This is a genomic window from Sphingopyxis sp. BSN-002 (assembly GCF_022024275.1).
Classification (GTDB): Bacteria; Pseudomonadota; Alphaproteobacteria; order Sphingomonadales; family Sphingomonadaceae; genus Sphingopyxis.
This window is the reverse complement of sequence record NZ_CP091804.1, coordinates 387587-444113: the sequence shown is the minus strand read 5'-3', so window position 1 is coordinate 444113 and position 56527 is coordinate 387587. Positions and strand designations below refer to the sequence as shown.

General features: G+C 64.2%; 53 protein-coding genes and 1 tRNA gene (2 of these 54 cut by a window edge). 28 read left to right on the top strand and 26 right to left on the bottom strand.

The features are described from left to right. Window positions 1-3024: the 5' portion of a TonB-dependent receptor gene (locus L7H23_RS02355; RefSeq protein ID WP_237837759.1), read on the bottom strand. It extends 273 nt beyond the left edge of the window; only the first 3024 of its 3297 coding nucleotides appear in the window; its start codon is at window positions 3022-3024; its stop codon lies off the left edge, out of view. 544 nt (window positions 3025-3568) lie between these two features. Between L7H23_RS02355 and phaR the strand changes: the two genes are divergently transcribed. Genes phaR through L7H23_RS02340 form a run of 3 tightly spaced genes read left to right on the top strand, consistent with a single transcriptional unit; the run spans window position 3569 to window position 8006 of the window. Further along, window positions 3569-4108, top strand: a complete 540-nt coding sequence (gene phaR / locus L7H23_RS02350) for a polyhydroxyalkanoate synthesis repressor PhaR (RefSeq protein WP_237837758.1) — start codon at window positions 3569-3571, stop codon at window positions 4106-4108. Between the two features lie 40 nt (window positions 4109-4148). Next, the gene (gene proS / locus L7H23_RS02345) at window positions 4149-5675 is read left to right on the top strand and encodes a proline--tRNA ligase (protein ID WP_237837757.1); all 1527 of its coding nucleotides are present in this window, start codon (window positions 4149-4151) and stop codon (window positions 5673-5675) included. After that, window positions 5676-8006 (top strand): VacB/RNase II family 3'-5' exoribonuclease, encoded by a 2331-nt coding sequence (locus L7H23_RS02340; protein WP_237837756.1) that lies wholly within the window; start codon window positions 5676-5678, stop codon window positions 8004-8006. Here L7H23_RS02340 and L7H23_RS02335 read toward each other — a convergent pair. Continuing rightward, window positions 8003-8785, bottom strand: a complete 783-nt coding sequence (locus tag L7H23_RS02335; protein ID WP_237837755.1) for a helix-turn-helix transcriptional regulator — start codon at window positions 8783-8785, stop codon at window positions 8003-8005. The genes L7H23_RS02340 and L7H23_RS02335 overlap by 4 nt on opposite strands. A gap of 117 nt (window positions 8786-8902) precedes the next feature. Between L7H23_RS02335 and L7H23_RS02330 the strand changes: the two genes are divergently transcribed. Continuing rightward, window positions 8903-9289, top strand: a complete 387-nt coding sequence (locus L7H23_RS02330) for a hypothetical protein (protein WP_237837754.1) — start codon at window positions 8903-8905, stop codon at window positions 9287-9289. 6 nt (window positions 9290-9295) lie between these two features. Here the strand turns inward: L7H23_RS02330 and L7H23_RS02325 are convergent, their stop codons facing one another. Next, window positions 9296-9751: a universal stress protein gene (locus L7H23_RS02325; protein WP_237837753.1), complete on the bottom strand. Its 456-nt coding sequence runs from the start codon at window positions 9749-9751 to the stop codon at window positions 9296-9298. Between the two features lie 173 nt (window positions 9752-9924). Here L7H23_RS02325 and L7H23_RS02320 point away from each other — a divergent pair, with 173 nt between their 5' ends. The 4 genes from L7H23_RS02320 (at window position 9925) to L7H23_RS02305 (ending at window position 14226) form a co-directional block, all read left to right on the top strand. Next, complete coding sequence (locus tag L7H23_RS02320) at window positions 9925-11241, top strand: pyruvate dehydrogenase complex dihydrolipoamide acetyltransferase (protein ID WP_237837752.1); 1317 nt, start codon at window positions 9925-9927, stop codon at window positions 11239-11241. 513 nt (window positions 11242-11754) lie between these two features. Further along, window positions 11755-13149 carry a dihydrolipoyl dehydrogenase gene (gene lpdA / locus L7H23_RS02315; protein ID WP_237837751.1) on the top strand — a complete coding sequence of 465 codons (1395 nt, stop codon included), beginning with the start codon at window positions 11755-11757 and terminating at the stop codon, window positions 13147-13149. A gap of 2 nt (window positions 13150-13151) precedes the next feature. Further along, window positions 13152-13769, top strand: a complete 618-nt coding sequence (locus tag L7H23_RS02310) for a phosphatase PAP2 family protein (RefSeq protein ID WP_237837750.1) — start codon at window positions 13152-13154, stop codon at window positions 13767-13769. Between the two features lie 43 nt (window positions 13770-13812). Then, window positions 13813-14226 carry a hypothetical protein gene (locus L7H23_RS02305; RefSeq protein ID WP_237837749.1) on the top strand — a complete coding sequence of 138 codons (414 nt, stop codon included), beginning with the start codon at window positions 13813-13815 and terminating at the stop codon, window positions 14224-14226. A gap of 6 nt (window positions 14227-14232) precedes the next feature. On the opposite strand, the gene L7H23_RS02300 is transcribed toward L7H23_RS02305, so the two are convergent. After that, window positions 14233-14922, bottom strand: coding sequence for a hypothetical protein (locus tag L7H23_RS02300; protein ID WP_237837748.1), 690 nt, complete (start codon window positions 14920-14922; stop codon window positions 14233-14235). A gap of 44 nt (window positions 14923-14966) precedes the next feature. On the opposite strand from L7H23_RS02300, the gene L7H23_RS02295 reads away from it, so the two are divergent. From L7H23_RS02295 to L7H23_RS02285, 3 genes are all read left to right on the top strand, one after another. Continuing rightward, a complete protein-coding gene (locus L7H23_RS02295; protein ID WP_237837747.1) occupies window positions 14967-15887 on the top strand; it encodes an aminotransferase class IV in 921 nt (306 codons plus the stop codon). Beyond that, window positions 15884-16621, top strand: a complete 738-nt coding sequence (locus L7H23_RS02290) for a sulfotransferase (RefSeq protein WP_237837746.1) — start codon at window positions 15884-15886, stop codon at window positions 16619-16621. The genes L7H23_RS02295 and L7H23_RS02290 overlap by 4 nt, the downstream gene beginning before the upstream one ends. A gap of 83 nt (window positions 16622-16704) precedes the next feature. Continuing rightward, complete coding sequence (locus tag L7H23_RS02285) at window positions 16705-18018, top strand: amidohydrolase family protein (RefSeq protein WP_275671219.1); 1314 nt, start codon at window positions 16705-16707, stop codon at window positions 18016-18018. 3 nt (window positions 18019-18021) lie between these two features. Here the strand turns inward: L7H23_RS02285 and L7H23_RS02280 are convergent, their stop codons facing one another. The 3 genes from L7H23_RS02280 to L7H23_RS02270 all read right to left on the bottom strand — a co-directional run bounded on the left by L7H23_RS02280 (window position 18022) and on the right by L7H23_RS02270 (window position 20842). Next, window positions 18022-18801 carry a tyrosine-protein phosphatase gene (locus tag L7H23_RS02280; protein WP_237837744.1) on the bottom strand — a complete coding sequence of 260 codons (780 nt, stop codon included), beginning with the start codon at window positions 18799-18801 and terminating at the stop codon, window positions 18022-18024. A 2-nt stretch (window positions 18802-18803) separates the two neighbouring features. Continuing rightward, entirely contained in the window at window positions 18804-19607 is an 804-nt protein-coding gene (locus tag L7H23_RS02275; RefSeq protein WP_237837743.1) for a crotonase/enoyl-CoA hydratase family protein, read from the bottom strand. A gap of 104 nt (window positions 19608-19711) precedes the next feature. Then, window positions 19712-20842 carry a CaiB/BaiF CoA-transferase family protein gene (locus tag L7H23_RS02270; RefSeq protein WP_237837742.1) on the bottom strand — a complete coding sequence of 377 codons (1131 nt, stop codon included), beginning with the start codon at window positions 20840-20842 and terminating at the stop codon, window positions 19712-19714. A gap of 128 nt (window positions 20843-20970) precedes the next feature. Between L7H23_RS02270 and L7H23_RS02265 the strand changes: the two genes are divergently transcribed. Then, window positions 20971-22341: an alkaline phosphatase PhoX gene (locus tag L7H23_RS02265; RefSeq protein ID WP_237837741.1), complete on the top strand. Its 1371-nt coding sequence runs from the start codon at window positions 20971-20973 to the stop codon at window positions 22339-22341. Window positions 22342-22351: 10 nt separating this feature from the next. Here L7H23_RS02265 and L7H23_RS02260 read toward each other — a convergent pair whose 3' ends face one another. From L7H23_RS02260 to L7H23_RS02240, 5 genes are all read right to left on the bottom strand, one after another. Beyond that, entirely contained in the window at window positions 22352-23602 is a 1251-nt protein-coding gene (locus L7H23_RS02260) for an acetyl-CoA C-acetyltransferase (RefSeq protein WP_237837740.1), read from the bottom strand. Window positions 23603-23668: 66 nt separating this feature from the next. Beyond that, on the bottom strand, window positions 23669-24451 hold the full coding sequence (locus tag L7H23_RS02255; protein WP_237837739.1) for an SDR family NAD(P)-dependent oxidoreductase: 783 nt from the start codon (window positions 24449-24451) through the stop codon (window positions 23669-23671). Between the two features lie 11 nt (window positions 24452-24462). Beyond that, on the bottom strand, window positions 24463-25668 hold the full coding sequence (locus L7H23_RS02250; RefSeq protein WP_237837738.1) for an acyl-CoA dehydrogenase family protein: 1206 nt from the start codon (window positions 25666-25668) through the stop codon (window positions 24463-24465). After that, window positions 25665-26759, bottom strand: a complete 1095-nt coding sequence (locus L7H23_RS02245) for an acyl-CoA dehydrogenase family protein (RefSeq protein ID WP_237837737.1) — start codon at window positions 26757-26759, stop codon at window positions 25665-25667. Before L7H23_RS02245 ends, L7H23_RS02250 begins: the two co-directional genes overlap by 4 nt. A 105-nt stretch (window positions 26760-26864) precedes the next feature. Then, on the bottom strand, window positions 26865-28046 hold the full coding sequence (locus tag L7H23_RS02240; RefSeq protein ID WP_237837736.1) for an acyl-CoA dehydrogenase family protein: 1182 nt from the start codon (window positions 28044-28046) through the stop codon (window positions 26865-26867). Window positions 28047-28164: 118 nt separating this feature from the next. Between L7H23_RS02240 and L7H23_RS02235 the strand changes: the two genes are divergently transcribed. Continuing rightward, window positions 28165-29145, top strand: coding sequence for a nitronate monooxygenase family protein (locus L7H23_RS02235; protein ID WP_237837735.1), 981 nt, complete (start codon window positions 28165-28167; stop codon window positions 29143-29145). 53 nt (window positions 29146-29198) lie between these two features. Here the strand turns inward: L7H23_RS02235 and L7H23_RS02230 are convergent, their stop codons facing one another. The 3 genes from L7H23_RS02230 to folK all read right to left on the bottom strand — a co-directional run bounded on the left by L7H23_RS02230 (window position 29199) and on the right by folK (window position 30497). Further along, the gene (locus tag L7H23_RS02230; RefSeq protein WP_237837734.1) at window positions 29199-29495 is read right to left on the bottom strand and encodes a zf-TFIIB domain-containing protein; all 297 of its coding nucleotides are present in this window, start codon (window positions 29493-29495) and stop codon (window positions 29199-29201) included. 361 nt (window positions 29496-29856) lie between these two features. Beyond that, window positions 29857-29932, bottom strand: a tRNA-Lys gene (locus tag L7H23_RS02225). A 43-nt stretch (window positions 29933-29975) separates the two neighbouring features. Beyond that, window positions 29976-30497, bottom strand: a complete 522-nt coding sequence (gene folK / locus L7H23_RS02220; RefSeq protein ID WP_237837733.1) for a 2-amino-4-hydroxy-6-hydroxymethyldihydropteridine diphosphokinase — start codon at window positions 30495-30497, stop codon at window positions 29976-29978. A 23-nt stretch (window positions 30498-30520) separates the two neighbouring features. Here folK and L7H23_RS02215 point away from each other — a divergent pair, with 23 nt between their 5' ends. Further along, the gene (locus tag L7H23_RS02215) at window positions 30521-31210 is read left to right on the top strand and encodes a uracil-DNA glycosylase (RefSeq protein ID WP_237837732.1); all 690 of its coding nucleotides are present in this window, start codon (window positions 30521-30523) and stop codon (window positions 31208-31210) included. Here L7H23_RS02215 and L7H23_RS02210 read toward each other — a convergent pair. Together L7H23_RS02210 and L7H23_RS02205 are read right to left on the bottom strand one after the other, a co-directional pair. Continuing rightward, window positions 31171-31644, bottom strand: a complete 474-nt coding sequence (locus tag L7H23_RS02210) for an RNA pyrophosphohydrolase (protein ID WP_237837731.1) — start codon at window positions 31642-31644, stop codon at window positions 31171-31173. The two genes, L7H23_RS02215 and L7H23_RS02210, sit on opposite strands and share 40 nt — an antisense overlap. Then, on the bottom strand, window positions 31641-32582 hold the full coding sequence (locus tag L7H23_RS02205) for an alpha/beta hydrolase (protein WP_237837730.1): 942 nt from the start codon (window positions 32580-32582) through the stop codon (window positions 31641-31643). The genes L7H23_RS02210 and L7H23_RS02205 overlap by 4 nt, the downstream gene beginning before the upstream one ends. Before the next feature lie 185 nt (window positions 32583-32767). On the opposite strand from L7H23_RS02205, the gene L7H23_RS02200 reads away from it, so the two are divergent. From L7H23_RS02200 to L7H23_RS02170, 7 genes are read left to right on the top strand one after another with little or no spacing between them, the layout of a single operon-like run. After that, entirely contained in the window at window positions 32768-34630 is a 1863-nt protein-coding gene (locus L7H23_RS02200; protein ID WP_237837729.1) for a 2-oxoacid:acceptor oxidoreductase subunit alpha, read from the top strand. Continuing rightward, entirely contained in the window at window positions 34627-35664 is a 1038-nt protein-coding gene (locus L7H23_RS02195; RefSeq protein ID WP_237837728.1) for a 2-oxoacid:ferredoxin oxidoreductase subunit beta, read from the top strand. The genes L7H23_RS02200 and L7H23_RS02195 overlap by 4 nt, the downstream gene beginning before the upstream one ends. Before the next feature lie 41 nt (window positions 35665-35705). Continuing rightward, window positions 35706-36665, top strand: coding sequence for a hypothetical protein (locus L7H23_RS02190; protein WP_237837727.1), 960 nt, complete (start codon window positions 35706-35708; stop codon window positions 36663-36665). Between the two features lie 29 nt (window positions 36666-36694). After that, a complete protein-coding gene (locus L7H23_RS02185) occupies window positions 36695-37648 on the top strand; it encodes a metal-dependent hydrolase (RefSeq protein WP_237837726.1) in 954 nt (317 codons plus the stop codon). Further along, window positions 37645-39030, top strand: a complete 1386-nt coding sequence (locus tag L7H23_RS02180) for a deoxyribodipyrimidine photo-lyase (protein WP_237837725.1) — start codon at window positions 37645-37647, stop codon at window positions 39028-39030. The genes L7H23_RS02185 and L7H23_RS02180 overlap by 4 nt, the downstream gene beginning before the upstream one ends. 35 nt (window positions 39031-39065) lie before the next feature. Next, entirely contained in the window at window positions 39066-40346 is a 1281-nt protein-coding gene (locus L7H23_RS02175) for a cyclopropane-fatty-acyl-phospholipid synthase family protein (RefSeq protein WP_237837724.1), read from the top strand. A gap of 19 nt (window positions 40347-40365) precedes the next feature. Continuing rightward, on the top strand, window positions 40366-41535 hold the full coding sequence (locus tag L7H23_RS02170) for a serine hydrolase (RefSeq protein WP_237837723.1): 1170 nt from the start codon (window positions 40366-40368) through the stop codon (window positions 41533-41535). A gap of 3 nt (window positions 41536-41538) precedes the next feature. On the opposite strand, the gene L7H23_RS02165 is transcribed toward L7H23_RS02170, so the two are convergent. From L7H23_RS02165 to purF, 3 genes are read right to left on the bottom strand one after another with little or no spacing between them, the layout of a single operon-like run. Beyond that, the gene (locus L7H23_RS02165; RefSeq protein ID WP_237837722.1) at window positions 41539-41928 is read right to left on the bottom strand and encodes a hypothetical protein; all 390 of its coding nucleotides are present in this window, start codon (window positions 41926-41928) and stop codon (window positions 41539-41541) included. 60 nt (window positions 41929-41988) lie between these two features. Next, window positions 41989-42717, bottom strand: a complete 729-nt coding sequence (locus L7H23_RS02160; RefSeq protein ID WP_237837721.1) for an SDR family NAD(P)-dependent oxidoreductase — start codon at window positions 42715-42717, stop codon at window positions 41989-41991. 10 nt (window positions 42718-42727) lie between these two features. Next, window positions 42728-44185, bottom strand: a complete 1458-nt coding sequence (purF, locus tag L7H23_RS02155) for an amidophosphoribosyltransferase (protein WP_237837720.1) — start codon at window positions 44183-44185, stop codon at window positions 42728-42730. Window positions 44186-44327: 142 nt separating this feature from the next. On the opposite strand from purF, the gene hisI reads away from it, so the two are divergent. The 6 genes from hisI to L7H23_RS02125 all read left to right on the top strand — a co-directional run bounded on the left by hisI (window position 44328) and on the right by L7H23_RS02125 (window position 50191). Continuing rightward, window positions 44328-44702, top strand: a complete 375-nt coding sequence (gene hisI / locus L7H23_RS02150) for a phosphoribosyl-AMP cyclohydrolase (RefSeq protein ID WP_237837719.1) — start codon at window positions 44328-44330, stop codon at window positions 44700-44702. 73 nt (window positions 44703-44775) lie between these two features. Further along, window positions 44776-45228: a hypothetical protein gene (locus L7H23_RS02145; protein ID WP_237837718.1), complete on the top strand. Its 453-nt coding sequence runs from the start codon at window positions 44776-44778 to the stop codon at window positions 45226-45228. Window positions 45229-45293: 65 nt separating this feature from the next. Next, complete coding sequence (locus tag L7H23_RS02140) at window positions 45294-45725, top strand: MerR family DNA-binding transcriptional regulator (protein ID WP_237837717.1); 432 nt, start codon at window positions 45294-45296, stop codon at window positions 45723-45725. A 65-nt stretch (window positions 45726-45790) separates the two neighbouring features. Then, the gene (locus L7H23_RS02135) at window positions 45791-47593 is read left to right on the top strand and encodes an acyl-CoA dehydrogenase C-terminal domain-containing protein (protein ID WP_237837716.1); all 1803 of its coding nucleotides are present in this window, start codon (window positions 45791-45793) and stop codon (window positions 47591-47593) included. Between the two features lie 45 nt (window positions 47594-47638). Then, window positions 47639-49126 carry a phospholipase D-like domain-containing protein gene (locus tag L7H23_RS02130; RefSeq protein ID WP_237837715.1) on the top strand — a complete coding sequence of 496 codons (1488 nt, stop codon included), beginning with the start codon at window positions 47639-47641 and terminating at the stop codon, window positions 49124-49126. A gap of 57 nt (window positions 49127-49183) precedes the next feature. Beyond that, entirely contained in the window at window positions 49184-50191 is a 1008-nt protein-coding gene (locus tag L7H23_RS02125) for a TIR domain-containing protein (RefSeq protein ID WP_237837714.1), read from the top strand. Here the strand turns inward: L7H23_RS02125 and L7H23_RS02120 are convergent, their stop codons facing one another. Genes L7H23_RS02120 through L7H23_RS02095 form a run of 6 tightly spaced genes read right to left on the bottom strand, consistent with a single transcriptional unit; the run spans window position 50192 to window position 55825 of the window. Further along, a complete protein-coding gene (locus L7H23_RS02120; protein WP_237837713.1) occupies window positions 50192-51043 on the bottom strand; it encodes a CoA ester lyase in 852 nt (283 codons plus the stop codon). Beyond that, the gene (locus L7H23_RS02115; RefSeq protein ID WP_217373401.1) at window positions 51043-51495 is read right to left on the bottom strand and encodes a MaoC family dehydratase; all 453 of its coding nucleotides are present in this window, start codon (window positions 51493-51495) and stop codon (window positions 51043-51045) included. Before L7H23_RS02115 ends, L7H23_RS02120 begins: the two co-directional genes overlap by 1 nt. Before the next feature lie 2 nt (window positions 51496-51497). Continuing rightward, window positions 51498-51956 carry a GNAT family N-acetyltransferase gene (locus L7H23_RS02110; RefSeq protein WP_237837712.1) on the bottom strand — a complete coding sequence of 153 codons (459 nt, stop codon included), beginning with the start codon at window positions 51954-51956 and terminating at the stop codon, window positions 51498-51500. After that, on the bottom strand, window positions 51953-53791 hold the full coding sequence (locus L7H23_RS02105; RefSeq protein ID WP_237837711.1) for an acetyl/propionyl/methylcrotonyl-CoA carboxylase subunit alpha: 1839 nt from the start codon (window positions 53789-53791) through the stop codon (window positions 51953-51955). The genes L7H23_RS02110 and L7H23_RS02105 overlap by 4 nt, the downstream gene beginning before the upstream one ends. Window positions 53792-53793: 2 nt before the next feature. Beyond that, window positions 53794-54222, bottom strand: a complete 429-nt coding sequence (locus L7H23_RS02100; protein ID WP_237837710.1) for a hypothetical protein — start codon at window positions 54220-54222, stop codon at window positions 53794-53796. A gap of 4 nt (window positions 54223-54226) precedes the next feature. Then, window positions 54227-55825: a carboxyl transferase domain-containing protein gene (locus L7H23_RS02095; RefSeq protein WP_237837709.1), complete on the bottom strand. Its 1599-nt coding sequence runs from the start codon at window positions 55823-55825 to the stop codon at window positions 54227-54229. Window positions 55826-55971: 146 nt separating this feature from the next. Between L7H23_RS02095 and L7H23_RS02090 the strand changes: the two genes are divergently transcribed. Next, a protein-coding gene (locus L7H23_RS02090) for a M13 family metallopeptidase (protein ID WP_237837708.1) crosses the window boundary here: on the top strand, window positions 55972-56527 show its beginning. 1529 nt of this gene lie beyond the right edge of the window; the window shows 556 of its 2085 coding nt (coding positions 1-556); its start codon is at window positions 55972-55974; its stop codon lies beyond the right edge, outside the window.

Below are 56527 nucleotides of genomic sequence, written 5' to 3'. Positions count from 1 at the left end.
TTCGTTGAAGTCTTCGTAGAAGTTCACCGACATCGGGCTGATGTAGTGCAGACGGTAACCGAAGGTCACGTCGCCGACTTCCAGATCGACGTCCCAACGGAATTCGTTCTTCGGATCGCCGAGCTCGCTCAGGATACGGTTTTCGAACGTCGGGATCGCCGGGTTCTCGAAGTTGCTCGACTTGAGGCCGTGCACATAGATCACCTGGGTGTCGAGCTTGACCTTGTCGGTCAGCGCCGTGCGGTAGTTGAAGTTCACGTCGATACCGCGACGGACGCGACGTGCGAAGTTGACCGGAGCCGAGACCAGCGAGTTCTCGAGGATCTGACCCGGCTGGTAGCCACCCGGGCTGGTGCCCGGACCACGCCAGCGGGTGAACACCGCGCAGAGCGGGTTGTTCAGCGTCGGCTGGTCGTAGCAGCTGTTCGCGATCGTCTGGGCCGTCAGCGAAACGATCACGCCATCAACCTTGATGTCGTAATAGTCGACGCTGAGCGACAGGCCCGGGATGAAGCGCGGCTGCAGGACGCCGCCGATGGTCAGCGACTTCGAGACTTCCGGCTTCAGGTTCGGGTTCGAACCGCTGATGATCGGCAGCGAGTAGGCAACGTTCGGAAGACCGGCGAGCAGCGTCGCACCGAGGTCGGCCAGACAGTTGGCCGCACGGTTGGCGTTGTTCGCGATCTGGCCCGAGGCGCACGGATCGAGGAAGTTCGGCGCGAAGTTCGGAACCGCCGGGAAGCCGGTTTCCGAAACGTTCGGCGCGCGGACCGACTTGCCGTAGTTGATACGGAAGCGGATGTCCTCGACCGGGGCATATTCGCCGCCGACGTTGTACGTCCACACCGTGCCGACCGAGCCCTTGTAATCCGAAACGCGGCCAGCGCCCGAAACCGTCAGTTCATGCGCGAACGGCATGTTGGCGAGCAGCGGGATGCGAAGTTCGCCATAGGCTTCCTTCACTTCGAAGGCCGGCGGATCGAAGATGCCGACGTTGACGGCGTTGGTCGCGCCGCTGACGATGAACGGGTCGTTGACATAGTTCGCGACTTCGCGGCGATACTCGCCACCGATCGCGAAGCTGATCGGACCGCCCGGCAGTTCGAAGAGCTGGCTCAGGTCGCCGCCGACGAAGCCCAGGATGTCGAGCTGCGACAGGCTGGCCTTGTTGACTGCGTTGTACGTGAAGTAGCGAGCAGCAGCCGAATTGTCGGTGCCACCGAACGGGTTGTACGGAACGCAAGCCGCGATGTCGCTGGCCAGACGCGACGCACCACCGGCAGCGTTGAACGCCACGGCCGAGGCCGGGTCGAACTGCGAGCGGCACTGGATCGCGCCAGTGACCGGGTTGCGACCGGCGTCGAGCGACAGCAGGAAGCGCTGGCGATCGAGGTAGCCGTAGGTGGTGGTCGTTTCCTTGAACTTGCCGTAGTTGACCGACAGTTCGTAGTTCCAGTCTTCGTTGAACTGGCCGCGGAGGCCGGCAACGATGCGATAGGTGTCGCGCTGGAATTCTTCGTCGCGGATGCCCGAGTCGGCCAGGTGACGCGCGTCGATGATGCGGTACGAACCGTCATTGATCATCGCGATGTCGGTGGCGTTCAGCGGGCCGCCGATGCCCTGCGGGGTGTCGGCGCGGGTCGAACGGGTGAACGAGCTCGAGATGCCGGTCACGTTACAGGCCTGCGACAGGCTGGGGTTACAACCCGAAGCGAGGATCGCATTGGCGATCGTCGTGCGGTCGGCGGGGTTCAGGAACGGGTTGTCCAGACGGACGCGTTCACGGAAGTCGAACTGGCCGAAGGTGCCCTGGATGAACGACGGACCGGCGTTCGAACCGAGCGTGTTGATGCGGTTCCACTTGGCTTCGATGAACGGTTCAAACGCATCGCTCACGGTGTAGTGGGCGAGGAGGTTGAAGTTGTAGCGTTCCTGGAACGGCATGACCGACAGCAGCTGGTCTTCGCGGCCCGTCTGGCCGTTGCCGCCGCGGATGCCGCCGATGATGCCCTGACCATAGCGGGTGCCGGTCTGGGGCGTCAGGCGGCCTTCGGGCGTGAAGACATAGGTGCAGTTGTACGGCGTGCCGACCGACGAGCCTGAACCCTGGCCGGGAGCGCCGTTGGTCGAGCCGATACCGACGCCGCAGCCCGGGGCGGTGCCCGACTGCGTGATCGGGATCAGGCCATAGCGGTTGATGCTGGCGCTGCGGATGTCGCGGATGAAGGCGCGATCCGGGAAGCCGTCCGAACCGTTCGGCAGACCGGCGGTGTCGACGTCGATGACGCCGAGGCCGTCCTGCTGGCGGAGCCACGGAATATCCGAAGCGAAGATACGCTCCTGATGGGCATATTCACCGTGCAGGGTGACGTTGCCGCGGCCTTCGGCGAAGTTCTTGCCGAACATGGCCGAAACATACTGGTTGCCACCGAAACCACGGTCCGAGGTCGCTGCCTGGCCGCGGATCTGCAGGCCGTCGAATTCGCGGCGCAGCACGAAGTTGACGACGCCGGCGATCGCGTCCGAACCGTAAACGGCCGAGTTGCCGCCGGTCACGATGTCGACGCGTTCGATCAGATCGTTCGGGATGGTGTTGATGTCGGGCGACACCGCATTGTTCAGGATGTCGGCCGCGACGTGGCGGCGGCCGTTGACCAGAACGAGCGTGCGCGAGGTGCCGAGGCCGCGAAGATCGAGCAGGTTGAGGCCGGCGATGCCGACGCCGAGGCCCGGGTTCTGCTGCGCGAAGGTGCTGCGGAGCTGCGGCAGGTCGTTGAGCGCGTCACCGATGTTGGTGTCGCCCTGCTGGAAGAACTGGTCGCCGCTGATCGAGGTGACCGGAACGGCCGATTCGAGGTTCGGACGACGGATGCGCGAACCGGTGACGACGATCGTCCCTTCCGACGCTGCTTCGGCGGTATCCTCGTCGCCGGCAACCGTGTCGGTTTGCGCCAGCGCCGGCATGGCGCTGAACAAAGCAAGAGTCAGGGCAGAGCCCCGAACTAGCAGGCTAGTCTTCTTCATGATGATTTCCCCGTTTACCGCTCGCAAGAAATTGACGAACGGATTGGGCCTTAGAAAGACGGAAAATTCTGGCGACACAAGCCCCAGATGGCGAATTTTTTACAAGCGTGGGTCAAGCATGTGGCGCTGTGGCTTTTTCGCAACAGCCCGCCGGAGGGCCAAGTCTCCTGGGCGTCGAATGATGATTGCTCGCTTGGGACATGATTGGATTCGATGTCGGAGCCGAGGCATGGAATCATGCTTCAATTTGGTTTCCATTGTAACGAAGTTGCGCTCGTGCCCTGTCATCGGTGTCAGTCGAAGTGTGGCGAAACGGCGCATAAGGGGTGCGGCCAGCGTCGGGGCACATCCGTTGCCTGGCAGGCCGGAAAGCTTTGTTCGCGCCGCAACAGGCGGTCGCTAGGCCGAATCGGTGCGAGCGCAATATTGCATGCGGAGCGCATGTTGCGATGCATCATAATTTGGTGCTAATGCATCGGGCTCGCGCAACAGAGTGGTCGTGGCGGGGTCGCCTTTGCCATGGGATAGAGGAGCTCGGGTCAGCATGGCCAAGTCGAAGACGGCAGCGGACGGCGATGTCGTCACCATCAAGAAATACGCCAATCGTCGGCTCTATGATACCGAACGGAGCTGCTACATCACGCTCGACGACCTGGGCGCGATGGTCCGCGACGGTCGCGACTTCCGTGTTGTCGATGCCAAGAGCGGCGAGGACATCACGCACAATGTGCTGACGCAGATCATCATGGATACCGAAACGCGCGGCGAAACGCTGTTGCCGGTTAATTTCCTGCGCCAGCTGATCGGCCTCTACGGCGACAAGATGCAGTCGGCCGTGCCGCAATATCTGGAAGCGTCGATGGCGACCTTCCGCAAGAACCAGCAGGACATCCGCACCGCCCTGGAAGGCGCGCTGGGATCGAACCCGCTTGCCGAACTGACGCGTCGCAATCTGGAAATGTTCCAGCAGGCGACGAGTGCCTTCATGCCAGGCGCGGCGGGAAGCAAGTCGAAGGATGCCGAAATCGCGGCACTCAAGGCCGAGATTGCCGATCTGAAGGCCGAGCTCGCCGCCAGGAAATAACCGGAGCGCTCTCCCGCTCCCAGAACAGAAAACAGGACAGATGATCAAGCATGCGCTCAGCGTAACCCGTCAGGCCGACTTTGCGGCCTGGTATCAGGACGTCATTGCCGAGGCCGACCTTGCCGAGGAATCGGGCGTGCGCGGCTGCATGGTGATCAAGCCGTGGGGCTATGGCATCTGGGAGCGCATCCAGAAGGTGATGGACGCCGCGATCAAGGATGCCGGCGTCCAGAATGCCTATTTCCCGCTCTTCATTCCCCTGAGCTTCTTCGAGAAGGAAGCCGATCACGTCGACGGCTTCGCGAAGGAAATGGCAGTCGTCACGCACCACCGGCTGATCCAGGACGGCAAGGGCAAGCTGATCCCCGATCCCGAAGCAAAGCTCGAGGAGCCGCTGATCGTCCGCCCGACGTCGGAGACGGTGATCGGTTCGGCGATGAGCCGCTGGGTGCAGAGCTGGCGCGACCTGCCGCTGATGGTCAACCAGTGGGCCAACGTCGTGCGCTGGGAAATGCGCACGCGCATGTTCCTGCGCACCAGCGAATTCCTGTGGCAGGAAGGCCATACCGCGCACGCCGACCGCGACGACGCGATGAAGGAAACGCTGCGCGCGCTCGAAATGTACCGCAGTTTCGCCGAAGACGTCCTCGCGATGCCGGTGATCGCCGGCGAGAAGCCCGAGAACGAGCGCTTCCCCGGCGCGGTGGCGACCTATTCGATCGAAGCGATGATGCAGGACGGCAAGGCACTGCAGGCTGGCACCTCGCATTATCTGGGCACCGGTTTCGCGGAGGCCGCGGGCATCCGCTATCAGGACAGGGAAGGCGGCCACAGCCTCTGTCACACGACGAGTTGGGGCACATCGACGCGCATGATCGGCGGCGTCATCATGACGCATGGCGACGACGATGGCCTCCGCTGCCCGCCGCGCATCGCGCCGCACCAGATCGTCATCGTCCCGATGCTGCGCGACAATGATGAAGACGCAGCGATCCTCGACTATTGCCGCGATCTCGAAACGAAGCTGAAGGCGCTCGACGCCTTCCGCGAACCCGTGCGCGTGCTGCTCGACGCGAGCGCGAACAAGGCGCAGACCAAGCGTTGGGGCTGGGTCAAGAAGGGTGCGCCGATCATCGTCGAGATCGGTCCGCGCGATGTCGCCGGCGGCAATGTGGCGGTGATCCGCCGCGATCGACTGTATCAGGAGAGCGGCAAGCTCGACACGGCGTTCGTCGCGAAGGACGAGTTCGTCGCAAGTGCCGTTGCGACGCTGACGGACATCCAGGCGAACCTCCACGCCGAGGCGAAGGAGCGGCTGCATTCGAATATCCGCCGCGACGTCACCGACCTGAAGGCGCACTTCGCAGGCGACGACAAGTTCGTCGGCTGGGTCGAGGTGCAATGGTCGCGTCCGACCGGCGCGGCGCTGGAGAAGATCGTCGAGCAGCTGAAGGCGCTCAAGCTGACGATGCGCAACACGCCGCTCGATGCGGCGCCGACAGACGGGGCCTGCTTCTTCACCGGCGAGCCGGCGGTCGAACGCGTGCTCATCGGACGGACCTATTAATTGGCCAAAGGACCGAAACGGCCGAAACCCGCCGGGCTTCCGACGAGCGAGCAGATCCTGCGCTTCATCCAGGACAGCCCCGGCGCGGTTGGCAAGCGTGAGATCGCCAAGCATTTCGGCCTGCATGGCGCGGACAAGATCGCGCTGAAGGCGCAGCTCAAGGATATGACCGACGAGGGGCTCGTCGACATGGCGCCGGGCCGGGCCTTCCACAAACATGGCGGGCTGCCGAAGGTCACCGTGCTGCGCGTTGCGGCGGTCGAGGGCGATGCCGTCTGGGCGGTGCCCGATCGCTGGGAGGGCAGCGGCCCCGCACCGCGCCTTCGCGTCATGGAAAAGGGTCGCAAGGGTGCGCTGGGCATCGGTGATCGTATCCTTTCGCGGACCGAGGAGCGCGGCAGCGGGCATGTCGCGCATCCGATGAAGAAGCTTCAGGCGGGCGGCGAGGCGATCATCGGGGTGCTCGTCTCGGACACCGGTCCGGGGGGCAAGCCGGTCATTTGGCTCCGTCCGGCCGACAAGCGCGCGCGCTTCGATTTCGCCGTCTCGGATATGGGCGATGCGCAGATCGGCGATCTGGTCCGCGCCGAATTGTCGGGCCGCGGTCCCGCGACCAAGGCGCGCGTGATCGATGTGATCGGCGATCCCTTTGCGCCGCGCTCGCTCAGCATGATCGCGATCGCGCGGCACGAAATCCCGCACGTCTTCAATGAAGAGACGCTGGAAGAAGCCGAGCGCGCGGCGAGGTTGCCGCTCACGCCCGACGGGCGCGAGGATCTGCGCGACCTGCCGATCGTCGCGATCGACCCGATCGACGCGCGCGATCACGACGACGCGGTCTGGGCGATCCCCGACGAGGACGAGACGAACAAGGGCGGGTGGAAGGCGATCGTCGCGATTGCCGATGTGAGCTATTATGTCCGCGCCGACGGTGCGCTCGACCGCGAGGCGCGGCGACGCGGCAACAGCGTCTATTTCCCCGATCAGGTCGTGCCGATGCTGCCCGAGACCTTGTCGGCGGGCGTCTGCTCGCTGAAGGCGGGGGAGGATCGCGCCGCGATGGCGTGCCACCTGACGATCGACAAGCACGGCAAGGTGACGTCATGGCGTTTCACGCGGGCTCTGGTGCGGCTTCGCGCGAACATCGCCTATGAGCGGGCGCAGGCCGCTTATGATGCCGATCAGCCCGACGAGGGCTGGGATGCCGACGTGCTGCCGACGCTCAAAAATCTCTGGGGCTGCTGGGCCCTGCTCGCCAAGGCGCGCGCCGCGCGCGCGCCGCTCGACCTCGATCTGCCCGAGCGGCAGGTGCGGCTCGACGAGATGGGCAATATCGCCGAGATTCGCGTGCGTGAGCGGCTCGATTCGATGCGGCTGATCGAGGATTATATGATCGCGGCGAACGTCGCGGCGGCGAAGGCGCTCGAGGCCAAGAAATCGCCGGTCATGTATCGTATTCATGAACCGCCGAGCCGCGAGAAGCTCGTCAGCCTGAAAGACTATCTCGAAACCTTCGAGCAGAGCTTCGCGCTGGGGCAGGTGATCACACCCGCCGTCTTCAACCGGCTGATCGACGGCTTCTCGGGCGATGACCGCCTGCCGCAACTGATGGAAGCGATCCTGCGCAGCCAGACGCAGGCTTACTACGGCCCCGCCAATTCGGGCCACTTCGGCCTCGCGCTCGGTTCTTACGCGCATTTCACCTCGCCGATCCGACGCTACGCCGACCTGATCGTCCACCGCGCGCTCGTCGACAGCTATCGCCTCGAGGTCCCCGGCAAGCCCAAGGGCCTGCCCGAACGGACGGGGCTGGGCGAGGCCGACCGCAAGGGGCTGTCGCGCATCGGTGAGGCGATCAGCGCGCTCGAACGCCGTGCGATGGAGGCAGAGCGCGAGACGATCGACCGTTATGTCGCGGCCTATCTGGCGACGAAGACCGGCGAGATCGTGCCCGCGCGGATCACCGGGGTGCAGCCGTTCGGTTTCTTTGCGACCGTCGACGGGCTCGGCGGCGATGGACTGGTGCCGGTATCGGCGCTCGGCAGCGAGCGTTTCTTCTACGACGAGGCGGCGCGGACGCTCGACAGCGAGCATGGCCGGGTGAGCTATTCGATCGGCCAGCGGCTGGAGCTGCGTCTGATGGAAGCCAATCCGATCAGCGGCGCGCTGCGCTTCGAGCTTCCCGACGCGCCTGAGGGCGGGTTCCGCAACCGCCCGCCGCGCCGCGACGGGGTGAAGGGCAAGGGAGCCAGGAAAGACGGGGCCGGCAAGCATATGGTGGGCAAGCGCGGTCGGCCGTCGAACATCCGCCATCAGGGGCGAAAGCGCTAAGCCTTCGCCAGCTTCTGCAACAGCGCCGCGCTCTCCGCATCCGCCGGAAAGAAGGCTTCGATCGCCAGCTCCGACAGCGTGATGTCGACCGGCGTTCCGAAGATCGTCACCGTCGAGACGAAGCTGATCCGCCCCGCGATCGTATCGAGCACCAGCGGGACCGCAATGCTGCTGACTGTCCCGATATCATTGTCGTTCGCCTCGACCGCATAGCCGACAATCTCCTCACGGAGCGCGGTAAGCTGCGCATCGGCGCTCGCCTCGATCTGCAAGTCGAGCCGGTGCAGGATATGCGTACGCCACATGCCGTAATTCACGATCTGCGGCGCCAGCCCGTCGGGATGCAGCGCAATGCGCAGCACATTGACGGGCGGCGCCAGCAGCGCGGGCGAGACCTGCTCGATCAGGATCGCGATCGCGTCGTTCGCCGCGACCATGTTCCAGTGCCGGTCGACCGCGAGCGCCGGATAGGGTTCGTGACCCTTCAGCACATGCTCGACGATGGCTCTCATGCTTGCCATTTCGGGGCTGTCGAGCGGGCGCTCCTGAAAATCGGGGGCGTAGCCCGCCGCGAGCAGCAGCGCATTGCGTGCGCGGTGCGGCACCTCGAGGCAGTCGGCGATCCGCTGCAGCATCGCCGCGCTCGGCTTCGACCGCCCGGTCTCGATAAAGCTCAGGTGCCGCGTCGACATTTCGGTGTCGAGCGCGAGGTCCATCTGGCTCATCCGGCGGCGCGTGCGCCATTCGCGAAGCTGTTCGCCGAGGGGTGCGACTTGCATGACCATCTCCTTCGCTCATCGGGCTAGCCGAGGCCTTTTCCGATTTCCATTACCTCCCGCGTAATCGACGCCATTCAATCCGGGGTTCAATTGAGAGGGGTCGAAAGGAGAACCATCATGTCGATCCTCAATCTCAAGAATGTCCTCGTCGCCGATGCCATCACCTGCACCGGCGTTCTCGCGCTGGGCCTCTTCGCGCTCGAACCGGTCGCGACCCTGCTCGGTCTGCCGGTCGCTATCGTATCGATCGGCGCATGGATTTGCCTGGCCGCGGCGCTGCCGATGTTCCTCGCCGCGGCGCAGAAAGTGCCGAACGCCGGGCTGGTCAAGCTGATCGCGGTCGGCAATGTCGGCTGGGTCGCGGCCAGTTTTGCTGTCGTCGCAACCTTCGCGGGCCAGATGACCGGTCTCGGTATTGTCATCGTGATTGCACAGGCGTTCGCCGTGCTCGGCTTCGCCATCCTCGAATGGAAGGGCGCTACGCCACGCCTTGTCGCGGCCTGACGCTTATCAGCTCAGGGCATCAAGCCGGGCGATATCGATGCCGCCTGGAACCAGCATCACCGGGCAGGGGAGGGTTCCCGCATCCTGTCCGGTGAAGTGCGTCACCAGCGGCCCCGGCGCGCCGCTCGCCGCGGTCGCCAGCACCAGCGCGGCGACCTCGTCATTCTCGCCGATCGCATCGCGGACGACCTCCACCGGCTTGCCCGAGCGGATCATCGTCTGCGCAATGATATTGCCTTCCTGCATCACCGCGTCGGATGCCGCCGCGACGAGCTGTTCGGCATGTTCGCGCGCTTCGGCCTCGATCGTCGCCTGGACGCCGCCGAACGCGACGAAATCCTGCGGCGGAATGATCGCGAGCACGGCCACGCCGCCGCCCGTCCGTGCCGCGCGACGCGCCGCGAAGCGCAACGCAAGGCTTGCCTCGGGACTGTCGTCGATCACCACCAGATATGTCCGCATCGCCCGACCCCTCGCTATGCTTTTTGTGAGGCGAGAGTGCGTCACATTCGTATGAAAGGCAAGTTGCCCCGCTGGACCTTGACCCGAGCAAGTCTTATGGCGAGGAACAATCCGTAGCGGCAGGCGATGCCTGCAAGACTCGCGCCTATAAAGATCGAGGGAAAACAGCGACGATGCCGATCGAACTCAAAATGCCCGCCCTTTCGCCGACGATGGAGGAAGGGACGCTCGCCAAATGGCTGGTGAAAGAGGGGGACGCGGTCAAATCGGGCGACCTGCTCGCCGAGATCGAGACCGACAAGGCGACGATGGAATTCGAGGCGATCGACGAGGGGGTGGTCAGCCAGATTCTGGTCCCCGAAGGCACCGACAATGTGAAGGTCGGCACCGTCATTGCGGTGATCGCGGGCGAGGGTGAGGATGCGAGCGCCAAGGCTGCTCCCGCGCCGGCACCTGCTGCGGCGCCAGCCGCCGCTCCGGCTCCTGCCGTAAAGGCCGAAGCCGCGCCTGCTCCGGTGGCTACACCGGCTCCCGTAGCCGCGGCTCCTGCGCCGGCTGCTTCGGGCGATCGCATCAAGGCCAGCCCGCTTGCCAAGCGCCTCGCTGCCGAAAAGGGCATCGACCTTTCGACGATCAAGGGCACCGGCCCCGGCGGCCGTATCGTCAAGGACGACCTCGAAGGCGCGCCTGCCGGCACCTCCGCTCCGGTCGCAGGCGCCGCGCCTGCAGCCGCGGCGCCCGTCACAGCTCCTGCGGCCGCCCCGGCGCCCGCCGCTGCCGGCCCGATCCCCGATTTCGGCATTCCGCACGAGGACGAAAAGCTCAGCGGCATGCGCAAGACGATCGCGCGCCGCCTGACCCAGTCGATGCAGGAATCGCCGCACATCTATCTGACCGTCGACATCCGCCTCGACGCGCTGCTGAAGCTCCGCGGCGAGCTCAACGCCAGCCTCGAAGGCCGCGGCGTCAAGCTCAGCGTCAACGACATGCTGATCAAGGCGCTCGCGGTGGCGCTCGAACGCGTGCCGTCGTGCAACGTCAGCTTCGGCGGCGACGTGATGCGCAAGTACAGCCGCGCCGACATCTCGGTCGCGGTCAGCATCCCCGGCGGCCTGATCACCCCGATCATCACCGATGCGGGCGGCAAGTCGATGTCGAAAATCTCGACCGAAATGGCCGAGCTCGCGGCGAAGGCGAAGGAAGGCAAGCTCCAGCCCAATGAATATCAGGGCGGCACCGCCTCGATCTCGAACATGGGCATGATGGGGATCAAGCAGTTCACCGCGGTGATCAACCCGCCGCAGGGCATGATCATGGCGATCGGCGCGGGCGAGAAGCGCCCCTACGTGGTCGACGACGCGCTCGCGATCGCGACCGTCATGTCGGCGACCGGCAGCTTCGACCACCGCGCGATCGACGGCGCCGACGGCGCGCTGCTCATGAAGACCTTCAAGGAGCTGGTGGAGAACCCGCTGGGGCTGGTCGCGTAACATGCCTGAGCCCGGAGCGGTTTTGCAGGGATCAGCCGTTCGGAGATTTTTCTCAAACGGCTGGGACTTGTTCAGGTTCACGATCCCGGTCCTGATTGTCGCCGCTCTTCATTTTTGCATGTTCGTAAACAACGAGGTTCTGAGGGGCCAAACGGGCTGGATCATCATTCTTTTTCCGATGATATTGTCGGCATTTATATTGATTTTCGTTCCTCAGATTGTCGGGATTTTTCCGCTTCTCGCAGCTCGAAGCTTCGCTCCCTGGCTTTTGGGATTTTGTATTTTTACTGCCGTCAACATTGGGTGGTGGGCATTTCTGAGCGAGGCATATGTCGATTCTGGATCTAGGATATGGATCGGCGAAGCTGGGACTTACCCGCGAAGCCTGTCCCTGTGTTTTGCGATAGGCATGTTCGCCTCTTCGCAGATAGGCGCGATGATCCTCTCGCAACGAGCCTATAAGCGGCGGCGCTTAAGCAATTGATTTTTCGAGAATGATAGAAGGGCACTACCTTGGCTGACAACTACGACCTCATCGTCCTCGGCTCGGGCCCCGGCGGATATGTCGCGGCGATCCGCGCGGCGCAGCTCGGGCTGAAGACCGCGATCGTCGAGCGCGAGAATCTGGGTGGTATCTGCCTCAACTGGGGCTGCATTCCGACCAAGGCGCTGCTGCGGTCGGCCGAAATCTACCATTATATGCAGCATGCCGGCGATTATGGCCTGATCGCACAGCAGATCAGCGCCGATATCGACGCGGTGGTAAAGCGCAGCCGCGGCGTCGCGAAACAGCTCAGCCAGGGCGTCGCCTTCCTGATGAAGAAGCACAAGATCACCGTCCATATGGGCGAGGGCAAGCTGACTGCGCCGGGCAAGCTCGAGGTAAAGGGCGAGAAGGGCACCGAAACCCTGACCGCGAAGAATATCATCGTCGCGACCGGCGCGCGCGCGCGCGACCTGCCCTTCGCGCCCGCCGACGGCAAGCGCATCTGGACCTATCGCCACGCGCTCGTCCCGCCCGAAATGCCGAAGAAATTGCTCGTCATCGGCTCGGGCGCGATCGGGATTGAGTTCGCGAGCTTCTACAGCGACATGGGCGCCGAAGTGACCGTCGTCGAAATGCTCGACCGCCTCGTTCCCGTCGAGGATGCCGACGTGTCGGCCTTCCTTGAAAAGCAGCTCAAGAAGCAGGGTATGACGATCTACACCGGCGCCGGGGTCGAGGAGCTGAAGGCCACCGCGACCGGCGTCTCGGCGAAGATCAAGGGCAAGGACGGCAAAGTCGAAAGCGCCGAGTTCAGCCACGCGATCGTCGCGATCGGTATCGTCCCGAACACCGAGAATATCGGCCTCGAAGCGCTCGGCGTGAAAACGACCAAGGGCCATATCGACACCGACGCGATGTGCCGCACCAACGTCCCCGGCCTGTGGGCGATCGGCGACGTCACCGCGCCGCCATGGCTCGCGCACAAGGCGATGCATGAGTCGGTGATTTCGGTCGAGGCGATCGCGGGCAATCATCCGCACGCGATGGACCCGCGCAATATCCCGGGCTGCACCTATTGCCGCCCGCAGATCGCCAGCGTCGGCCTGACCGAAGCGAAGGCCAAGGAACTCGGCTATGAGGTCAAGGCCGGGACCTTCCCCTTCATCGGCAACGGCAAGGCGATCGCGCTGGGCGAATCCGAGGGTTTCACCAAGACCGTGTTCGACGCGAAGACCGGCGAACTGCTCGGCGCGCACATGATCGGCGCGGAGGTCACCGAACTGATCCAGGGCTATACGATCGGCAAGACCGCCGAGCTGGTCGAGGATGATTTCATCGGCACCGTCTTCCCGCACCCGACGCTCAGCGAAACGATGCACGAGGGCGTGCTCGCGGCATTCGGACGGCCGCTGCACATCTGACGATGGAGCGCCGTTTGCTCGTCGGCGCCGCGGGGCTGGTCCTCGCGGTCGTCCTGCTCGGTCTCGTCGTCAGTGCCGGCTGGACGGTGCGCGCCGATCTGTACGTCTCGCACGCGCTGTCGCTGAAGGTCGGACAGAGCAGTCCGCAACTTATCTCCTTCATGCAATGGGCAAGCTGGATCGGCGGCGGCACGCCGCGCTGGATCATCTGTATCCTGCTTGCGGCGCTCGTCTGGCGCTGGTGCGGGCCGCGCTGCGCCATGGCGCTGGCAGGCGCGGCGTTGCTGTCGAACCTCGCCTCGAACGCGCTCAAATTCGCGTTCGACCGGGCGCGGCCCGACATCATCGAGCATCTCGACCATGTGAACAGTGCCTCCTATCCCAGCGGCCATGCGACGAGCGCCGCGGTGGTCTATCTGCTGCTCGCCTGGCTCGCGCCGCCGCGCTGGCGGCCGCTGGCCTGGACGCTTGCGGTGGCAATGATCATCCTCAACGGCTTTTCGCGCATCATGCTCGGTGTGCACTGGGCGAGCGATATCGTCGGCGGGACGATGCTCGGCGCGGCCTTTGCGTTGCTCGGCGTCTGGTGGGCGTCGCGTCCGGCGATAAGAAAGTCCTAAACCCTCTGCGCTAGGAAACCCCGAGCGAAGCAGGGGTTTTGCGATGCGACTTTCGATCGGCGGCGTGCTCGGGATCATCGGCGGGCTTATCCCGCTCGTCTATATCGGCTGGCTGCTCCGCCATTTCATCGGCGTCGGCGGCGGATCGGCGGATGGCATCGCGATGATCGGGCTCGGTCCGACGGTGATGGGCCTGACCGTCGTCGGCATCCTTTTCGCGCTGCCGCTGATCATCAAGTTGCTGCGTGCCGTTTCGGGCACCGATCGTGTTCCCGGCGCACGCACCGAAGCGGCTGGCGAGCTGTCGGCCGAGACGCAGGGATTCGACGCCGACGCCGCGTTCGCCAACTATATGCGCAACCGCGATGCGGCACCCCCGCCGCCGATTGCTGTCGATGCGGAAAATCTGCAACCGGTCACGCCGCGTCAGGGCGGGTTCGGCCGCAAGGGCGTATGATCAGTCTCAGTCGAAGTTCTGGGTGCGCTTGCCCTTGATCTGACGTTCGATGTCCTTCGCGAGCAAGGCGTCAATCGGGTCGCCCGTCGCGATCAGGCGGTCGCGTTCGGCGAGCATCTTTTGTTTTCGAACCTCTTTGGGATCGTGCGCGACCGAGGAGTAGAAACGCACTGCGCGTACCCATGGCGCGTTCGCATCGGCGACATCTTCTTTCGTGCGAGCAAAAGGGTACGAAATCACTTGCGGCTTGCCGTCGTCTCCGCGCTTGAGGAAGAGCAGCAACAGCATCCCCTCATTAAAGACATAGCGATTGCACGCGCCGGAAAAGGCATCGGGATTTGCCTTGGCCAGTTCGTCGGGATCGCTTGGCGTTACCGGAATATTTGTTCCCCCCAAGCGGCCGTTCACCGCGATGGAGCCTTGCATCGTCAGAGGCCCGGGCAGGGTCGTCCCGTAAATCAGCGTTTCCGGAACGATCTCGAACGCTCCCATAAAATCATCTTCGTTTCCGGCTATCGCCTTGCCGACACGCGCGAGGACGATCGCTTCCGACGATGCTGCAAGTTCGAGCGCCGTGGGCACCTTGTAGCCCGGGATGACGGAGCAGGCCTGTGCGACAGGGGCGGTCAGCGCTGTGCCCAGTAACGCCCATGCCAATAGAGATTGCTTTACCATGGCGAGGAGTTTGCTGGCCATGATCGTCATTTGCAAGAGTAGAGGGCGCGGCTAGTGTCGCGGGCATGGCTCAAGGCACGCACGACTTCGTCCCCGATCCGCGCAACGACGCGATCCTGATCAATGTCAACGGCACGCTGGTTCCGCGCGCGCAGGCGATGGTATCGGTGTTCGACAGCGGTTTCATGCTCGGCGACGGGGTGTGGGAAGGCATCCGCGTCCACAAGGGACGCATGGCGTTCCTCGACCAGCATCTCGACCGGTTGTGGGAGGGTGCGAAGGCGATCGCGATGGACCTCGGCATCTCGCGCGCCGGGCTCGAACAGCGGCTCTACGATACGATCGACGCGAACGGCATGGACGGCTGCCATATCCGGCTGATGGTGACGCGCGGCATTCGCTCCACCCCCTATCAGGACCCGCGCGTCGTCATCTCGCCCGCGACGATCGTCATCATCGCCGAGCATAAGGACCCGCTGCCCGCGACGATCGAGACCGGGTTGTCGCTCTTCACCGTCCACGTCCGCCGCGGCGATCCCGCGGTGCAGGATCCGAAGCTCAATTCGCACTCGAAGCTCAACTGCATCACCGCCTGCATTCAGGCGGCGCAGGCCGGCGCCGACGAAGGGTTGATGCTCGACCCGCACGGCTTCGTTGCGACGTGCAATTCGACGCATTTCTTCATCGTCCGCAAGGGCGAGGTGTGGACCTCGACCGGCGACTACTGCCTCGGCGGGATCACGCGCGGCAACGTCATCCGCATCTGCCGTGAGAATGGCATTCCGGTGTATGAAAAGAACTTCTCGCTGACCGATGTCTATGGCGCCGACGAAGCCTTCGTGACCGGTACCTTCGCCGGCGTCGTCCCCGCGCACACGATCGACGGCCGCAAGCTGACCGAGGGCAGGGGAGCGATGGTCGAACGATTGCAGACGCTCTACAAGGCGCTGATCGAGAGCGATATTGCGGGGCGCTCGCGCCCGTGACCGATTGCATCCGCATCGCGATGTGGTCGGGACCGCGCAACCTGTCGACCGCGATGATGCGCAGCCTCGGCAGCCGCGCCGATACGCACGTCAGCGACGAGCCCTTCTATGGCGCCTATCTGAAGGAAACCGGCGATCCGCAGCCGATGATGGATCAGGTGATGGCGTCGATGGACTGCGACTGGCACGGCGTCGCGCGCAGCATGGCGGGGCCGAACCCGACGGGCACGCCGATCTGGTATCAGAAGCATATGGCGCATCATATGGTCGGCCCGATCGCGCATCACGACCTGCCGGGCCTGCGCCATGCCTTCCTGATCCGCGACCCCGCGCGCGTCGTCGCGAGCTATGCGGCGAAGCGCGTCGCGGTGCGTCCCGACCATCTCGGCACTGACAAGCAGGTCGAATTTTTCGACCGCGAAGCCGACCGGCTGGGCCACGCGCCGCCGGTGATCGACAGCGCCGACATACTGCGCGACCCGCCCGCCATGCTGCAGAAATTGTGCGCAGCGCTCGGCATCGACTGGGATCCGGCGATGCTCAAGTGGGAAGCCGGGATTCACGAGACCGACGGGGTGTGGGCATCGCACTGGTATGACGCCGTCGTATCGAGCACCGGCTTCGGGTCGCCCGACAAGCCTCAGCCCGAGCTGACGGCCGAGGGGCGGGCGGTCGCCCAGGCCTGCCGCCCGGGCTACGACTATCTGGCGCAGCATAAAATCGTGGCCGCCTGAAAATTCCGCTGTCCTAACAAGTCCCGATTTGCCATCCAGTTTTCGGGGCACCCTCAACAGGCGGATCAGATATGCAATCGCGAATGAAGTTCGGCAGTTTTCTGCGGGGAATCGCTTTGGGCTCGGCGGCGCTTTTTGCGGTGTCGGCACACGCGCAGGACGGTACGGGCCAGACGGTGATCACTGCCGCACGTTACATCGATGTGCTTACCGGCAAGACCGTCGACTATCCCGCGATCTTCGTCGGCGCCGATGGCCGCATCACCGGGATCGCCGACGCCCGCACGGTGCGTTGGGGCGCGAACGTCAAGCATATCGATCTTGGCGACAAGACGCTGCTGCCTGGCCTGATCGACATGCATGTCCACCTTGACGGTCCCGCCGATATCGGCGGCTACCGCGGGCTCGAATTCACCGACAGCTTCTGGGGCATGACCGCGGTCAAGAATGCGCGCGACATGCTCGACGCCGGCTTCACGACCGTGCGCAACGTCGGCTCGTCCGACCGCAACGACATCGGCCTCAAACAGGCGATCGAAGCCGGCTATGCTGTCGGCCCGCGCATCGTTCCTGCGGGCTACGCGCTCGGCGCGACCGGCGGACATTGCGACAGCACCTATCTTCCCCCCAGCCTCGAAAAGAAGGATGGCAAGGAAGAAGGCGTTGCCGACGGCCCAGAGGAGTTTCGCTATCAGGTTCGCCGCCAGCGCAAATATGGCGCCGAGGTGATCAAGGTCTGTGCGACCGGCGGCGTTTTCTCGCGCAACACCGAGCCCGGCCAGTTGCAGGTCTCCGAAGTCGAGCTGCGCGCGATCGCCGACGAGGCGCATCAATGGGGCCTCCGCGTTGCCGCGCACGCGCATGGCGCGGCGGGTATCCGCGCCGCGATCGCAGCCGGCATCGACACGATCGAGCATGTCAGCCTGCTCGACGACGAGGGTATCCGCATGGCGCTCGCGCGCAAGCAGCCGGTGTGGTTCTCGATGGACATCTACAACACCGAATATACGCAGGCCGAGGGCGCGAAGAATGGCGTGCTTGAGGATAACCTGCGCAAGGACCGCGAGATCGCACAGATCCAGCGCGAGAATTTCCGCAAGGCGCACAGGGCCGGCGTGCGGATGGTGTTCGGCTCCGACGCCGGCGTGATGCCGCACGGACAGGTCGGCAAGCAGTTCCGCGTGATGGTCGAATACGGGATGACGCCGATGCAGGCGATCCAGGCCGCGACGAGGAACGGCGCCGAGGCGCTGGGCCGCGAGAAGGATGTCGGGGCGATTGCAGTCGGACGCTATGCCGACATCATCGCGGTCGACGGCGATCCGCTCACCGACGTCCGCCAGCTCGAGGATGTCGACGCAGTGGTAAAGGGCGGGGTGCTGGTGAAGGGCGGATAAGTTCTAGATCACCAACCTGTCGACCATTGCTTCGCGCATCCTCGGCGTCAGGTTGAGCACTGCCTCCGCATAGGTCGGGATGTCACCATGGTCCCGCCGCACGGTCGCGAGCGCGGCGTCCAGATACGCCGGATTGACCGACATCAGCGCACGGATCGCATCGTCGCTGATGTCGCCCCCATGGCGCGCGCGAATGCTTGCGGCTCCCTGCGCGATCCGCTCGTCGATCTTGCCCGCCGTGTTTGTGAGCAGATAGTCCTGCATCAGATCGTCCTCATGGACGCCAAGCAGCCGATGGACGATCGCGACGGCAAAGCCGGTGCGGTCCTTTCCTGCGACGCAATGGACAAGGCTTGGCGCGTCATATTCGGCCAGCGCGGCGAGATAGAGCCGCAGCGTTGCAACCAGCGCGGGCCGATATGGCATGCCGGCATAGGTATCGATCATCCGTGACCGCGCCGTCTCGCCGTCGATCGCCCCGCCTGCGGCCTGCAGATGTGGAGCAAGGCCGGCAGTGATCCCGCCGGCAAACAGCACCCGGGCGGAGAAATTCTCCGATCGACGGCAGGGATGGATCTCGCGTTCGTCGTCGCCGCGCAGGTCGATCACGGTTTCGAGGCCCAGCGCGTCGAGCGCGACCAGATCCTCGTCGCTCGCCGCCTCATGGTGCGCCGAACGCCACAGCGTCGCATCGCGCAATCGCCCGCCACCCTCGACGGCATAGCCGCCATAGTCGCGGAAATTGTGGATACCCGACAGGGGCAGGACGCGCTCGGCGAGCATGATCAGTCTCCTGTAAACACCGGATCCCGCTTCTCGACAAAGGCGTTGATCGCCTCCCGGTTGTCGGCGGTTTCGTGGACGATCGCCTGATAGGCGGCACTGAGTTCGAGGATGTCACTCATCCTGCTGTGTTGCGCTTCGCGGAGCAGGCGCTTCGTGAGGCGCAGTGCGCGCGGCGGGTTGCAGACGATGCGTTCGGCGATGGCGATTGCGCGGTCGAGCAGTTCGCCGTCAGGTACGACGTCGGTGACCAGTCCGTATTCCTTCGCCGTCGCGGCATCGAACCGGTCGCCGGTCAGGAACAGTTCGGCTGCACGGGGATAACCCAGCACCTTCTGGAGCAGCCATGCCCCGCCATCGCCCGGGACGATCCCGACCTTGATGAAGCTGCACGCGAACTTGGCGCTCTCGGCCGCAATACGGATGTCGCAGGTGCAGGCGAGGTCGCAACCAAGCCCGATGGCGTGACCGTTGACCGCGGCGATCATCGGGACTTCGCAGTCCATCAGCGCGCGGATCACCGCCTGCACGCCCTTGCGGTAATTGCTGCGGGTGGAGTCGGGCTGGTCGAGCACGCCGATGCCCTGACGATCCTTCATGCCTTTGAGGTTCCCGCCGGCGCTGAACGCCTTGCCGCTGCCGGTCAGGATGATCGCGCTGACGCTGCGGTCGTCGCCGAGCGCGCGGAGCGTTTCGATGATGTCCTGGCAATCCTCGTGGGTGCCGATCGCGTTCATGCTCTCGGGCTTGATCATCGTCAGGATCGCGATCTTGCCCCGCCGCTCGACACTCAGAAACTCGCCCATCAAAATCTCTCCTGTTTCGCGGGCAGGCTATGCCTCGCGGATCATGGTTGCAAGCCAAGGATGACGACCGGACGCGCTCCGGCGCCCGGTTGTCTCAAGCCATATCAGCGAACCGCGCCACCTTCGCGCAAGGCTGCGATCCGGCCTGCGTCATATCCGAGGGTAGCGAGAACGGCATCCCCGTCTGCGCCCACAGCGGGGGCCGGGCGGGGCACATCGTTCGACGTTGCCGAATAGCGCGGTGCCGGTGCGGGCTGGATAGCGCCGCCAACCGTCAGGAAGGTCTCGCGCGCGACGTTATGCGGATGCTGCGGGGCTTCGGTCAGCGACAGGACCGGCGCAAAGCAAACATCTGTCATTTCCATGAGCGCACACCATTCGTCGCGGGTTTTCGTTGCGAACAGCGCGGTGAGCTTGTCCTTGAGCGGCCCCCATTGCGACGGGTCCATTTGCGGGTCGAAGGACGGATCCTTGTCGAGCCCGGTCTTCTCACGCAGCAGCGCATAGAATTGCGGCTCGATCGACCCGATTGAGATGAACTTGCCGTCCGAGCAGGTGTAGGTGTCGTAGAAATGGGCACCGGTATCGAGCATGTTGACACCGGGCTCGTCCTTGATGCGACCCGCAGCGAGGAAGCCCCAGGTCATGCCGGCGAGCAACGCCGAGCCGTCGGTCATCGCGCAATCGATCACCTGACCTTCGCCCGTCCTGGCGGCGTGAACCAGCGCGCTCGACATGCCGAAGGCGAGCATCATGCCGCCACCGCCGAAGTCGCCGACATAGTTGACCGGCGGCAGCGGCTTTTCACCTGCGCGCCCGACGGTGTGCAGCACGCCCGAAAGCGCGATATAGTTGATGTCGTGACCCGCGGCCTGCGAATAAGGACCGAACTGCCCCCAGCCGGTCATGCGGCCGTACACGAGCTTCGGATTGTCGGCGAGCAGCACCTCGGGGCCAAGGCCGAGGCGTTCCATCACGCCGGGACGGTAACCCTCGATGATGCCGTCGGCGCTTTTGCAGAGGTCGCGCGCGATCTGCACGGCCTCGGGATTCTTCATGTCGAGCGAGATCGAGGTGCGGTTGCGTGACAGCGGATCGCGCGGATCCATGAAGCCGCCGGGTCGATCGATGCGGATCACCTCGGCGCCATGGTCGGCCAGCATCATGCCGCAGAAAGGACCGGGGCCGATCCCCGCGAATTCGATGATGCGAATGCCCGTCAGCGGTCCTGCCATGTCTTGTCTCCCTATGCCCCTCAGGGCCTCTTCGAATGTTGCACTTATGTGCCGGTAAACTTCAAACTGTCCCCGAACTGTCAGACTATTGCAGTCGGCCTGTCACCCCGCGCGCCTATCGGGCCGTCATGGAACGGGGACCTATCGCACTCGACCGCCGCGGTTTCGCCAGGGGCCTGATGGCCGCCGCCTTTGCCGGTCTCGCGCTTCACAGCCGTCATGTCTCCGCCTCGATGCTCGCCGAAGGGCAGGGGTTCGGTACGCCGGTCCCCGATCCGGCGCGCATCCTCGACCTGCCACCGGGCTTTTCGTACCGGATTGTTTCGCAATATGGTCAGGCGATGAGCGACGGGCACAAGGTGCCCAACAGTGCCGACGGCATGGGCTGCACCGTGCTGCCCGACGGGCGGCTGTGCCTGATGCGCAATCACGAACTGGGCGCCGACGAACTCGACCATGGCGCCTGCGCGGTCGGCACCAGCGGCGCCGCGGCAGCGTTCGACTGTCTTCGCGGCGGCAATGGCGAGGCGCTGCCGGGCGGCGTGTCGACACTGATCCTCGATCCCGCGACGCTTGGGGTCGAGGAACAATATCTCTCGCTGGTCGGGACGATCCGCAACTGCGCAGGCGGCATGACTCCGTGGGGCAGCTGGTTGAGCTGCGAGGAAGATGTCTCGCGCGCCGGCAGCCGGCACGGTCAGGACCACGGATGGGTGTTCGAGATGCCGGTTGCGCCCGGTCGCCTCGTGGCGGCCGAGCCGATCCGCGCGATGGGCCGGTTCAATCACGAAGCGGCAATTTGCGACCCCGGAAGCGGTGCGATCTATATGACCGAAGACCGGCAGGACAGCCTCTTCTATCGCTTTCTGCCTGCGGTGCCGGGACAGCTTCGCACGGGCGGGCGCCTGCAGGCACTGGCGCTGGTGGATCAATCGCTGGCCGACACGCGCAACTGGTCGGGCAAAACGCTGGCGACCGGCGAGTGGCATGATGCCCGCTGGATCGACCTTGACGACGTCGAAAGCCCGAAGGACGATCTTCGCAAGCGCGGGGCGCGCAGCGGCGCGGCGATCTTCGCGCGCGGCGAGGGGGTGCATGGCGGCGAGGGCGAAATCTATTTCACCTGCACCTCGGGCGGTCCGGCGCGGCGCGGCCAGATCATGCGTTACCGCCCGTCGCCGGTCGAAGGAGCGGCAAGCGAGGCGGCGCAGCCGGGGAGGCTGCAACTGTTCGTCGAAACGACCGAGCCCGAGCATTTCAGCTTCGGCGACAATCTGACCGTCGCGCCCAACGGCGACCTGATTGTCTGCGAAGACCGGCGCGGCGCCCGGCCTGACAACTGGCTGCGCGGGGTCACGCCGGACGGAAAGGTTTATCCCTTCGCCCGGGTGACGGCCGCGACCAAGGTTTCGGGCGTGTGCTTCGCGCCCGACGGCAAGACGATGTTCCTCAATCTCTACAGCCCGGCACGGACGATCGCCGTGCGCGGGCCGTTCTGAGGGAACGCGATCAGACACGCTCGATGATGATCGCCGGCGCCATGCCGCCCGCGGCGCACATGGTGACGAGGCCGTAGCGACCGCCCGAACGCTCGAGTTCGTCGAGCGCTGTACCGATCAGGATCGAACCCGTCGCGCCGATCGGATGGCCGAGCGCCATCGAGCCGCCGTTGATATTCACCTTCTCGCGATCGAGATCGAGATCGCGGATGAACTTCTCTGCGACGACCGAGAAAGCCTCGTTGATTTCCCAGACGTCGATGTCGTCCTTGGTCAAGCCCGCCTTTTCAAGAACCTTCTTCGCTGCGGGAACCGGAGCATTCAGCATCAGCGTCGGGTCGTCGCCGATATTGGCATAGGCAACGATGCGTGCGCGCGGCTTCAGCCCGTTCTTCTCGGCATATTCCTTCGAGGTCAGCAGTACCGCCGCCGCTCCGTCGACCACACCCGACGAATTGCCGGCATGGTGGAAGTGCTGGATTTCGAGGTCGGGATAGCGGCGGTTGATCTGCTTGCGGAAGGTGACGCCGCCACCGAGGTCGAAGTCGGCGAGCGCCGCGAAGCTCGGCTTGAGCGAGGCAAGGCCTTCGGCGGTCGTTTCGGGCCGCGGGAATTCTTCCCGGTCAAGTGCGACGCTGCCGTCGGGATTGAGCACCGGCACGACCGACTTGGCGAAACGGCCTTCCTTGATGGCGCGGTCGGCGCGCTGCTGGCTGACGAGCGCCAGCGCGTCGAGAGCTTCGCGGCTGATGCCTTCGATCGTCGCGATCGCGTCGCCGCAAACACCCTGGTTCGATTGCGGATGCAGTTCGTCGAGTGCCTCGTGACCCGAACCCATCAGGCGCGGCGGCAGGCCGGCGTTGGCCTGTTCGGCGGCATAGGCGCTGGTGTAGCTCATCATCTCGGTCCCGCCGGCGATGACGCAATCTTCCATGCCGCTCATGACGGTCGCTGCCGCGAAGTTCACGACGCTGATGCCGCCGCCGCAGAAGCGGTCGAGCGTCGTGCCACTGGCCTTGATATCATAACCCGCCGAAAGCGCCGCCATGCGGCCGAGATCGCCGCCCTGCTTGCCGTTCTGCGAGGAGGTCGACCAGACGATGTCGTCGACGGTCGCGGTGTTGAGGTTGTTGCGATCGCGGATCGCGCCGAGCACGGTCGCCGCGAGGTGCTGGGGGTGCAGATGCGAGAGCGCGCCTTTTCCGGGCTTTCCGATCCCGCGCGGGGTGCGGACGGCGTCGATGATGTAGGCTTCAGCCATGGAAGGTTCCTTTCGTGGAGACTTTCGAAGATCGTAGGTCGATTGAAAAGCGGGTCGTCGGGGAGCTTAACGGGGGGCCATGCGGATGGCGCCGTCGAGGCGGACGGCCTGGCCGTTGAAATAGGTGTTACGCACCATTTCCATGGCGAGGCTGGCATATTCCTCGGCCTTGCCGAGCCGCTTGGGGAAGGGGACCGACGCCTCGAGGCTCTCCTTCACCTTCGGGTTCATATTGTTGAGCAGCGGCGTTCCGAACACGCCGGGCATGATCGAATTGACGCGGATGCCAAGGTCCATCAGGTCGCGCGCCATCGGCAGGACAAGGCCGTTCACGCCCGCTTTCGCCGAACCGTAGATCACCTGCCCGATCTGGCCGTCCTGCGCCGCGACCGAGGCCGTCAGCACGATCGCGCCGCGCTCGCCGTCCTCCAGCTCGGGGAGCGTCGCCATGCCTTCGGCCGAGATCGACGCGACGCGGTAGCTCGCGGTCAGGATGCCTTCGACGCCATAGGCGTAGTCGGCTGTCGGCGTGCGGCGGTACCCGCCCGCTTCTTTGTCGTAAGCGAGCGTCTTGCCGCGGCGCGAGGTCATTGCGCAATGGACGCAGACGCGCTCCTGCCCATGAGCGGCGCGTGCCTTGCCATAGCCGTCGAGAACCGACTGTTCGTCGGTGATGTCGACATGGACGAACAGTCCGCCGATCGACTGCGCGACTTCCTCGCCCAGCGTGTCGTTGATGTCGAAGATCGTCACCTTCACGCCGGCGGCGGCGAGCGCTTCGGCCGTCGCGCGGCCAAGGCCGGAAGCACCGCCGGTGACAACGGCAGCCGTATTCGGGTCGAGTTTCATGGGGAGGCTCCTCAGGCTGGAATCTGGTTGAACGGCACGCCCTTGTCGGGGCGATGATCCTGCGGCAGCCCGAGGATCCTTTCGGCGATCGTATTGAGCAGCGTTTCGTCGGATCCACCGGCGATGCGTCCGGTCGGCGCGTTGATCCAGCTCGTCGCCCAGTCGTCCTTGGGCGAGAGATGCTCGTCGAACAGGAAGGCATCGGTGCCTTGCAGGTCGAGCGCGAGTTCTGACAGCTTCTGGCGCGATCGCACGGCGACCAGCTTGTTGAGCGAACCCTCGGGCCCCGGCGTCATCCCTGCCTGCATCATCAGCCGTGCACGACGGTTGATCGAGTCCAGCCCGGCGCGCATCGCATAGTTGCGCGCGATCTGCTGGCGGATACGGCCATCCTCGATCGCCGGCTTGCCGTTGAGGGTGAGTTCCTTCGCCAGATCGACGAACAGGTCGAGGTGCGGACCGAAGCCGGCGCTGTCGGTCGCGACATAGCGTTCGATCATCAGTGTCGTCAGCGCGACCGCGAAGCCGCCGCCGACGGGCGACATGCGGTGGTCGTCGCTGATCTTCACATCGTCGAAGAACACTTCGTTCACATGGCTGTCGCCACCCGCCAGCTTGATCGGACGCACTGTGACGCCCGGCGCCTTCATATCGACCCAGAAGTAGGTGAGGCCCTTGTGCTTGGCGACGGTCGGGTCGGTCCGCACGACGATGACGCCATAGTCGCTATATTGCGCCCAGCTGGTCCAGACCTTCTGTCCGTTGATTTTCCAACCGTTTCCATCGGTTTCGGCGCGGGTACGGAGGCCGGCGAGATCGGTGCCGCCGGAGGGTTCGGAGAAGAGCTGGCACCAGATCTCCTCGCCCTTCAGCGCCTTTATGACACGCTCCTTCACAAATTCCCGGTCGCTGCCGAACTGCATCAGGACCGGTACCGGCATGCCGAGCGAAATGCCGAAATAGACGTTCGGGAAGCCGTGCTTCATCTCCTCGGCTTCGAACGTGATCTTCTCGATATGACCGAGGCCCTGGCCACCCAGCTCGGTCGGCCAGTTGATGCCGGCAAAGCCCGCGTCGAATTTTGCGCTCTGATACCGGCGGCCGAGTGCCAGATCCTCTTCGACGGTCAGGCCTTTTCGTGCCGCCTTGCCGAATTGCGGGACGACGGACTCGCACCATGCTGCGGCCTTGGCGCGCCAGGCTTCGAGATCGCTCATGCGGCTTCTCCTGCGAGGCGGTCGACCAGCACATCTTCCCAGAAGAGGCTGCTCCCCTGTTCGAGCGCCAGCGTGCGCGCACGGCGCATGTGGAGGTGGAGCCCGATCTCCCACGTCACGCCGATCCCGCCGTGAATCTGGACGCAGTCGCGCGCCGCGGTGTCATAGGCTTCGGTCGCGGACAGCCGTGCTGCGGCGGCAGCGGTGATGAAATCGGGCTGGCCTTCGCGCGATGCGGCGTGGACGCAGTTCGCGCGGGCCAGTTCGACGAGGCCATAAAGTTCGGCGATCCGGTGCTTGATCGACTGAAAGGCGCCGATCGGCTGGCCGAACGCCTTGCGCGTCACGGCATAGTCGCGCGCGACCTCCATCAGCGCTTCGGCGCCGCCCGTCTGTTCGTGCGCGGTTACCACCGCTTGCAGCGAGAGAATGCCAAGCGCGGCGGCTCGTGCAGCTTCGCCGACCACCAACGTTTCGGCGGGCGTCGCCGCAAAGGCTATATCGGCGATGCACCGGCTGTTGTCGAAGCTTTCGACCACGCTCCGCCCGACGCCCGAAAGATCGGCAAGTGCAAGCACCGGCATGCCGGGGCCATTGGCGAAAACCAGCGCGACGTCAGCGAACAACCCGCCCGATACGCCTGCTGCGACCCCATCGAGCCGGTCATCCGTCAGCGTGACGACAGGCTGCTCAGGCAGGGGGGCCGGTCCCGAGGCAAAAGCGACTGCACCGATCGCTTCGCCGCCAGCCAGCGCGGGAAGCCACCGCGCCTTTTGCGCGTCGCTTCCGTAAAGCTCGATGGCTTTGGCGACGCCAAAGCTTGAGGTGAGGAACGGCGCGCCGCTCAGCGTGCGACCCGCCTGATGCGCGATAAGGCCCAGCTCGACCAGGCCCAGCGCGAGCCCGCCATGTTCCTCTGGAAGAGCAAGGGCGGTCCAGCCCTGTTCCTTCGCCATGGCCCAGAAGCCGTCGTGATATTTCCCGCTCGACTGCAGTAGCGGCAGCAGGTCGTCCTTGTTCATCCGCGCTTCGAGCGCTCGCCGCGACTCGGTCGCGATCGCTTCCTGCCCTTCGTCGTACAAAATCGACATCGGCCTGCTTCCTCTTCCTTGTCGTTTTTCGCCATCATCCGGACGTTAACGTAAACGTCAAGTGTTTTGACGTTACGGCTCGATGACAATCAACTGGCGCCTGTATCAGGCGAGGCCTGCCTTCCAGTCGCGCTTGATCTTCTTCGCGAGGCTCCATTTGTGGACCTCGGTCGGGCCGTCGTAGATACGGAAGGCGCGAACCTCGCGGAACACCTGCTCGACGATCGTCTTGTCGGTGACGCCGGTGCCGCCCATGACCTGAACGCAGCGGTCGGCGATGCGCATCAGCGCTTCCGACACCGCGACCTTCGCCATCGAGCTTTCGGCGGTGCCGAGCGAGCCGGTGTCGAGAACGCCCGCACACCAGTCGATCATCAACTCGGCCTGTTTGATGTCGATCAGGTTTTCGGCAAGCATGAAGCCGACGCCTTCATGGTCGATCAGCGGCTTGCCGAACGCAATGCGGCGGTTCGCATAGTCGGTCGCGATCTCGTTCGCCCGGATGCACGCGCCGAGCCAGCGCATACAATGCGACAGACGCGCGGGCGACAGGCGCACCTGCGCATAGCGAAAGCCTTCGCCCGCTTCGCCAAGCATCTGGTCGGCAGGAATGCGAAGGTTGTCGATCGTCAGCGTCGCATGGCCGCCCGGCATCGAGCTGTCGATGGTGTTCGGGACATCGTCGATGCGGATTGCCGGATCGGGCAGGTCGACAAGGAACATGCATGCGCCTTGCTCGGCCTTTGCCATCACGATGCCGACGCGGGCGCCTTGCGCCCCGGTGATGAAGGTCTTGCGGCCGTTGACGACCCAGTGATTGCCATCGGGGTGACAGGTCGTCTGCATCATCGACGGGTCGGAGCCCGCGCCGCCCTCGTCGGCAGGCTCGGTCATGAAGAAGGCCGAGCGAACACGACCTTCGACCATCGGTTTCAGGAAGCGTTCCTTGAGTTCGGGGCTGCCTTCCTTGCCGAGCAGATACATATTGCCTTCGTCGGGGGCCATGGTGTTGCAGGCGAGGGGGCCGAGCGGCGACAGGCCGCTCCTGATCAGGACGATCGCGGTCTCGCGCTGGTTCAGATGGCTGCCGTCGCTCAGGATATGCGGCGTGAGAACCCCCGCATCGCGCGCGTGCTCGCGCATCTCCATCACGAGATCGTCGGTGGGTGCGCCATGATGGTCGCGGCGGGGATCCTTTTCGAAGGAGACGACCGTTTCGCGGACAAAGGCTTCTACCCGCGCTGCAATTGCCAGCGCCCGATCCGATATGCCTTCGTTCGTCGTCATGCCGATTCCCTTCACTGCCTATGCAATCGCTCAACCCGACGTTGACGTAAGCGTCAAGTTAATTCATGTGCAAAGCCGATGCTGCCGTAAGGGCAATAATAATAGGGAAGGACGAGGAATGGCTTTCAAGACGCGTATTACCGAGATGCTGGGCATTGAGCACCCGATCGTCCAGGGCGGTATGCAGAGCGTCGGCTATGCCGAACTGGCGAGCGCCGTCTCCAATGCTGGCGGGCTCGGTATCCTGACCGCGCTGACCCAGCCGAGCCCCGAAGCGCTGCGCGAGGAGATCGAACGCTGCCGTGCGATGACCGACAAGCCCTTCGGTGTGAACATGACCGTCTTTCCGACGATCAACGCGCCTGACTACAAGGCCTATGCGCAGGCTATCATCGACGGCGGCGTGAAAATTGTCGAGACGGCGGGCACTCAGGCGGTCCGCGAGATCTGGGAAATGCTGAAGCCGCATGGCGTCGTCATTCTCCATAAATGCACGGCGGTTCGCCACGCACTGTCCGCCGAGCGGGCGGGCTGCGATATCATCTCGATCGACGGATTCGAGTGCGCTGGCCATCCGGGCGAGGACGATATTCCCGGGCTGATCCTTATCCCCGCGGCGGCCGACAAGGTGAAGATCCCGATGCTGGCCTCGGGCGGCTTCGGTGACGGCCGCGGCCTCGTCGCCGCGTTGTCGCTTGGCGCAGAAGGGATCAACATGGGCACGCGCTTCTGTGCGACGGCGGAAGCGCCGATCCATGACAATGTGAAGCAGGCTTACGTCGACAATGACGAGCGCGGCAGTTTCCTGATCTTCCGGAGCCTGAAGAATACGGCACGTGTCGGCAAGAGCGCGGTTTCCGAAGAGGTCGTTCGACGTCTCGCGCAACCCGACGCGACCTTTGCCGATGTCGCCGAACTTGTGAACGGCAAGGCCGGACGCGAACTGCTCGAGACCGGCGATCTCGACAAGGGTGTCTTCTGGGCGGGGATGGTGCAGGGGCTGATCCACGACATCCCGACGTGCCGCGAGTTGATCGACCGCATCATCGGCGAGGCGGAATCGATCCTCGATCAGCGGCTCGCGGGCTTTCGCCGCTGACCGGGGACGCCCGAAAAGAGGCGGAGCCGGCTTGGCCGGCTCCGCCGGGGCTCCTAGTCGAAAAGTTCCTCCAGAAAGGATTTCCGGCGCTTGGGATATCCCTTGTGATACCCGCCGTGCCGGTTGTCCCAGCCGGCTTGCGGCGCCTGTTGCGGGTAGGAGGGCTGCTGAGCCGGCGCCGCGGGCGCTTCGGCAGCGGTGCTGCGCTCGATGATCTTGTCGAGCTCGCCGCGATCGAGCCACACGCCGCGGCACTGCGGGCAATAGTCGATCTCGACCCCCTGACGGTCGCTCATGGCGAGCGGAACCTTGCACACCGGGCAGGGCATGCCCACAGCCGGCCCGGTCATTGCGATACCCCCTTGCGGCCCCGAAGTCGCATCGGTTGCCGCCCGAAGGCTGTTGCGGAAAATGAATATGCCATCACATAACTCCCAGTTGTGATCCAACCGGGGTGTCGACGTGGCAAGTGCATGAAACTGGTCGAGCCACATCGAGATTCCCCGATGCGGTCCGACATCACGATCCCGGGATCGCCAGAGGGGCCCGGCCCGCCCTGTAAACATAGAGGCTGCATTCCGGAATTCAACGGGATGTGCCCGACACCATTTCACCTTGTCGCGCGGGAACGTCGCTTCGACATGCGGACGTTGTTGCGAGGCACGTCACTGCTGCCGCGTTGTGGAAAGCCGCCGATTCAGGGGCGAAGGATGGTGAGCCCTGCTGGGTTCGAACCAGCGACCTACTGATTAAAAGTCAGTTGCTCTACCGACTGAGCTAAGGGCCCGACGCAGCGCCGAAAGGTCCGGCGCCCGAAGTGAGCCGCCGCCCTAGTGCGCCTCGGCGTTCGGGTCAACCGGCTTGGGGCGGATAAGGCGCGCGGCGAGCTGGCGAACGGTTCGCGCGCTGAGCGGATGGCGCCAGTCGGGCGCGATCGCGCGCAGGGGGCCGAGGACGAAGGCGCGTTGCTGCATTGCCGGATGCGGGATCGTAAGCCCGGCTTCGCTCCACACCCCGCCCGACCAGAGCAATATGTCGAGGTCGAGCGTCCGCGCGCTCCACCGCTGGCCGGTGCGGCGACCGAATGCGCTTTCGACCTCGTGCAGCCGTTCGAGCATCTCGGGCGGACTCAGCGGCGACGCGACGAGTGCGACGGCATTGGCGTAGCGCCGACGCGACGGGCCGATCGGATCGCTCGCGATGATCGGGCTGACATCCATGGGCTCGATGTCGTCGCTTTCGAGAGCGGAGAGTGCGGCAAGCAAGACCTGCCGGGGATCGCCATGGCGCGCGTGGCGACGGTTCGAGCCGAGGCCGATGGCATACAGGGGCAAGGGCGTTGCGCTGGTCATGGGCCTGCGCCTATCGCAGCACGGTGGAGATTGTAAGCCCCTTGCCCGGAACCGAGCCGCCGCGGAACTGCGCGCGCTGCCCGCGGCTGGTGGCGTTTCGCCACGAATGTCAGGCGGAATATCCAGGCTGGTGGAACGCGCCTGTCTATGCCTTCGGCGATCCGGAAGCATGGCTGGCTTTCGCCGGGCTGGCACCGGGGAAGCACGGCGCGAACCGCACTGGACGTCCGTTCACCGGCGACTATGCGGGCGACCTGCTGTTTGCGACGCTCGCCGAATTCGGGCTCAGTCGCGGGACCTATGATGCCCGCGTCGATGACGGATTGACGCTGGACGGCGCGATCATCGTCAACAGCGTCAAATGCCTGCCGCCACAGAACAAGCCGACACCGAAGGAGATCGCGAACTGCCGGCCCTTCTTCGAGACGCAGCTTGCCGCACTGCCGTCGGTAAGGGTCGTGATCGCGCTAGGCCGCATCGCGCACGACGCAGCCTTGCGCGCAGCGGGTGTCCGGCTGGCCGAATATCCCTTCGCGCATGGCGCGGTGCACGCGCTGCCCGACGGCCGCCATCTGGTCGATAGCTATCATTGCTCGCGCTACAACACGAACACCGGACGGCTCACTGCGGAAATGTTCGCGGAGGTGTTTCGCATCGCACTGCGCCTGCGCGATCAGACGAGCGGGCGGAATTCCTCGACCACGGCGCGATAGAGCTGGCGTTTGAACGGCACGATGAGCTTTTCCAGCTCGTCGAGCTCGGCCCAGCGCCATGACCGGAATTCCTGGTGCTTAGTTGCGATGTTGACGTCGCTGTCCTCGCCCATGAAGCGCATCAGGAACCAGAACTGGCGCTGGCCGCGATATTTGCCGCCCCACATCTTGCCCATCAGATGGTCGGGCAGGTCATAGAAATGCTCGGTCTTGCTGCGCGCGATGATCTCGACCAGCCCGCCGTGGACGCCGGTTTCCTCACCCAGCTCACGGATCGCTGCTTCCTCGGCATCTTCGCCGGGGTCGATCCCGCCCTGTGGCATCTGCCAGGCTTCGGAAGACGAATCGAGGCGCTGGCCGACAAAGATGCGGCCATCGCGGTTCGCCAGCATCACGCCGGCGCAGGGGCGGTAGGGGAGATTCTCGTCACTCATGCGGTGGCTTCGGTGACGAGCGCCTTCAAAGCTGTCAAGGCGCCGCGGATGTCATCCTTTGCGCTCGGGATCGCCTGCGACAGGTTGATATAGCCGTGGATGGTGCCCGCGCCCTCGCGATAGACGGTCGTCACGCCGGCTTCGACGAGTTTCGCGGCATAGGCGCGGCCTTGGTCGCGCAGCGGGTCGAGTCCGGCGGTCGTCAGCACCGTCGGCGGCATGCCTTCGGCGGGGAAATCGAGCGGCGAGGCGCGATAATCGGCAGGATCGGCAGCATAATTGTTGCCGAACCAGGTCATGCTGCCCTGCGTCAGCAGATGGCCCTCGCCGAAATCGCGATAGCTCTGCCAGTCGTCGTGCGTCGTTACGGCCGGGTAGATGGGATGAATTGCCAGCACCGGCTTCGACGCCGGATTGTCGCGCAGCGTCAGCGCGGTCGCGATGGTCAGGTTGCCGCCAGCGCTCTCGCCGGCCAGTACGAGCCCGGTGCAAGGAATATTGTCGGCGACCCAGCGTGTCGCTGCTTCGCAATCGATCGGCGCAGCGGGGAAGGGGTGCTCGGGCGCAAGCCGGTAATCGACCGCGATCACGGGCATATCGAGCTGGCGCGCGGCTTCGGCGCACCAGCCGTCGTGCGTGTCCAGATCGCCGATCACCCAACCGCCGCCGTGATAGAAAACCATGACGGGTCCGGCCTCACGATCGGGACGATTGTCATAGAGGCGGATCGGGATGTCGCCCGCCGGACCCGGGATGGTGCGATCTTCCACTTTCGCGATTTCGCCGCGCGGACTGTCGGCCATCTGCGCCATCACGCGGAACGTCTCGCGCGCGCCCTCGGGCGGCAGCTCTTCCATCTTCGGCCCTTCCTGCGCGTTGAGGAAAGCGAGAAAGGCGGCCACATCGGGGCGGGTATAGTGGGTCGGTCCGTCGGTCATCCTGTCCATCCCTTATCTGTTATGCGAGCTTGCTATTCGGCATCGGCGGCGCAAATTCAATCGCGAAATGAAACCCACCCTGCGGTCATCCTTTGCGGCGCACAATTTTTTCTGAATTGCGACAATCCGCGCACAGGCCTAGGCCACAGTCACAGGTTCGCAAAATTCAAAGGCAGATACAGAAAATGGCGACAGCGGTAGAGGACCGGGCCGACAATCGGCAGTCCCCCCTTTCGGACGCAGTGGTAGTCAGATTTGCAGGCGACAGCGGCGACGGGATGCAGCTGACCGGCGGTCAGTTCACCTTGTCCTCGGCGCTTGCGGGTAACGACTTCGCGACCTTCCCGGATTTCCCGGCGGAGATCCGGGCGCCGCAGGGAACGCTGTTCGGCGTTTCGGCTTTCCAGATCAATTTCGGCTCGTCGGCCATCGAGACCGCGGGCGACGCGCCCGACGTTCTGGTTGCGATGAACCCGGCGGCGCTCAAGACGAACGTGCCGCAGCTGAAGCAGGGCGGGCTGATCATCGCCGACGAGGGCGAGTTCAACGATCGCAACCTCGCCAAGGCGAAATACGACACCAATCCCCTCGAGGACGACAGCCTCGCCAAATGGCAGCTCCTGAAGCTCAATATCAGCCAGCTGACGATGGATGCGGTGAAGCCCTTCGGTCTCGGCAACAAGGAAGCGCTGCGCTGCAAGAACATGTGGACGCTGGGGCTCGCGCTCTGGATGTTCGACCGCGACCGGCAGCCGCTGATCGACTGGCTGAACGGCAAGTTCGCGAAGGATCCCAACCTTGCTGCCGCCAACGTTGCGGCGCTGAATGCCGGCCACGCCTATGGCGAGACCGCCGAACTCGCGGGTCCGCTCAAGCAGCATCATGTCGATCCCGCGCCGGTTGCGCCCGGCCTCTATCGTACGCTGACCGGCGCAGAGGGCATCGCGCTTGGCCTCGTGGCGGGTGCGCAGCTTGCGAAGCTGCCGATGTTCTTCGGTGGCTATCCGATCACACCTGCATCGGCGATCCTGCATCACCTCTCGCGGCTCAAGGAATATGACGTCACGACCTTCCAGGCCGAAGACGAGATCGCGGCGATCTGCTCGGCGATCGGGGCAAGCTATGGCGGTTCGTTGGGTGTTACCAGCTCGTCGGGGCCCGGCATCGCGCTGAAGGGCGAGGCCATGGGCCTTGCGATCATGACCGAATTGCCGCTCGTCATCGTCAATTCGCAGCGTGGCGGCCCCTCGACGGGGCTGCCGACCAAGACCGAACAGTCGGACCTTTATCAGGCGGTCTATGGCCGCAACGGTGATGCGCCGATGCCGGTCATTTCGGCACGGTCACCCGGTGACGCGTTTGAATGCGCGATCGAGGCGGTGCGGATCGCGGTGCAGTACATGACCCCGGTAATGCTGCTCACCGACGGCTATATCGCCAATGCCGCCGAACCATGGGCAGTGCCCGATCTCGCGACCTATGACGCCTTCCCGGTCGAATTCCTGACCGAAGTTCCCGAAGGCGGTTTCAAGCCATATGGTCGTGATGAAAATCTCAAGCGTCCGTGGGTCAAACCCGGCACGCCCGGCTTGCTCCACCGTATCGGCGGGATCGAGAAGGAAATCGACACCGGCCACATCAACTATTCGCCGGCCAACCATCAGGCGATGACCGATATCCGCAAGGACAAGATCGACGGCATCAAGGTGCCCGACCAGATCGTCGAACTCGGTGCCGAGGGCGGCAAGCTCGCGGTCGTCGGCTGGGGCTCGACCTTCGGCCCGATCCATCAGGCGGTGCGCCGTAAGCGCGCCGAGGGCAAGGATGTCAGCCACGTCCACATCCGACACATCTGGCCGCTGCCGGCCAATCTCGGCGAGTTGCTCAAGAGCTTCGACCGGGTGATCGTGCCCGAAATGAACACCGGGCAGCTCAAGACCGTGCTGCGCGACCAGTATCTGGTCGACGCCAAGCCCGTGAACAAGGTGTCGGGCCAGCCCTTCACCATCGCCGAAATCGAAGCCGCCATCGAAGGAGCGCTCGCATGAACGAGATGACCACCATCGCGCGCACCACGACGCTCAAGGATTGGGAAACCGATCAGGAAGTCCGCTGGTGCCCGGGCTGCGGCGACTATGCGATCCTGAAGGCGGTGCAGCGCACGATGCCCGAAATCGGCACGGCGCCCGAGAATACCGTGTTCATCAGCGGCATCGGCTGCTCGTCGCGCTTCCCCTATTATATGGAAACCTATGGCTTCCATACGATCCACGGCCGCGCGCCCGCGTTCGCCACGGGGCTGAAGCTTGCCAACCCGAACCTCGACATCTGGATCGTCACCGGCGACGGCGACGGGCTGTCGATCGGCGGCAACCACACGATGCACCTGATCCGCCGCAATCTCGATTGCCAGATCATGCTGTTCAACAACGAGATCTATGGCCTGACCAAAGGGCAGTACTCGCCTACCAGCCGCGTCGGGACGACCAGCCCGTCGACGCCCTATGGCTCGGTCGATCGCCCGGCGCAGCCCGCGGCGTTTGCGCTTGGCGCCGGGGCACGCTTCGTCGCGCGCGGCTTTGACGTGTCGAAGGAACTGCCGAACGTGCTGAAGGCGGCGCATGCCCACAAGGGTGCGGCCTTCATCGAGATTTTCCAGAACTGCATCGTCTACAACAAGGATGTGTTCGAGGATTTCGCAGCGCCGAAGGGTGCCGAGGACCGTCAGCTCTGGCTGAAGCAGGGTGAGCCGATGCTCTATGCCAAGGGCACCAAGGGCATCGCGCTCGACGCAGAAGAGCTTCACCTGAAGACGGTCGACGTCGTCGACGGCGACTGGGAAGCTGCGGGTGTGATCGTCCATGATGTGACGAATCGCAGCGTCGCGCATATGCTCGTCGAGATGCGCTTCGGCGAGTTCCCGATGGCGCTGGGCGTGCTCTATGACGACCCGCGCCCGACCTTCGAGGCCGACGTCGTCCGCCAGAACAAGGCGGCGGCCGAAGGCAAGACGGCGAACCTCCAGAACCTGCTGAAAAAGGGGCAAACCTGGACGGTGACCGAAGGCGGTCCCGAACTGTGAGGCCAGGGCGGGCAAAGCTGACGCTTTGCTCCGCCGCTCTTTTGATGTTCGCCGCGCCATCATCGGGTGCGCAGCAAGCTCCGGCCCCGCGCCAGTCCTATTCGCTCGTCGTGGCGCAGGCGGTGGATTCGGCTCAGTCGACGATTGCGCTGCCTTGTCCGGAGGCAACGGTTTGCGTCGACAATCTGTCGTTCGGATCTTTCATCCAGGGGAGGACGTTGGCCGGACCCGAAGTGGGCGAGAAATTCGGTGCGGCGATTGCCACCCACCTGCGGCTTCGCGATCAGCCAATGATGATGATTGTCGAAAACCGGGAGGACGGCAGCAAATATGTGCGGGCCTTCATGCGCGCGTCGCAAAGCGGCGGGCGCGCCTGCATGAGCCGGCTCGAGTTCGAACCGCTCGACTTTCACCCGACCGGTGCCGACATCGCCGTCGACGATAATCAAATATGCGCGGCCACGCCGCCCGTCGTCTCCTCGACGAGGACGATCGCGGTGCCTGCATCTGCGATCGGCTCCGCCGATCTCCGGAAACCGGAAGATGGCGCACGCTTTACACTTGAACCCGAAGGCAGTTCGGGACCCGTCATTCTTGCGCTGATCGAGACGGAGCGCGGCTATCCGAACGGCGACTGGTATTGCGAGCCTGACCCCGATCCGGAAAGCATCTGTCTGGGTGCCAGCATCGTGATCCACCCGGGGGCCGTTGTGCGCGAATATGGTGGAAGCGCCAATGTCGACCCCGACTGGCGCGCCGCCAAATTCAAGCAGATCGGTGCCCATGCGGTTCGCTGGGTCGAAGGCGGACGCTGGCTCGCGGTGATCGAGCAGACCGATGCCGATTATTATTACATCCAGTGGAAGACTGACGCGAGCAATGGTCGTTTCTGCCTGCCTCAGATGTTGGTCGACCATTATCGACTTCAGGCGAGACCTGATTTCAAGCTCAACGAGGCGGGCGATCGCTGCTATCCGGTAAGCCTGTCGGGTCGACGGTGAACCGATCGCGCGTTTCTGGGTGAGAAAATTTGGACAATCTGACGCACAGCCTCGTTGGCGCAATTCTCGGACAGATCGGGCTCAAGAAGAAAACCGGCCTTGCGATGCCGACGCTGATCATCGCGGCGAACCTGCCCGATATCGACGCCGCATGTGCGGTTTATGGCGTCGAATCGCTGTCGATGCGGCGCGGGATTACTCATGGGCCGATTGCGCTGCTCGTGCTGCCGCTGATCCTCTGGGCGCTGATGATCGCTTTCGACCGCTGGCAGGATCGGCGAGGGAAGCGGCCCGCAGGGCGCCTGCCGATCGACAAGGGCTGGCTGCTCGCGCTCGCCTATATAGGTTGTCTCAGCCACCCGGCGCTCGACTGGCTCAACAATTACGGCGTTCGCCTGCTCGAACCATTCAGCCATCGCTGGTTTTATGGCGATACGCTGTTCATCATCGACCTGTGGATATGGCTGGCGCTCGGCGTGTCGGTGTGGCTGTCGTTGCGCCGTGAACGGCAGGGAGGTGCGAACTGGACGCGCCCGGCGTGGATCGGCTTCACTGCCGTCTGCGCCTACATTTTCGCGAATGGTCTGATCACCGGCGCGGCGGAGCGCACAACTACTGCGGCGCTGATCGCCAGCGGGCACAAGGACCCGCTCGTCGTCGCGAGCCCGCCGCCGCTTGCCTTCTGGACGCGCGACGTCTTCTGGCGCGACGCTGATCGTTACGGCAGCGGGTCCTTCACGCCGGGCGTAGGGGGCAATCTGGATATCAGCGGTAAACCGACGGGAATGGACGATCCGCGCGTTGCGCTATGGAGCAAGGGCGACCCCGCTGCACGTGCTTTCCTGTTCTGGACACGGATGCCGGTCCTCGAACCCGATGGTGACGCGATCGTGCTGCGCGACCAGCGCTACATGCAACCTTTGGCGCGTGACCGCTTTACCGTTCGTGTGACGAAGCCTGACACCGCAAGCCCATCCGAATGATCGCGCCGACGATCGTCTGGTTTCGCCGCGACCTTCGCCTGTCGGATCAGGCCGCGCTTGCAGCGGCCGCAGCGGCGGGTCCGGTCGTCCCGGTCTATATCCTCGACGATGAAACGCCGAAGCATCGCGCAATGGGCGCGGCATCGCGCTGGTGGCTGCATCATAGCCTCGCCAGTCTCGATGAAAGCCTGCGCGAGAAGGGATCACGGCTGATTCTACGTCGCGGCAAATGCGATGAACAACTGGCTGACATCGCAAGGGAAACGGGCGCAACGCAGGTGCATTGCCTCCGCCACTATGAGCCGTGGTGGCGCAATGCCGAGCGTGCGGTCGCAAAGCAACTCGATCTCGTCTGCCACGACGGTAATTATCTCGCGCCGCCGGGGGCGGTGACGACGGGCAGCGGCGGACTCTACAAGATCTACACGCCCTTCTGGCGCGCATTGAAGGAACGGATGCCGCCTTCCGCTGCAACCAACCGGCCTCGCAAGATCGAGGTCCCCGAAAAATGGCCAAAATCGGACAGTCTCGTCGACTGGGATCTGCTCCCGTCGAACCCGGATTGGGCCAAGGGCTTCGCCGCCGAATGGACGCCGGGCGAGGCGGGTGCCCGCGAACGCGTCACCGATTTCGTCGACGGAGCGCCCGACTATGACAGGCGCCGCAATCTGCCGTCAGAAGAGGGAAGTTCGCGCCTGTCGCCGCACCTGCATTTCGGGGAAGTGTCGCCTGCCCATATCTGGCACCGCCTTGCGGATGCTGGGGGCTCGGTCGACGTCTTTCTCTCCGAAGTCGGTTGGCGCGACTATGCGCAGAATATCATCCTGCAATTTCCGGATTATGGCGGTCGAAGCGCACGCGAGGGCTTCGATCATATGCCGTGGCGCACGGGAAGGCAGGCTGACGACGACCTGAAACGCTGGCAGCGCGGACAGACCGGCTATCCGATCGTCGATGCCGGGATGCGCCAGCTCTGGGCAACCGGCTGGATGCACAATCGGGTGCGCATGATAGCGGCCAGTTTCCTCATCAAGCATCTGCTGATTGATTGGCGCCAAGGCGAACAATGGTTCTGGGATACGCTGGTCGACGCCGACTATGGCAACAACAGCGTCAACTGGCAGTGGGTCGCGGGGACCGGCGTCGACTCGAACATGTTCCCGCGCATCATGGCGCCCCTGACGCAGTCGGAGAAGTTCGAGGCGGCGGACTATATTCGCGACTGGGTGCCTGAACTCGCCCATCTCGACGACCGGGCAATCCACGATCCCGATGAGGCTGGCCGGCGGCCCGATACCTATCCTGCGAAAATCATTGGGCATCGCGAGGCCCGCGCCCGCGCGCTCGCGGCGTATGACGTCATGAAGGCGCACGACAACTGATTGTCAGAGCGCCGCATTTGCGGCAGGACGTGGGTATGAACACGCATGTCAGTCCCCGCCGCGGCAAGGAGTTGCTACGCGCAGACCGGGCCTTCCGCTCGGGCGGGGGGCTTGCGCGACTCATGGCGCGCCTGCCCGAAGGCTTCTTCCACGGCCAGCTCGACAAGATCGACAATGGTCTCGCGTTCGGCACGCTCGAAGGGCATCTGCCCGACGGCAGCGTGCGCATCCTCGGCGGCCGCGGGAAGGGGCCGACTGCGGTCGTCCATCTTCACCATTGGGCGGCGCTGGTCCGGCTCGCGCTATCGGGTTCCGTGGGCTGGTATCGTGCGTGGGAAGCCGGCGAATGGTCCTCGCCGGACCCCGTTCCGCTGTTCGACCTTTTCATGCGGAACGGCGAGACGCTGGGCAATGCCGGGCGCTCGCGCGGGCCGCTGCGCTGGCTGAACCGGTTGTCGCACTTTCTGAACCGGAACAGCCGGGCCGGCGCGCGCCGCAACATCCATGCGCACTATGATCTTGGCAACGACTTCTACCGCCTCTGGCTCGATAGCGGGATGAATTATTCGAGCGCGCTTTTCACCGATGCCGGCATGACGATCGAGGAAGCGCAGACAGCGAAGCTGGACGCGGTTCTCGACCGGCTGGATCTCCGGTCGGGCAGCCGCCTGCTCGAAATCGGTTGCGGCTGGGGGGCGCTTGCCGAGCGTGCCGTCGAGCGGCATGACGTTCTTTATACCGGCATAACGCTCTCGCCCGCGCAGGCCGAAATAGCGCAGGGGCGGCTGGAGGAAACCGACCTTACCGGACGTTCCCGGATCGAGCTTTGCGACTATCGCGATGCGCGCGGCCCCTATGACGCGATTGCCAGCGTCGAGATGGTCGAGGCGGTGGGGCAGGCCTATTGGCCCGCCTATCTCGACACGATCGCACACCTGCTCCGACCCGGCGGCCGCGCGGCGATCCAGTATATCCTGATCAGCGATGCGCTGTTCGAACGCTATGCGGCGAGTACCGACTTCATCCAGGCCTATATCTTTCCGGGCGGCTGCCTGATCTCCGAAAGCCGTTTCAGGGCTCTGGCCGAGGAGCGCGGGCTTACGTGGCGCGATGTGCGGCGTTTCGGCGGCTGTTATGCGGAGACGCTCCGCCAATGGCGCGAACGCTTTGATGCGGCTGTAGCCGCAAACCGGCTTCCGGCGGGCTTCGACGATCGTTTCGTGCGCCTGTGGCGCTATTATCTGCAATATTGCGAAGGCGGTTTCCGTGGCGGCGGCATCGACGTCGCACAGGTTACACTCGAAAAGACTGCCTGAAAACGGAGGGGAAAGGTTCATGCGAAGATTTCTGGCGGCCGCGCTACTCTGCGCGGCTGCGGGCAGCGTTCCCGCAACCTCGCAGACGACCGACACTTTGCCAAAGGATCTGAATGTGCTGTTCTGGAGCCAGGACCAACGCGATACCGCTTTCCGTACGATGGAGACCGTTCCCAAGGTTGTCGTCAACACGATCAGGGCAGGAGGGGCCGTCTATCCGCTGCCGCAGGGGGCGCCGATCGACCTCGGCCTCGATATCGACGCACATATGGCGAAACAGCGCAACGCCGGGCTTATCATCGTCCAGGACGGCAAGATCCGGCTCGAGAAATATGCGCTCGGCTATGACGCTGCGGGGCGCTGGACGAGTTTTTCGGTTGCGAAGAGCTTTACCTCGACGCTCGTCGGCGCAGCGGTGAAGGACGGCTATATCAAGAGCCTCGACGACAAGGTCACGGCCTATATTCCGGGCCTCAAGGGCTCCGCCTATGACGATGTCAGCGTTCGCCAGCTGTTGACGATGACCTCGGGCGTCAAATGGAACGAGGATTATACCGACCCCAAGTCCGACGTCGCGCAGTTCAACCTGCAAAAGCCGGTCGCAGGCGAGGATGTAACGGTCAGCTATATGAAGACCTTGCCGCGCGAAGCGCCCGCAGGGTCGAAGTGGGTCTACAAGACCGGCGAGACGAACCTGATCGGCGTCCTCGTGTCCAGCGCGACGGGCAAGACGCTGTCCGAATATCTGTCCGAAAAGGTCTGGAAGCCCTTCGGCATGGAGCAGGATGCGGTGTGGATGCTCGGCCCGACGGGGCATGAGATCAGCGGCTGCTGCATTTCGGCGAGCCTGAGGGATTACGCGCGCCTCGGCCAGTTCATCCTGAACGGCGGCGTTGCCGGCGGGCAGAAGGTCCTGCCCGACGATTGGCTTACGTCCGCGACCACCAAACAGGCCGACATCGACCTTCCGGGACGCGGTTACGGCTATCAATGGTGGACGAACGACGATGGCAGCTTTGCCGCGCAGGGCATTTTCGGGCAGGGGATTTTCATCGATCCGAAGCGCAAGCTGATCATCGCCTCGAACGGCAACTGGCCCACCGCAACCGATCCCGAGGGCGTCGGCAAGGCGCGCGAAGCGTTCTACAAGGCCGTGCAGGCGGCCGTGGACAGGGAAGCCGGAAAGTAGGGCTCAGGCGGCGGGCGCCGTGCCCGCCGCCCGCTGTGCGGCCCATGCCGCGATCAGCGGAACGACGACGCCGAGCGCCATGATCCACCATGTGTCCGAGTAATCGGCCGCACTATAGACCGCGGCGCCGATCACCGCACCGGCCACGATCCAGCCGGGTCCGCTGCCGTTCGAAACGCGCATCGCGAGCCATGCTCCGCCGAAGGTTCCGACGAACCAGCCGACGATCAGCGCGATCGTCGACCCCAGCGGAATCAGGATTTCGCCCGTATCGACATCGAATTCGGCAGGCGCGATCTCGCTACCGGCATATTGGGCAAGCCAAAGCAGGACGAAGGCGACCAGGATTCCGGCCACGGCTGCAATCGCAGATCGCACGATATTGCTCTTCATTCCTGTACCTTTGCCAACGCGATTCATGCCCGCAATTGGCACAGATATGCAAAGAACGGGTTAAGCGTCCACCATCACCTTGGGCAGCGCATGGAATGCGGTGCTGTCGAAGCCTTCGACCATCAGCTTCGCGACATACTCGCCAACCGCCTCCGGATCCTTGATGCTCTGCGGATCCTCGCCCGGATAGGCGCGCGCGCGCATCTGGGTGCGCGTGCCGCCGGGGTCGAGAATCGCGGTCCGTACGGTCGAGATGTTGCGCATCTCGGCGCCATAGCTCGTCACCAGCGTTTCGAACGCCGCTTTCGAGGCGGCATAGGCGCCCCAATAGGCACGCGGTTCGCGAGCGACGCTCGTCGAGAGCGCCAGAAGGCGGCCGCTGTCCGAACGGCGGAGCAGCGGGTCGAAATTGGCGATCAACGCCTGCTGCGCGATCAGGTTCAGCGTCAGCAGCCTGTTGAATTCCTTGCCGTCGATCGCGGCGACGGGGGTCAGCGTGCCGAGCATCGCCGCATTGAGCACAAGCATGTCGAGCTTTTGCCACCGCTCGGCCATTGCGCTCGCCAGGCGCGCGATGCTGTCGCCGTCGGTCAGGTCCAGCGGCGCGATCGTGGCGCTGCCACCGGCGTTGTGGATGCGGTCTTCAAGTTCCTCGAGCCCGCCAGCGGTACGCGCCGTGATCACCACATGGGCGCCGCGTGTCGCGAGCGAATAGGCGATCGCCTCGCCAATTCCGCGGCTCGCGCCCGTAACGAGGGCAACCTGGCCCGCAAGGTATTCAGAAATCATGGTCATGTCGTCAGACAACCCGCTCGGCCAGCAACGAAAACTGATCGTCGACGCTATTCTCGTCGAAGTCGGTCAGTGTCGTCGGATAATCGCCCGTGAAGCAGGCGTCGCAATATTGCGGCGTGCGATCGTTGCGGTCGGCCTCGCCGAGCGCGCGATACAGGCCGTCGATCGTCAGGAAGGCGAGGCTGTCGGCGTTGATGAAGTTGGCCATCTGGCCGACAGTCATCTGGGCGGCGAGCAGTTTTGCGCGTTCGGGCGTGTCGACGCCATAGAAGCAACTGTGCGAGGTCGGAGGGCTCGCGATCCGCATATGGACTTCGGCCGCGCCCGCATCGCGCATCATCTGCACGATTTTCAGGCTGGTCGTCCCGCGCACGATCGAATCGTCGATCAGGATGACGCGCTTGCCCGCGATCAGGGCGCGATTGGCATTGTGCTTCAGCTTGACGCCGAGATGGCGGACCTTGTCGCCCGGCTGGATGAAGGTGCGGCCGACATAGTGCGAGCGGATGATCCCGAGTTCGAAGGGAATACCCGATTCCTGCGCATAGCCGAGCGCAGCCGGCGTGCCCGAATCGGGAACGGGAATGACGAGATCGGCTTCGACGGGATTCTCGCGAGCGAGTTCGGCGCCGATTGCCTTGCGTACCGAATAGACGCTCGTGCCCTCGACGATCGAATCGGGGCGCGAGAAATAGACATATTCGAAGATGCACGGCCGCGGATCGCGTTCGCCGAAGGGGCGGTGCGAGGTCAGCTCGCCGTCGCGGATAATCACAAGCTCGCCGGGCTCGACCGAGCGAACAAATTCGGCACCGACAACGTCCAGCGCGACGGTTTCGGATGCCAGGATATGTGCATCGCCAAGCTTGCCGATGACCAGCGGGCGGATGCCGAGCGGATCGCGGCAGCCGATCATGCCTTCCGCGGTCAGGCAGATCAGCGAATAGGCGCCCTCGACCTGCTTCAGCGCGTCGATGAAGCGATCGAGCAGGGTCCGGTAGTTGGAGGTTGCGACGAGGTGGATGATCACCTCGGTGTCGCTGGTCGACTGGAAGATCGAGCCGCGGCGGACGAGGATTTTGCGCAGCGCCGTCGCGTTCGAGATATTGCCGTTGTGCGCAACGGCAAAGCCGCCCGTCGCGAGATCGGCGAACAGCGGCTGGACGTTGCGGAGCGCGGTTTCACCGGTCGTCGAATAGCGGACATGGCCGATCGACGATGCGCCGCCGAGCTGGCGCATGATGTCGTCGCGGTCGAAATTGCCTGCGACATGGCCCATTGCGCGATGCGTATGGAAATCCTTGCCGTCGAAGGCCGTAATGCCCGCAGCTTCCTGTCCGCGATGCTGCAGGGCGTGGAGGCCCAGCGCGACAACCGCGGCGGCGCTTTCGGCGCCGTGAATACCAAAGACGCCACACTCCTCGCGGAGCTTGTCGTCGTCGAAAGGGTGGGTCGTCAGCATGTCGTTCCGGCAGCGAGGGGCGATGACTGCGGCGCATATAGGGAGGGTTGTTCCAAATGTCGCCCCCCAACTTCACGCTTTTGTCACACGGGCGCGAGCGACGGGGTGACAGCGGCCTCAAAGCTGCTCTAAAGCGCTGCACATGGACCCGAACAGCGATGAAACCGACCGCTTCCTGCCGCGCTTCGATGCCGCGGGGCTTGTCACCGCCATCGTTACCGATGTCGACAGCGGCACGCTGTTGATGGTGGCGCATATGAACGCGGATGCGATCCGCCTGACACAGCAGACCGGATTCGCACATTTCTGGTCGCGGTCGCGTCGGTCTTTGTGGCTGAAGGGCGAAACCTCGGGTAACCGGCTGGCTCTCGCCGAGATGCGCGTCGACTGCGATCAGGACGCGTTGCTGCTTCGCGTGATGCCGGAGGGGCCGGCGTGCCACACCGGGCGTCGTTCCTGCTTTTACCGCCGCGTCGAGGCCGACGGATCGCTGACGTTCCTTGCCGACGATGCCTGACATCCGCCGCGCTCTCCTGGCAGGCGCCTTGCTTCTGACAGGATGCGAGAGGGCTGCGCCGACGCCGGGCGGCGTGGACGCCGATAATCCGCTTGAGATTGCGGCGCGCGAGCGCGGGGTTGTGCGCCCCGACACGGCAACGCCAACGGGTGTGTTCGAACGCACGCATGATCTGGGCCGCGACGCGATGTGCGCGACACCCGACGGGGCCGGGCAGTGGAAGTTTGCGCTGACGGCATCCTATGGGCCCGGCCTGTCGTGTACGGCGAGCGGCACGATCGTGCGCGACGGCGACGCCTGGCGGATGCGCTTCGCCGGTGCCGACGGCTGCGAGGCGCTGGTTCGCGAGGAAGAGGACGAATTGCGCCTGCCGGGCCGCCTTCCGTCGCAGTGCGACAACCTCTGTCCGGCGCGCGCCTCGCTCTCCGGCCTGTTCCTGCCGCGCGCAAGCTGGTCGGAGGAGGACGCGAAACGCTTGCAGATGCGCGACAGGCGGGGCAATGTGACGCAACCCTGTGGTGGCTGACACCGAAGATTCACGTAACAACGGCCAGCCTTGACGTTCACGTCAACGGAAACTATTCTCGCGCGATGACCGAAGAATACGGCCACGCCCATATCGATACGCCCGATCACCTCGGCCGCGATCAGTTCAGCATCACCGACCTTTCGACCGAATTCGGCGTGACCGCCCGCGCGCTTCGCTTCTACGAGGACGAAGGGCTGATCAGCCCTTCGCGCAAAGGCCTGTCGCGCATCTATTCGAAGCGCGATCGCGCGCGGCTCGCCTGGATCTTGCGTGCAAAGCGTACCGGCTTCAGCCTTGCCGACATTCGCGAAATGATCGATCTTTACGACGTCGGTGACGGTCGCAAGTTGCAGCGTCAGGTGACGATCGAAAAATGCCAGCAGCGTATCAGCCTGCTTCAGCGCCAGCGCGACGACATCGACAGCGCTGTCGAGGAACTGACACGCTTCATCGATACGGTGAAAAAGGTCGACGCTGGCCAAAAAGTGCGCTGAGCTTCGGCATCAGGCCTCCCCGGGCGAGATTATTTGCCAACCCCTGTTTTCCGGAAAGATGAGTCATGCCTGCTTACCGCGCCCCCGTCCAGGATACGCTGTTCCTGATCAACGACGTTCTCGGGATCGAACGCTATTCGAACCTGCCCGGTTTTGCGAACGCGTCCCCCGATATGGTCGAAGCCGTGCTGACCGAAGCCGGAAAATTCTGCGAGGAAGTGCTGTTCCCGATCAATTACTCGGGCGATCAGGAAGGTTGCACGCGTCACGACGACGGTTCGGTGACGACGCCGAAGGGCTTCAGGGAAGCCTATAAGGCCTATTGCGACGCCGGCTGGACGCTGCTGACCCAGCCCGAGGAATTCGGCGGGCAGGGGCTGCCTCACGTTATCGGCTTCCCGGTCGAGGAATATCGGATGGCCGCGAATCAGGCTTTTTCAATGTACCCGGGTCTGACGCAGGCCGCGGTCGCCGCTATTCTGGTCAAGGGTTCGGACGAGCAGAAGGCGACCTATGCGCCGCGCATGATCTCGGGCGAGTGGGGCGGGACGATGAACCTCACCGAGCCGCATTGCGGCACCGACCTCGGTCTCATCCGCACCCGCGCGGTGCCGAACGCCGACGGCAGCTATGGCATAACGGGCACCAAGATTTTCATCTCGTCGGGCGAGCACGACCTGACCGACAACATCATTCATCTCGTGCTCGCGAAAACCCCCGACGCGCCCGACAGCGTCAAGGGCATCTCGCTCTTCATCGTCCCGAAGTTCCTCGTGAACGAGGACGGTTCGCTCGGCGAACGCAACACGCTCCAGTGCGGCTCGATCGAGCACAAGATGGGCATCCACGCCAATTCGACCTGCGTCATGAACTATGACGGCGCGAAGGGCTGGATGGTCGGCGAGGAGAACAAGGGCCTTGCTGCGATGTTCGTCATGATGAACGCCGCGCGCCTCGGCGTGGGCATCCAGGGCCTCGGTCAGGCAGACATCGCGTTCCAAAACGCCGTCCAGTACGCGCAGGACCGCCGGCAGGGCCGCGCACTGACCGGGCCGCAGGATCCGCAGGAAAAGGCCGACCACCTGTTCGTCCATCCCGACGTCCGCCGCATGCTGATGGACGGCAAGGCGGTCGTCGAGGGGCTTCGCGCGCTTTGCTTGTGGGGAGCGCTGCAGGTCGATCTGGCGCACGTTGCCGAGACCGAGGAGGAGCGCCAGCGCGCCGACGATCTCGTCAGCCTGCTCACCCCGGTGATCAAGGGCTATGGCACCGACAAGGGCTATGAGGTCGCGACCAACGCGCAGCAGGTCTTCGGCGGCCACGGCTATATCGAGGAACAGGGCATGTCGCAGTATGTGCGCGACGCCCGCATCACGATGATCTACGAAGGCGCGAACGGCGTGCAGGCGATGGACCTCGTCGGCCGCAAGCTCGCGCAGAACGGCGGCCGCGCGATCCAGGCCTTCTTCGCGATCATCGACGAGGAATGCGCCGCGGCGAAGGGCAACGAAGCGCTCGCCGATTTCGCGGGCCGCCTCGAAAAGGCGAACGGCGAACTCAAGGCCGCAACGATGTGGTTCATGCAGAACGGCATGGCGAACCCGAACAACATTGGCGCCGGCGCGCACCACTATATGCACATCATGGGCATCGTGGCGCTCGGCTCGATGTGGCTGATGATGGCGCAGGCGGCGCAGAAGGCGCTTGCAGAGGGACGCGGCAACAAGGATTTCCTCGAAGCCAAGATCGTCACTGCGCGCCACTTCGGCGAGCGCTTCTTCCCCGATGCCGGCGCGCTCCGCCGCAAGATCGAGGCGGGCAGCGAGGCGATGATGGAACTGACCCCCGAGCAATTCTTCGCGGCCTGACGTGAAAATCTGCAACCATCGCCGCCATCATGCGTGAAGGCGGCGATGGGGACTGACCTGACACCGATCGTCGTCGAAGGCCGCAACTGCTGGCGGATCGAACGCGCCGACAAGGCGCGGATGATCGTCGATGCCGCCGACTATTATGCGCTGCTCGAACAGCTGATGGCCGATGCGAAGGAGCGTATCCTGCTCATCGGCTGGGATTTCGATCCGCGCATCGCATTGAAACCGGACATGGACGGGAAGGGCGAGCCGCTCGGCGACTATCTGCTGCGCCTCGCAAAGAATTGCCCCGACCGCGATATTGACATCCTTCGCTGGAATTTCGGCGGGCTCAAGCAGTTCGCGATGCCGCGTATCGTCTCGATGATCGCACGCTGGAAATTGACGCGGTCGATCAGCTTCCGTCTCGACAGTGCGCATCCGGTCGGGTGCAGCCATCATCAGAAGGTCGCGGTGTTCGACGATCATCTCGCGGTCTGCGGCGGGATCGACGTCGGCTCGCGGCGCTGGGACACGCGTGATCACAGGGATGGCGATCCGCACCGCACCACGCCCGACGGCAAACCCTATATGCCGTGGCACGACAGCACGATGCTGCTCTCGGGGCCGGTCGGCAATGCCCTTGCCGACCTGGGCAATGAGCGCTGGCAGCGGGCGACGAAGAAGCCGCTCCGGGAAATCAACGGAAGTGGGGAAGGGTGGCCCGACGACCTCGAACCTGATTTCGAGGGCGTTGACGTTGCCATCTCGCGCACCCGCGCGGAATATAACGAAGCGCCGGAAATCCGCGAGATCGAACAGCTCTATCTCGACATGATCGCGGCGGCGAAGCGCTTCATCTACTTCGAGAATCAATATTTCACCTGCGGCAAGATCGCCGCGGCTATCGCCGAACGGCTCAATGAGGACGACCCGCCCGAATTCGTGATGGTGATGCCCGAGACCGCCGACGGCTGGCTCGAGCAGATGGCGATGGATGCCGCGCGCGTGCAACTGGTCCGCGCAATCGCGAAGTCGAAGAACGGAAATCGGCTGCGGGTCTATTATCCGCGGACGAAGGGCGGCGAATCCATCTATGTTCACGCAAAGACCGCGATCGTCGACGACCGCATGATCCGCGTCGGTTCGGCGAATATGAACAACCGCTCGATGGGCCTCGACAGCGAATGCGATGTGACGATCGACACGGCGCTGCCGGCCAATCACGGCGTCGGCCCAGCGATCCGTCGTTTGCGCGAGTCCCTGATCGCCGAGCATCTCGACGTCGAGCCCGCCGAGGTCGCGCGCCGGTTCGAGGCGACCGGCTCGCTGATCGAAACGATCGAGGGGCTGCGCAATGGCGGCCGTTCACTCGAATGGCTCGACCTGGTCCCGCCGGGGCCGATGGACGAGTTCATCGCCGAGAACGAGCTGCTCGACCCGACCAGCCCCGATGCGATGTTCGAAGGGCTGACCGAGCGCGGCCTCAGAAAAAGTTGGCATCGCGGCCGCGACTGGATGCGGCGCCGGATGGGCCGCAAGCGCTGAATTGCCTGTGCGGATAATCACTTGCGGTCATGGGCTTCGCCCATATGATGACCCACGATGACGGACGCCGGACCCACGCCCATCGCCCCGAAGCGGCTTTCCGCTTTCATCAGCCATCACAGTTCGCAGGTCGATATCGCACGGCGGCTGAAAGGCCTGCTCGCCGGACAGGGGATCGACGGCTGGCTCGCCCCCGACGATATCGCGGCAGGGACCGCTTTTGATCAGGCGATCCTCGACCAGATTGCGCGCTCGGACGCGATCATTTTGCTTTTCTGCGCGCAGTCCGACCAGTCGCGTCATGTGAAACGCGAACTGATGCTGGGCGAGGATGGTCACAAGCAGATACTGCCTGTCCGGCTGGAAGACGTGCCCGCGCAGGGGCTGGCCTACTGGCTCAAGGACTATCAGTGGATCGACTGGTTCGGCGGTGAGGCGCAGGCGGTCGACAGGATCGTCGCGGCCATGACGGGCGCGCCCGAACCGGCGCGCGCCGTCGTGGCACCATCGGCGCGGCATCCGAAATACAGGCTTTCGAAACTGGCACTCGCCGTCGCTGCGATTGCGATCGTGGCGGCCGGCGCCTGGTGGGCCGTCGGACAGGGCAAAAACGACGGCGATGCGAGTGCCGAGGTCGCCGACAGCCCGATCGAACCCGGCGTCTGGACGAGCAAGCGCGAGGTGGTGAAGATTCTCTATCCCGAAGAGATTGCGCCCGAATATGAAAAGCAGTTCAAGGCGCTGCTCGAAAACGATCCCGATCCCGAAGATTGCATCACCGAAAAGGTCGCGGCCAAACCCGATGTCGAGCTGTTCGATCCCGGCCACCAGTCGTCATGCACGATCGGCTCGTTCAAGATGAACGGCGGACGGATCAGCGGCTATCTCAACTGCAAGATCGCGGGCGACGCCAACGGCAATCTGCAGGTCACCGTCCGCGGCACCTATACGCGCACCAGCATGGAGTTCGACAATGTCGTCACCATGCAGACGAGTCAGGGGATGGTCCGCTTCCGCAGCCATGAAACGCAGCGCTGGCTGCGCGGACCCGCCTGCAAGGCCTGATCAATCTGCGAGCGACAGGATGTGCTGTGCCTGCTTGAGGTGCGGCGCATCGACCATCTTGCCGTCGACCTGGAGCACCCCGACGCCGGGATTGGCGGCGAATGCGTCGACGATCGCCTGCGCGCGCTGGACCTCTTCGACGGCGGGCGTGAAGGCGGCGTTGATCGGTTCGACCTGCGAGGGATGGATCGCCATCATGCCGGTGAAGCCGTCGCGGCGCGCGCGTGCGGCGTAGGCGGCGAGCCCTGCCTCGTTCTTGATCGCAGGAAACACCGTATCGATGGCAGCGGCGCCTGCGCCATGCGCGGCGAACAGGGTGAGCGCGCGTGCGACCTCATAGGGCTGCGTATAGCTGCCGTCGTCGTTCCGGCTCGTCGTCGCGCCGATCGCGGCGGGAAGGTCCTCCGCGCCCCATGTCAGACCGATCAGCCGGTCCTTTACTTCGCGATAACTACCGAGCGTGAAGATCGCCGCAGGCGTTTCGGTCGCGATCGGCAGGATCGGTGGCAGCGAGGCGTCGCGCTCGGATTCGCTGCGCAGGATCGTGTCGAGCTGCAAGATGCTCGGGGCTCCTTCCGCTTTCGGTAGCATGATCGCGTCGGGACGCCCGCCGACGATTGCTGCGACGTCGGCAGCGGTCATATGGCCGTCGAGCGGATTGACGCGGATCAGCGTGATGACTTCACGAGTCCCCGCCAGATAGTCGGCAACCGCGGCACGCGCGGCCTCCTTGTTTGTGGGCGAAACGGAATCCTCGAGGTCGAGGATGATCGCGTCGGCGCCTGATGCGGCCGCCTTGGCGAAGCGCTCGGGGCGGTCGCCGGGAACGAAGAGAAGCGAACGCAGGCGCATCAGGCAGCCTTTCCCTTGATCAATGCCGCCCGCTCGCACTGGCATACAATCTCCCCGCGCTGATTGATACAGCGATGGAGGAAGGTGACGATCCCCGAGCCGGGTCGCGACTTCGATTCTTTCAGGCCGATCACTTCGGTTTCGGCACGCAGCGTGTCGCCGATGAACACCGGCTTCGGCATCACCAGCTTGTCATAGCCGAGGTTCGCGACGAGCGTTCCCAGTGTCGTGTCGCCGACCGACAGCCCGACCATCAGGCTGAAAGTGAAGGTGCCGTTGACGAGGATCTGGCCGAACTCGGACGCCTTTGCTGCTTCGGCATCGAGGTGCAGCGGCTGCGGGTTATGCGTCATCGTCGAAAAGAGCAGATTGTCGGTCTCGGTCACCGTACGCCGGATTTCGTGCGTGATCGTCTCGCCGATCTGCCACTCGTCGAAAAACTTGCCTGCCATCTTCAATCCCTCAAATGCAATTTCATGCCGACATGGCTCTGTACGAAGCCGAGCCGGGCGTAAAAGCGGTGCGCGTCGGTACGTTTAGCCGACGATGTGAGTTGAACCAGCTTGCAGTCGCGCGCGCGGCATTGCTCGACCGCCCACAGGATCATCCACTCGCCGAGCTTCTGGCCGCGCAGGTCGGCAGCGATGCGAACCGCCTCGATCAGTCCGCGCCAGCTTCCGGCGAAGGATAGCCCGGGCAGGAAGCTCAGCTGCATCGTCCCGACGACTCGGCCGCCCATTTCGGCCGCGATCAGATGCTGGTTCGGATCGGCGTCGATCGCCTCAAACGCCGCGAGATAGCGCGGGTCCGATGGATCGGCCTCGCGGTTCGCCGGAATCGTGTCCTCCGCAAGCATGGCGAGGATGGCGGGAAGGTCCGCCACCGTCGCGTCGCGAAGGATCAACTCGCTCACTCGGCGGCCTCGATCTTCGCGAGCAGGGCTTCGACCTGCACCTGCGCGCCGGCGGTCGCGTTGAGTTCCGCTACAACGCCGTCGAACGGCGCGGTCAGGCTATGCTCCATCTTCATCGCTTCGAGCGTCAGCAGCTTCTGGCCCTTGGTCACCTTGTCGCCTGCCGCGACATCGACCGCGATGATCTTGCCCGGCATCGGCGACAGGATCGCGCCGTCGCTCGCGCCGCCGCCGGTCCCGCCAGCGGCGCGCCAGGGCGTGAGCTGCCATACAGCGCCGCTTTCCGCGACGAGCATCGCGGGCGCGGGCTCCTCGGCGCCCGGACCGTGCAGCGTCACGTCGACGCGCTTGCCGTCGAGCAGGAAGGGCGCCGTGCGGACGTCGGGGGCGTTCAGGCGGAAGCCCGATTGCAATGATCGCGGCACCATTGCCATCGCGGCATTGGTCAGCGCGGATTCCGTCGGCATCGGCTCCGCCGTCATGCTGTCGCCGTCGCGGCCGATCAGCCCCGTGTCGACCGTGCCTGCCACGAAATCGGGATGGTCGAGCGCGGCGATCAGGAAGGCCGAGTTAGTCTTCACCGGCCAGATCGCGCTGTCCTCCAGCATCTCCGACAGCATCTCGCGCGCTTCCTCGCGGTCTTCGCCATAGGCGATGACCTTGGCGATCATCGGGTCGTAGAAGGGCGAGACCTCGGCACCTTCATAGACGCCGGTGTCGATGCGGCCGAGATGCTCGGGAAGCTGGAAGAGTTCAAGCGTACCGATCGAGGGCAGGAAGCCCTTCGACGGGTCTTCGGCATAGAGCCGCGCTTCCATCGCCCAGCCGTTGATCGCCAGTTCCTCCTGCGACAGCGGGATCGGCTCGCCCGACGCGACGCGCAACTGCCACTCGACCAGATCGACCCCGGTAATCTCCTCGGTCACCGGATGCTCGACCTGCAGGCGTGTGTTCATTTCCATGAACCAGATGCGGTCGGCGCGCAGACCTTCGCTGGCGTCGGCGATGAACTCGATCGTGCCTGCGCCGACATAGTCGACCGCCTTCGCGGCGCGCACCGCGGCGGCGCAAAGCTCGGCGCGCGTCGCTTCATCCATGCCGGGGGCAGGGGCTTCCTCGATCACCTTCTGGTGGCGGCGCTGCAGCGAGCAGTCGCGTTCGAACAGGTGCACGACATTGCCGTGCGTATCGCCGAACACCTGCACCTCGATATGGCGCGGGGTCAGGATATATTTCTCGATCAGCACATGGTCGTTGCCGAAAGACGCCGCTGCCTCGCGCTGGCACGAGGCGAGCGCGTCGGCGAAATCGGCCGCCGCGTCGACCTTGCGCATCCCCTTGCCGCCGCCGCCCGCGACCGCCTTGATCAGGACGGGATATCCGATCTGCCCGGCCTGTTCGGCAAGGAAAGCCGGGTCCTGGTTCTCGCCCATATAGCCCGGCGTCACCGGCACCCCGGCCTCCGCCATCAGCTTCTTCGCGGCATCCTTCAGGCCCATCGCGGTGATCGACGACGGCCTCGGCCCGACCCACACGAGCCCCGCATCGGCCACCGCCTGGGCAAACTCCGCGTTCTCGGACAGGAAGCCATAGCCCGGATGGATCGCGTCGGCCCCGGTTGCTTTCGCGGCGGCAATGATCTTCTCGCCGATCAGATAGCTCTCACGCGCCGGCGACGGCCCGATATGCACAGCCTCGTCGGCCTCGCGCACATGCAGCGCCTTGGCGTCGGCATCCGAATAGACCGCAACGGTCCTGATACCCATCTCGCGCGCGGTGTGGATGATGCGGCAGGCGATTTCGCCACGATTGGCGATGAGGAGGGATTGGATCATGGTCATTTCAATTTGGCTCTCATCGCAAGAAAAGTGCGGTACTTTGGTTCTTCGGCCGCAAATATCTCATCACCAGCCGCCATATACGCTCTCGTTAATTCATCCCCGGCCCGATCCAATTCTCCCTTGTCGTAGAGAACTTGCCCAAGCCGTAAGTGGATGAACGGATTTCCGAATCCGTCAGGACAATGCATTGCATATTCAAGCGCCTCTTGTGCCGAGGTTAGATAGCCGCCTAGAAATGCGGCATCACCGATTGCTCCCATCAGCCAAGTTGATGCGTTCCAATTGGACTTGGGTTCAGGAACCAGTGCCCAAGCGGCATTATATTTCTCGATGGCAGCCTCGTAGCCTCCACGCCCTGCCAGTGCATCGCCCTCGGCACTCAGCTGGCTGATTGCCTCGTGTATCTCGGAAGACAATTCCGCCATCGCATCACATCCTGAACACGCCAAACCCGCGGTCTTCGACCGGGGCGTTCAGCGTTGCGGAAAAGGCCAGCCCCAGCACATCGCGCGTCTGCGCAGGGTCGATGATGCCATCGTCCCACAGCCGCGCGGTCGCGTGATAGGGATTGCCCTCGTCCTCATATTTCTGGCGGATCGGCGCCTTGAAGGCTTCGGCCTCCTCGGGGGTCCATTTGTCGGCGTCGCGGTGGACCGTTGCCAGCACGCTCGCCGCCTGCTCGCCGCCCATCACGCTGATCCGCGCATTGGGCCAGGTGAAGAGGAAACGCGGCGAGTAAGCGCGCCCGCACATGCCGTAATTGCCCGCGCCGAAGCTGCCACCGATCAGCACGGTGATCTTCGGCACCGTCGCGGTCGCGACAGCGGTCACCAGCTTCGCGCCGTGCTTGGCAATACCCTCGGCCTCATATTTGCCGCCGACCATGAAGCCGCTGATGTTCTGGAGGAAGAGCAAGGGAATGCGCCGCTGCTGCGCGAGCTCGATGAAGTGCGCGCCCTTGACCGCGCTCTCGCTGAACAGCACGCCGTTGTTGGCGAGGATCGCGACGGGGATGCCCCAGATATGCGCGAAGCCGCACACCAGCGTGCTGCCGTAGTTCGCCTTGAACTCGTGAAACTCGCTGGCGTCGACGATCCGCGCGATCGCCTCATGCACATCGTAAGGCGCGCGGACGTCCTGCGGGATGATGCCATACAGCTCTTCGGGATCATATTTCGGCGGCCGCGGGTCCTTCATCTCGACCTTGAAGCCTTCGTCGGCGCCGAGATGGCTCACGATATCGCGCACGATCGTGAGCGCATGCTCGTCATTCTCTGCGAGATGATCAACGACGCCTGACTTCTTCGCGTGCAGATCGCCGCCGCCCAGATCCTCGGCGCTGATCTCCTCACCCGTTGCGGCCTTCACCAGCGGCGGGCCGGCGAGGAAGATCGTGCCCTGATTGCGTACGATCACCGTCTCGTCGCTCATCGCGGGCACATAGGCACCACCCGCGGTACAGCTGCCCATCACGCAGGCAATCTGCGGGATGCGCTTCGCCGACATATTCGCCTGGTTGAAGAAGATGCGGCCGAAATGGTCGCGGTCGGGAAAGACCTGATCCTGATGCGGCAGGTTCGCGCCGCCGCTGTCGACCAGATAGACGCAGGGCAGGCGGTTCGTCTCGGCAATCTCCTGCGCGCGAAGATGCTTCTTCACCGTCATCGGATAGTAGGTGCCGCCCTTCACCGTCGCGTCGTTGCAGACGATCATCGTCTGCCTGCCCGACACGCGGCCGATCCCCGCGATCATGCCGGCGCCCGGAACCTCGCCCTCATACATGTCGCCCGCCGCAAGCTGGCCGATCTCGAGGAAGGGCGAGCCGGGATCGAGCAGCCGCTCGACGCGCTCGCGCGGCAGCAACTTGCCGCGGCTCGTATGCCGCTCGCGCGACTTCTCGTTGCCGCCAAGCCCCGCTTCGGCGACACGCGCATAGAGCTCGTCGCGCAGGCCGCGATTGTGCGCAGCATTGGCGCGGAACGCGTCGCTGTCCGGATTGATCATCGTGCCAAGAACTGGTGCGCTCACGTCAAACTCTCTCCCTGATATTCACCCGGAACTACCCTGCCGTTCGTCGATTGAAAAGGAGCGCAGGCCGAAATTGGTTGGCATTGAAACCGGTTCGTCACAGGCCTATGCCCGCCACGTGCCGCCCCCAGAACAAGGTTAGTCCGATGAAAAAAGCCGTCTTTGCCATCCTGCTTTCGACCGCCGCGATCGTCGCGGGTCCCGTTGCCTGTTCGAAAGGCGACAAGGAAAGCGCCGCCTATACCGTCGGGACCGAACTCGGCATCAGCAAGACCGCGATGGACACGGCCGTGAAGCCGGGGGACGACTTCTACGCCTATGCCAACGGTAACTGGCAAAAGACGACGGCGATCCCCGCCGACCGCTCGTCGATCGGCGCCTTCTACATCGCCTTCCTCGAGACCGAGAAGCGCACCCGCGAACTGGTCGATGCGATCGTCAAGAGCGGCGGCGACCCCAAGACCGACGACGGCCGCATCGCCGATTTCTACAAGGCCTACACCAACACGAAGGCGATCGACGCCGCTGGCCTGAAGCCGGTCGAAGCCGACCTCGCGCGCTTCGCCGCGATCTCCGACAAGGCCGGCCTTTCGAAGGTCCTTGGCGAACAAACCCGCGCCGACGTCGACCCCCTCAACGCGACCGATTTCGAGACCGAGAATCTGTTCGGCATCTTCGTGACGCAGGGGCTTGCGACCCCCG

Coding starts and splice junctions, on each gene's coding strand:
- phaR (WP_237837758.1), top strand. CDS start 3,569: ATGGCCAAGTCGAAGACGGCAGCGGACGGCGATGTCGTCACCATCAAG.
- proS (WP_237837757.1), top strand. CDS start 4,149: ATGATCAAGCATGCGCTCAGCGTAACCCGTCAGGCCGACTTTGCGGCC.
- L7H23_RS02335 (WP_237837755.1), bottom strand. CDS start 8,785: ATGCAAGTCGCACCCCTCGGCGAACAGCTTCGCGAATGGCGCACGCGC.
- L7H23_RS02330 (WP_237837754.1), top strand. CDS start 8,903: ATGTCGATCCTCAATCTCAAGAATGTCCTCGTCGCCGATGCCATCACC.
- L7H23_RS02325 (WP_237837753.1), bottom strand. CDS start 9,751: ATGCGGACATATCTGGTGGTGATCGACGACAGTCCCGAGGCAAGCCTT.
- L7H23_RS02320 (WP_237837752.1), top strand. CDS start 9,925: ATGCCGATCGAACTCAAAATGCCCGCCCTTTCGCCGACGATGGAGGAA.
- L7H23_RS02310 (WP_237837750.1), top strand. CDS start 13,152: ATGGAGCGCCGTTTGCTCGTCGGCGCCGCGGGGCTGGTCCTCGCGGTC.
- L7H23_RS02305 (WP_237837749.1), top strand. CDS start 13,813: ATGCGACTTTCGATCGGCGGCGTGCTCGGGATCATCGGCGGGCTTATC.
- L7H23_RS02300 (WP_237837748.1), bottom strand. CDS start 14,922: ATGGCCAGCAAACTCCTCGCCATGGTAAAGCAATCTCTATTGGCATGG.
- L7H23_RS02295 (WP_237837747.1), top strand. CDS start 14,967: ATGGCTCAAGGCACGCACGACTTCGTCCCCGATCCGCGCAACGACGCG.
- L7H23_RS02285 (WP_275671219.1), top strand. CDS start 16,705: ATGAAGTTCGGCAGTTTTCTGCGGGGAATCGCTTTGGGCTCGGCGGCG.
- L7H23_RS02280 (WP_237837744.1), bottom strand. CDS start 18,801: ATGCTCGCCGAGCGCGTCCTGCCCCTGTCGGGTATCCACAATTTCCGC.
- L7H23_RS02275 (WP_237837743.1), bottom strand. CDS start 19,607: ATGGGCGAGTTTCTGAGTGTCGAGCGGCGGGGCAAGATCGCGATCCTG.
- L7H23_RS02270 (WP_237837742.1), bottom strand. CDS start 20,842: ATGGCAGGACCGCTGACGGGCATTCGCATCATCGAATTCGCGGGGATC.
- L7H23_RS02265 (WP_237837741.1), top strand. CDS start 20,971: ATGGAACGGGGACCTATCGCACTCGACCGCCGCGGTTTCGCCAGGGGC.
- L7H23_RS02260 (WP_237837740.1), bottom strand. CDS start 23,602: ATGGCTGAAGCCTACATCATCGACGCCGTCCGCACCCCGCGCGGGATC.
- L7H23_RS02255 (WP_237837739.1), bottom strand. CDS start 24,451: ATGAAACTCGACCCGAATACGGCTGCCGTTGTCACCGGCGGTGCTTCC.
- L7H23_RS02250 (WP_237837738.1), bottom strand. CDS start 25,668: ATGAGCGATCTCGAAGCCTGGCGCGCCAAGGCCGCAGCATGGTGCGAG.
- L7H23_RS02245 (WP_237837737.1), bottom strand. CDS start 26,759: ATGTCGATTTTGTACGACGAAGGGCAGGAAGCGATCGCGACCGAGTCG.
- L7H23_RS02240 (WP_237837736.1), bottom strand. CDS start 28,046: ATGACGACGAACGAAGGCATATCGGATCGGGCGCTGGCAATTGCAGCG.
- L7H23_RS02235 (WP_237837735.1), top strand. CDS start 28,165: ATGGCTTTCAAGACGCGTATTACCGAGATGCTGGGCATTGAGCACCCG.
- L7H23_RS02230 (WP_237837734.1), bottom strand. CDS start 29,495: ATGACCGGGCCGGCTGTGGGCATGCCCTGCCCGGTGTGCAAGGTTCCG.
- folK (WP_237837733.1), bottom strand. CDS start 30,497: ATGACCAGCGCAACGCCCTTGCCCCTGTATGCCATCGGCCTCGGCTCG.
- L7H23_RS02210 (WP_237837731.1), bottom strand. CDS start 31,644: ATGAGTGACGAGAATCTCCCCTACCGCCCCTGCGCCGGCGTGATGCTG.
- L7H23_RS02205 (WP_237837730.1), bottom strand. CDS start 32,582: ATGACCGACGGACCGACCCACTATACCCGCCCCGATGTGGCCGCCTTT.
- L7H23_RS02200 (WP_237837729.1), top strand. CDS start 32,768: ATGGCGACAGCGGTAGAGGACCGGGCCGACAATCGGCAGTCCCCCCTT.
- L7H23_RS02195 (WP_237837728.1), top strand. CDS start 34,627: ATGAACGAGATGACCACCATCGCGCGCACCACGACGCTCAAGGATTGG.
- L7H23_RS02180 (WP_237837725.1), top strand. CDS start 37,645: ATGATCGCGCCGACGATCGTCTGGTTTCGCCGCGACCTTCGCCTGTCG.
- L7H23_RS02175 (WP_237837724.1), top strand. CDS start 39,066: ATGAACACGCATGTCAGTCCCCGCCGCGGCAAGGAGTTGCTACGCGCA.
- L7H23_RS02170 (WP_237837723.1), top strand. CDS start 40,366: ATGCGAAGATTTCTGGCGGCCGCGCTACTCTGCGCGGCTGCGGGCAGC.
- L7H23_RS02165 (WP_237837722.1), bottom strand. CDS start 41,928: ATGAAGAGCAATATCGTGCGATCTGCGATTGCAGCCGTGGCCGGAATC.
- L7H23_RS02160 (WP_237837721.1), bottom strand. CDS start 42,717: ATGATTTCTGAATACCTTGCGGGCCAGGTTGCCCTCGTTACGGGCGCG.
- purF (WP_237837720.1), bottom strand. CDS start 44,185: ATGCTGACGACCCACCCTTTCGACGACGACAAGCTCCGCGAGGAGTGT.
- hisI (WP_237837719.1), top strand. CDS start 44,328: ATGGACCCGAACAGCGATGAAACCGACCGCTTCCTGCCGCGCTTCGAT.
- L7H23_RS02140 (WP_237837717.1), top strand. CDS start 45,294: ATGACCGAAGAATACGGCCACGCCCATATCGATACGCCCGATCACCTC.
- L7H23_RS02135 (WP_237837716.1), top strand. CDS start 45,791: ATGCCTGCTTACCGCGCCCCCGTCCAGGATACGCTGTTCCTGATCAAC.
- L7H23_RS02130 (WP_237837715.1), top strand. CDS start 47,639: ATGGGGACTGACCTGACACCGATCGTCGTCGAAGGCCGCAACTGCTGG.
- L7H23_RS02125 (WP_237837714.1), top strand. CDS start 49,184: ATGACGGACGCCGGACCCACGCCCATCGCCCCGAAGCGGCTTTCCGCT.
- L7H23_RS02120 (WP_237837713.1), bottom strand. CDS start 51,043: ATGCGCCTGCGTTCGCTTCTCTTCGTTCCCGGCGACCGCCCCGAGCGC.
- L7H23_RS02115 (WP_217373401.1), bottom strand. CDS start 51,495: ATGGCAGGCAAGTTTTTCGACGAGTGGCAGATCGGCGAGACGATCACG.
- L7H23_RS02105 (WP_237837711.1), bottom strand. CDS start 53,791: ATGATCCAATCCCTCCTCATCGCCAATCGTGGCGAAATCGCCTGCCGC.
- L7H23_RS02100 (WP_237837710.1), bottom strand. CDS start 54,222: ATGGCGGAATTGTCTTCCGAGATACACGAGGCAATCAGCCAGCTGAGT.